Consider the following 57,671-nt stretch of genomic DNA (forward strand, 5'->3'; position numbering starts at 1 on the left):
TGCCTTTATCTGACTGAAGTACGAACGGAGCCTGGAGCTCCAAGCTGTTCGACTCCAAAATTCGATACTTTTCCCACTTCATACCTAAGAAGAAAGATGTCGCTATCATCGAAACGAGGGCTATGAGGGAAAAAATTAATTTCATACTGGTTTACACATAACATTTATATAGTAATCATTCTGATCACTACTATCCTGATTACTATCTTGGAATCAATCTAGCGAAAAAATACACAAAATCCAAGGAGAATCAGCAAGTTATCCAACTTTCAGAACCGCTGTACCAAATGTAAAAACGATCACTTTGCCTACTATCCCCATTTTATACGATCTCTCTAACCTATTGTAATACATCAGGTTTTCAATCATTTTTACCTCTAGCCAAAAATAACAGTCAAACTGATCGAAAATCCTGATGATTCCCAGTCAAATGTTCATTAAACTGTTAATCCATACAGTATCCGGACTGTAAAAATGGACGACATCCCTATTCCGCTTCCCAAGCGGCCATCCCGCTTTATGGACCGATTTAGGACGTTTATTCGGTCTCGATATTTGGCATACAAAACAGAGAAGACATACTGTTTCTGGGTGAAAGACTTTATACGCTTTCATGGGATGCAACATCCGCAGGACCTTGGAAAGTCTGAAATAGATCAGTGGTTAAGTCACCTTGCCGCTAATCGCAATGTATCAGCAAACACTCAGAGAACGGCTTTGAATGCGGTTGTCTTTCTCTATAAGCAGTTTCTGGATATTGAGTTAGGGCAACTACAGTTCGAACAAAGCCATCGGCCTAAGCGGTTGCCTGTTACCTTTAGCCATGAAGAGGCAACTTCAGTATTAGAGTACCTTAGTGGCCCATATAAGCTTGCCGCTTCATTAATGTATGGCTCAGGCCTTAGAGTTATGGAAGCTGTGCGGCTCAGGGTGCAGGACATTGATTTTAGTGATCAATGCTTGATAGTACGGGAATCCAAGGGGGAGAAGTGGCGAAGAACACTGCTGCCTCGGTCTCTGATTAAGCCCCTCAAGGTGCAGATTGCACATGCGCTCTCTCTACATCAGCAGGATTTGGCAGAAGGCTATGGGTATGTCTATTTACCTTTCGCACTGTCAAAAAAGTACCCACACGCGGCTACAAGTGCCGCTTGGCAATATGTGTTCCCTGCTCGATTTCGATCGCAAGACCCTCGCAGCGATATGATGCGACGGCACCATATTGGTGAGCAACAAGTAAGACGGGCGGTTTCCAAGGCCGTTTCAGCCCTCAATATCCGTAAGAAGGCGAGTTGCCACACATTTCGCCACTCTTTTGCTACCAACCTCTTACGTGCTGGTACTGATATACGCAATATTCAGGAGCTGCTTGGCCACAGCAATATCAGTACAACCATGATTTACACCCATGTTATAGGCGTACATGAGCGCGGTGTTACCAGCCCTCTTGACTGATTTCAGTCCCTGGCAGCTATGCCTTTGGGTGGTAGCTGGCTTTGGGCCAAGCCTTGTTGATTTCATCTGCCTGAAGCTCTGCATTAAAGTGTTCCCAGGTAATGCCATTAATGTCAGTTTCTGCGGTAAATGTATCGGCACCATCTGATTCCCATCCTAGATGCCTAAGCGTTCCGCTTTCACAATTTGGATCATGGCGAATCGATAAGTTAACAACGGCAGTTCGCCATAAAGCATATTCATTGGGGACATGCACGCAGGGAGCAGTATTTAACCTTTTACTGTAATCGGCAACTGACTCTTCTATCTGATTAGTCGACAGTGCGATATGAATTTTATCCATGGGCCCTACCTTTATTGATACTTGTGTTGGTATCTACATTTTTAGTTACTACCACTCGCTCCAGCTTCCAGCTGCTCCTGTACCTTATCCAAATTAAAAGATCCGGGTACCTGGCTGGGTGGATATTCTTTCATAGTTTGCAAAAATTTTGATGCGAGTTGCTGCATGGGAACCAGGACAAAAGCCCTGTCTATAAACCAGTCGTTATAGGTATTCGAGTTGTGTTGGGCTTTTTCGAAAGGATCTTGCCTCAAATTGAACAATAGTGGCACTCGTAATTCAGTAAAGGGCTCTCGCCAGACTTCAAAACCCCGCCCGCGATTTTCCAGGAAAATAGCTTTCCAGGGTTCGTAGCGCATAGCTACAATTTGGCCGTCATCATTTACGTAGATAAATTCTTTTCTTGGTGAAAGTTTTGCTTTGCCGGTGAAGTAATCCATCATGTTGTAGCCATCAACATAATTTCTGTACTCGCGCCCATTGAGCTCGACCCCGTCCTTGAGCTGTTCCTTGATATTCGGATTCCCCCCGGCCGCAGCGAGGGTCGGCAGCCAGTCCTCATGGGAGACAATACCTGTCAGCGTAGTACCCGCTGGAAATTTGCCCGGCCAGCGTACAAAGGCTGGCACCCTATAAGCTCCTTCCCAATTGGAGTTTTTCTCACTACGAAATGGCGTAGTTGCAGCATCAGGCCAGGTGTTGAAGTGGGGGCCATTGTCTGTGGAATAAAACACGATGGTATTGTCGGTGATATCCAGGCGGTCAAGCACACTTAGCAGCTTTCCTACCAGGATGTCATGCTCAACCATGCCATCCATATACTCATTGCTGTTGGGGCCCGCAAGGTTTGTGTGCTCCTCTCTGACATGAGTGCGAAAGTGCATCCGGGTTGCGTTCCACCAGACAAAGAATGGGGTCTTAGCCGCGTGTGCGCGTTCGATAAAGTCGATAGCTGCCGCTAGGGTTTCATCATCGATCGTTTCCATCCGTTTCTTGGTAAGGGGGCCGGTATCTTCGATTGGTCCGCCGGCCTTGGCTTTAATCACTCCTCTGGGGCCAAACTTCTTACGGAATTCAGGGTCTTTGGGATAGTCCCTGTTCTCAGGCTCTTCCTCCGCATTCAGGTGATAGAGGTTGCCAAAGAATTCGTCAAAGCCATGGTTGATGGGCAGGTGTTCGTCCCTATCCCCTTGGTGGTTTTTACCAAACTGGCCGGTGGCATAATCCAGGCTTTTCATTACTGTGGCGATAGTGGCATCACTCTTCTGCCAACCCTCTTTGGCACCAGGAAGCCCCACTTTAGTCATGCCGGTGCGCACTGGAACATTACCCGCTAAAAACGCTGCGCGGCCTGCTGTGCACGATTGCTGGCCGTAGTAGTCGGTAAAAGAAAGGCCTTCTACCGCCAGCCGATCAATATTGGGCGTGGTATAGCCCATCATGCCGCGACTGTTGAAGCTGATATTCCAGATGCCAATATCATCTCCCCAGATCACCAAAATATTGGGTTTGGTCTGCGCGAAGAGGCTACCAGGGGAAAGGAATACAGCAGCCAGTACAACCAAAAGGAACTGTCGGAGACGGGATTGGAGGATCAGGAGCATTACACACCTCAATATTGGCAGGATCAATACACCGCTTTAAGACTAGTCCTGGTAGGCGGGAACTTGAGGAATCACCGGCCCCTGGCTTGATTGATCCTGCGCTTCTGGCGGAAACACCGTCCGCCAGTCCTTCGCCATATCTACCACCAACCAGCCATTTGCCTTAGCGGCTTGTAGCGCTTTGTCCAGGCGCCCCACTGAGGAGTTCTTATCGTATGCCCATTCTCTTTTGGCATCGGTATGGTGAATCAGCATGGCAAAACGCAGCCCCTTGGCGGCGGTGGTCCATTCCAGCATTTGTAAGTCACCATCGGAGTTGCCTGCGGCAAATACCGGCCGCCGGCCAATCACATCATTGATTGCGATAGGCTTTCCCTGTCTATCGGTGAGGAAGGCCAGTTCATCTAATTTCACGATATAGGGGTGACCACCCCCATTTTCATAGCGGGACTTTAGGCGACTGCCGATAACCTGCTCTGGGGGGATTCCATATAACTCCTGGGAAAACACTCGGATAAAATCTGTGCCGCCCCCCGACACAATGTAGGTTTTAAAACCATTTGCTCTTAAGTATTCCAGCAACTCCAGCATGGGCTGGAACACCATCGCACTGTAGTGCTTGCCAGTTTCCGGGTTCTTAGCGCTCCTGAGCCATTGGGCAACAGAGCGCTGGAAGGCATCCGTACTCAATCCCGCATGAGTCGTAGTAAGCATTACTTCCAAACCTTCCCTGCCTTGCCCCAGCAGGTTTGATAAATCGCCCTTTAGGATCGAAGCGAAGGGCTCTTGGGTTTTCCACTCTGGGTGTTGGGGCGCTAGCCTTTTAACTTCATCGGCGGCATAGAGCAGCTGGAAATACACGGGCTTCTCGGACCAGAGGGTGCCATCATTATCAAATACCGCGATACGTTCACCGACAGGTATAAAGTCGGCGCTGTCCTTTCGGGTAACCTTGTCAACAAAGTCCACAATTTGGGCTTTAACGCCATCTTGCCAGGATGGCAAGGGAGAACTGAGTGCCGGTAAGCTGATTGCCAAAACCAGCAATAGACACCCTCGGCTCAGGGCAACCCTAAATTTCCAATCCAGCATTCTGGCCCTCTCACAAAATGACATTTACGGCACATGAACTAATCTTTTGGCCTAGGGGGCCTCTGAATAACTCCCTAAGATAAGATCTCATCACAATAAAAAAACCGTGATAAATATAGCTGGCACTAGCCTCCTCCAAATCAGCCTTATCTGTCTCGTTCTGGTGGCTTGTGGTAACGAAGAGCCGGTTGATACCCAACCTCTCAAGCGCCAGGACGAAGCAGTTAGCTCAGAAGCCACTTTCGTGGGCTCCGCGCAATGCGCCCTATGCCACAAAGATGAGGCCAGTGCCTGGCAAGGTTCCCACCACCAGCTGGCAATGCAGGCCGCCAATAGCAACAGCGTTCTCGGTGATTTCTCCGGGGTGGCATTTGAATATCAGGGGCAGAAATCTCACTTCTATCAAAAGGAAGGGCGCTATTACGTACGCACTGATGGGCCCAGTGGAGACCTCCAGGACTATCCCCTTGCCTATACATTTGGTGTCCACCCTTTACAGCAATACTTGATTTATTTGGGAGGCGGACGTCTTCAGGCACTGAGTATCGCTTGGGATAGCCGGGACAAATCTGTCGGTGGCCAGCGCTGGTTCCATCTCTATCCCGATCAAGCGATAGACCATCAACATCCCCTGCACTGGACCGGCATAAACCAGAATTGGAACTCTATGTGTTCCGACTGCCATTCCACCAATCTGCAAAAGGCCTATAACCTACAAACCGATAGCTACCAGACATCCTGGTCAGAGATCAGTGTCGGTTGCGAATCCTGTCATGGCCCGGGATCGAGACACCTTCAGTGGACAAAAACACAGAATGAGACATTGCAGAATAAAGGGCTTGCCCCCCATCTTATTGACCCAACCCAACAGCTCCGGGAAATGGATCTGCAAACGGGGATTGCCAAGCTTGCGCCATCGGCAGCCATCCAGCGTGAAATAACAACTTGCGCCCAGTGCCATTCTCGGCGGAGTACCCATTTACCGGGGGCGCAGGCTAACAGCGAATTACTGGATCATTTCAACCTCACACTTCTGCAAGAGCCTCTTTACCATGCGGATGGCCAGGCCGATGGTGAGGTATTCGTGTACGGATCTTTTCTGCAAAGCAAAATGTACGCAGCAGGTGTTACCTGTAGCCACTGTCACAACCCTCACAGTCTACAACTGCGAACAGCCGGTGATGCAGTTTGTGCCCAGTGCCATATGCCGGAGCGATTCGCCCGTACTGACCACCATCTGCACCCCACTCAAAGCTCCGGTGCCCGCTGCACAAACTGCCATATGCCAAAGAAAAATTTTATGCAGGTGGATGGGCGCCGGGATCACAGTTTCCGTATTCCCCGACCTGACCTTTCCGAAGCGCTGGGCACCCCCAATACCTGCAACAGCTGCCATCAAGATAAATCGAGCCAGTGGGCGGCGAAGATATTGGAAGACAAATACGGCTCACCTCCCCCTCACTACGGGCAGACATTGCACGCAGCTATGCGCGGGGATAGCGAGGCCGATAAGATGTTAATGGACCTTATTCAGGACAGCAGTCAACCGGAGATTGTCCGGGCCAGCGCAATCCGTTTGTTACCGCGCTACCTGACGATGAATTCCGCTCAGTTACTCCAACAAATTGCCCAGGGCGAAGAACCCTTATTAAACCTGGCCCTTGCGCAGTCTCTGGATGAACTACCGGAGCAATTGCGACTGATGATCGGTATACCGCTGCTTTTCAGTAAAATGGCCGTGACTAGGTCGCTGGCGGCCAATGGCGTTACCGATGCTCAGATCGGGACCATGCCCGCGCAAGTACAGCAACAATACTCCAAGGCCCTTAAAATCTATACCACCTCAGAGTTATTCAACAACGACCGACCGGAATCCCTGGTAAACCTGGGCAACCTCCATTTCCAGAGAGGAAATACGCAACAAGCGGAAGCCTTCTATCGCCGGGCAATAACCAAGGCCTCCTACTACACACCCGCCTATATCAACTTGGCCGACCTTTACCGGGCAAATGGACGTGAAACCGACGCGGAATTATTACTCAGAGGAGCACTATCGAAGAGTGAGGATATCGCCGTAATCCAACACGCCTTAGGCCTTTCCCTGGTTCGTCAGAACCGCCACCAGGAGGCAATGGGTTTTCTAAAGGCCGCGGCTGAGCATGAGCAAACCCAGAGTCGCTACCTCTACGTATATGCCATAGCCGTTCACTCGGAAGGCAACAGCGAACTCGCCCTGGATATTCTAGAAGACGGCTATCACCAGTTTCCGCAGGACCTAGATATTTTGCGGGCATTAATTTCTATTAGCAGGGAATCCGGCAAGCGGGAAATCGCACAAAAATATGAAGCACTTTTAGCCAGCAAACGCTAAAAATCATAATAGAGACTTAACCTAAGAAGCCTTTCAGTAGGCAGCAGACCAAATTCACAGGACTCACAGCCCCTGAAAAACTGGGCTTGCAGTCGAGTACTAAAATGCTCAGTCCAGTTCTGAATCAATTCCAGGTTGTGGTACTGGCTCTTGTCATCCAGGTTATATTGCACACTCTGACGATATTGAAACTTCTTATCCAGCCGGGTGTTACCCCACATCAAAAACAAATACTCCTGCCGTAGTTGTCCGGTAGATAAAAGGTGAAAACTATCGGACAGAAAAGCAATCGCCTCATAAACCCGCGCGCTGTTCAATCCGTTCTTTGCACTATCTACCTGCGTTTGAACCAAACCCCACTCGTCATCATCGAATCCATGCTGGTTATACAGATACTCCGCAGTAACATCCCATCCCTGGTTGAAGCTGAGCTGAGTACCAAGTACCAGCTTCAAATAACCATCGTCCTCTGCTGGAAAATAGGAGAGTTCACCCGGCTGCGGTAACTCCCGCTGATGTTCCCAAGCCCCCTCCAACCTGAGTGTGGCACTTTCTCCAGCCAAAGTACTCAACCCGAGAGCGATATTGGTTGCCTCCCCCTCTATCTGATGTAATACCAAGCGGGTATCCAAGTCACCTTCACGATTCACCACGAGTGCGTACTGAAACTCATGGTCATTTACGCTAGTGTCAAAGTGACCATCCAGATCGTCCTCAACCTGAGCCATATAAATGCCGGTGTTCCAGCGACCATAGCGGAAATCGAGATGGGCCATATCCCAGCCCAGTTGCTGGGTAAGTTCATCGGCATCCAGATTGGGGCGGTCAAAAGTGGCTTTTAATAGATTTGCTGGAGACCAGTTGTAACCGTTGCTCCACTGAGGTTTTATCCGACCGACGTTAATACCAAACCTTCGGTTGTCAGTGTAAGAAGAGAAATACCCCTCTAGCAGATGGGATTCTGTCTCTTTTTCAGATGTTCCAGCCTCATTAGACCGATAGTGCTCTATCGCCGCAAACCGCGAGTAAACTGAGAAGTGTGCTCCCAGGGAAAACTGGCCACTGAGATCCAGAGCAAGTAAAGACTCTTGTTCATCAAAGACAAACAGACCCGGATCGAAATAGGGATCATCCCTAACTTCATTCTGCTGGTGATACCCCAGTAGCGAAGCATCAATATCCCAAACAACTCGAGAAACCCCTTCCTCAGTGCTCACTTCATCAAAAAGTTCCGAGTTGGTCTCGAAAGGGTCCTGATAGTCTTCGGCACTGGCAACTTTTTCAGCAAAAGCGAGAGGAAGGAATATAAATGGGAGAATTGTCCTGATTCTGATAACCATTACCGACTCACCTCAATTCAGCCTGCCAAGGGAGCCTTTTTGGAAAATTGCCGGGTCCAGGCTCTCAAGACGATAGTCATCGAACTTCATCCAGGTATAACTCTCGTCAATGAGTGCATCCACCAAGAGTAATTTATGAAGTTTCAGCTCGCCTTCAAACTGCTTGAACTCTTTATAGTGCGCTGTTTTAAGGAGACGCCCGGAGCGGGTATAAAATTCCCCCTTTAAAGGCAGGTTTCCCTCACCCTGTGCCATCCAAACTTTTACTTTGTCATAGGCAACGCCAGAGGATTTTGCCGATAAATACAGCACCCAGTAATCTTCCCCATCAACAGTTTCCTGCCCTTGCAGCTCTGCCGTGTAATCCCGGGAGAAATTTGCCCCCACTACATCACCGTTACTGGTCTCGCCTATTAATCGCTGTGAGGGCGCAATCCGGATAACCCTGCGCGTACCGGGAATATAGAGCCACATATTGGCGCTCTCTTTTAGCATTGCCCTGCCCTTTTCCCGGGCGGGCGCCAAAAATTGGATCAGTGATTGCTCATTAAATACTTTGACACTGAGCTTATTGGTGCGGGGCTCCTTGTCCTTTTTATAGCTGATATTGGTGATATCAAAGCTAAAGCCCTGATCCCTGAACCCGCGAAAGTCATCCAGCTTATTAACCAGTGACTCAGCCGAAACCGATGCATAACTTGAGTAGCTAAACAACAAGCAGGCTATCGCCAACACCCACCCATAAAAAGAATTCAACTTATACATAGAAGACCCAAATCAAGTAAACCTAAGTGCTTTTACTACCGGCAGCCGGGATGCTTTTATCGCTGGATAAAGGCTGGAAACAAGTGAAATACAAAAACCCAACAGGAATGTTTTCAATAAGATATCCGGCACGACAAACACACGGATAGGATAATCCTGGGTACTGCCCGGTGGCCGGGGCATCATCCATTCTGCATAGGTAATGCCCTTGGCTGCCAGTGCACCAATCAGTAACCCTAGCAAACTTCCGATCAAACCGAGAAATACCGACTCCAGTAAGATCAGGTTTACAACCTGCCGGGGAGTACCGCCCATGGCTCGGATAGTACCCAGCTCGCGGGTGCGCTCCATGACTGCCATCAACATGGTATTGGAAATACTCAGCGCAACGATTACCAACACAATGACGGTAATAAAACCAAAAACCCCGTTAAACAGGCCAACAACCTGATGATAGTAACCCGCCAGTTCTTCCCAGCTTTTTATTTCTAGGTTCAAATTGTTCTGCTCAAAGACACTGGTCAGAGTCGCAATTGAGGGAGATGTAAGTTCGGTCTCCTCCAATAAAACCACTAGCCGTGTAATATCTGACGTATAGAGTAATTCCTGGGCCAGAGGCAAATTCACCCTGAGCAAGCGATCATCCAGTTCCTTAACACCGGTTGTGATTACCCCCATCACCTGTACATCGACAGCATTGATTGCCCCATCCTGGGTGCTTGCCAACAGGGTCAAGTAGTCCCCAATCTGAACATCCAGAGCATTGAACAATCCTTCTCCAAGGTGAGCAGCAGAAATATCCTCAGGAAATAGATCGTCCCCTTGAATAATCTGAATTGCAGAGGAAAGCATCACTTCTTTCTCCGCATCAATACCAATTCCAGTGATGGCTATCGATTGCTTGCCATCACTAAGCAGGCCATTGAAATTAAGGCGAGGCGCTACCACCAACGTATCGGTTTCATTTTCTACCAGCTCGGAAATCTTTTGAAGGTCCCCATCAGCAATCAGGTATTTTTCGGGTTCCGCTTTGCCAAACTGGTTGTAGCCTTTGGCATAGATTTGTATATGACCAAGCTGCGAGCGGATCATACTCTCCCGCATCCCCTCATACATCGACTGTACAAAACCGCCAAAAATAATCAGGCTGGTACAACCGAAAACGATCGCAGCCAAGGTAATCAGGCTGCGGCGCCCGTTACGCATAATATTCAGCAGTGCAACTTTCCAACCCAAGCCCATGACTAAATACTCCGAAGCGCCAGCTTGGCTTTAGCGGACCAGTCGGTATCCGACTCGGCCACTTTTCCCCAAAGAACCCGGGCATCATCGGGCTGTTTGTTGCGCTCGTAAGCCTGGGCAAGGTAGAACTCTACAAAGCCGAGAAATTCTTTACCGAACCGATTGCCCACCTGTTCCCTAACCAGCTCCAGGTCTTCAACAGCGTAGCGCGCTCTTTTTAGAAAGGCCGGCATATTGGCACAGCTGATTCCCCGCTGAAGGCGGGCGCCCAGATTGAATGGAGATTGTTTAACAGCCCGGTCCATCATGCGATTGCCTCGTCTGGAGAACAGCGATAGTTTTGCCAATCGATCAAGGTAGAAGCTGGATTTAAAGGAAGTTGTCGATCCCAATGCAGCATTGAGTTCGGGGTCATCCGGGAGACTCTCCACCAGTGACTGCATCAAAGCCTCTAACTCCTCAACATCCTGCAACTCTGCATCTTCCATCGACGTAAGGCGCGCAAGCTGAGCCAAGTAGGCCTGCTTTCTCTGCTCACTGGTCGTTTCGCCATTAACAGCAGCAAACAGCGCTCCCCTTTCACTATTGGTGAATGGAATCGGAGTTGGATAGACGAAATCTTCAGCCAAAGCCGGTGCAGAAATTAAGAATGCAACTGAAATAGCCAAAGCCGCTCTAGTTAGCGGGTCCCTAGCCAGCAACATTTTTATGATTGCTGTCATGCAAAAGCCTCCTGAACAATACCTTGAGGCGAAGCTGTATCCTCTACCAAATGACCATCTCGTACCGTGATAACACGAGATGCCAAGCTGGTTACATAATCATCATGGGTGGCTACGATAAAAGTGACACCCTGCTCCTGGTTGAGCTGCTTCACAAGGCTCATAATGCTCTCCGACGTGCGCGAATCCAGATTGGCTGTAGGTTCGTCCGCAAGCACCAGATCCGGCTTACTGACAATTGCCCTGGCAATCGCCACTCGCTGCATCTGCCCCCCCGAAAGCTGGGTAGGACGCTGATTAACCAACTTGGCAAGCCCTACTGCTTCCAGAGCGTCTAACGCTAGTTGCCTGGCATTGTTAGCCCCCCGCAGTGTCAGCGGGTACATCACATTCTCAAGTGCTGTAAGCACGGGAATCAGGTTAAAAGACTGGAAAACAATCCCAATATGACGACCTCGAAACAGGGAGCGCTGATGCTCTCCCAAACTCCCAAGATTAACGCCATCAATATGAACTGATCCGGAATCACACTGATCCAATGCGGATAGAAGGTTCAATAATGTGCTCTTACCACTACCGCTGGGCCCTTTCACAGCCAGAAACTCACCCCGATCGATAGCAAGATCTATATCCCGCAAGGCATCGACCCAGAGATCACCCAATCGATAGCGCTTTGAAACACGCTTAAGCTCAACCAACATTAACTTTTACCCAGGGTGACTGCCATTTGCCCCAGTTGCTCACAAGAGGTTTGCATCGTTGCAGGACAAGGAGCCATTGCTATTGCTTTTTGGTAGTAATCCATGGCCACTGCCAAATCTTCAGTGCCCTCTCCAGCTTTCACCCAGTAGGCATTAGCCAAAGACAAATACACCACCTGCTGCATAGCAGTCGGCAATAGATCGGGATCTGAATCCATCAGATTCTTAAACCAGGCTTCATCTTCGAACACCCGCTCAAAGTGGCCGCTTACTTCTCCTACATAAGAAAAAGTAATCAGCCGTATCAGGCGTACATTAAAATCTGAATCGGCACTGAGACCTGCCTGATCCACCTCGTCCATCGCATGCCGCAGACGGTAAAGCTTGTAAAGCCCCATCGCAGGGTCAAACATCGCACCTGCGCGCTTGCCCTCATTGGAGTAATACGCTGCACGTATCAGCATGTCGTCTGGACGCTGTTGATACGCGGCTTCCAGCAAGTGTGCAGCCTTTTCAAGCTCGTTATGATGACTAAATAACTGCCCAAGCTCCAACATCAAGTCGGGGTCTGTACTATTTTCACCAATCTCCTGCTGGAGAAACTCCACCTGCTCCATCTCGCCTTCTGAATAGGCAATCTTGCCAAACTCGATGGGAGCAGCACCTGAAAACCAGGCAACAACATTTCCAATAAAAAAACTACTGATAAGAATGGTAAGTACTTTTTTAAACATTGACTGCTCCCGAAGTACGCTAGACTTCTTCCGAGTTTTCAAGTAGTTGACCATCCATTTCCCTTAGGGTGGTATGTTCGTCGAAAACAAGATTTTCAGGGCTCATCACCCCCGGGTACAACTGCTCGCAAATTAGAATCACCTCGACAATATTCAGGGAATCTACCCCGAGTTCTGCAATGGGTGTATCTGCATCGACAGCATCAACATTCAGCATAAGAGCTATTTGCTCACATAGCTCTTGTACATTGCTTTCTACAACTGCTGTAGACATATTTACTCTCCGGTAACATTTCCTATTTTTAAGTTATTAAATCGCAGCAAGTAGTCCAACGTTAAAGTAAAAACACAAACATGCTGCTCTCGTTCTGAGTATTTTTGCTGCAGTTTTATGGCAGCAGAACTGATCATGGGCGGTATATAGAACCAGACTTTTGCAAGCCAATGGTGTCCATAAAAAAACACCCGCTGAAAAGATTCGTAAACATTACAGATAGGTTTATCACTTATTGAAAGTGCCGGGGGTATTACACCCTCATCTCCCGAACCACCAACAATCTCCACCATCTTGCTGGTATTCATTGCCAGTATATTGAGTAAAAACTGGGCAAAAGGCAGATAGAATGTCTGGAAGATATAATGTTCCCTATCGATACTTGATTCTGAGTCCTGCCAGGCTCGATCCAACTCTTCCTGTACCATATCGGTGTAACTTTGTAGATCGATCCCTTCTACGACTCTATTTTTATGAGCCGTATTAAAGATCTTTGCCCGCTTCTCCTGATAGCCAACCGTTAAAGGCAGGCTATGTCTACCCACTTTTAATTTGGTGCCGCTTGACTCCGCCAAACGATTGGCAATATGAGCATAAAAAGTGGTATCAACAGGCGAGAAAAGCTTAGAGGTTACCTCAGGTAAACTGTTGAAGAGTTTATCGGTAGCTTCTTTAGGAGTTACCAGAGCGGCATCAAATGACCCAGATTGATGATGTTCAGCTGAGAGCCAAATAAGCTCTCTAGCTGATATAACAACATCATCCTCTGGAAAGAGCATTTTAACATTCTGTAAAAGGCTCTTTCTTTCTATGGAGAAACCAAAATACTCTATTTCAATTAAGTAGTGGCAATCTACCGTATCGGCACCAACAGCAGGAAATAGTGATAAATCCTGACCAACAAATAGACGATCGTCCTTCAGGTAATAATAAAGGGGAAATCGAAACGCCTTGCCAACTTGCAAGTGAAAAGTGTTTTTATCACTTCTCTTTATAGTTCCTAAAGATGTCCAATCTTCGCCATGCCCTGCTCCCCAATCGGCATCACTTAAAAATGAACTCAGTGAAACCTCTCCACCGACGGGCAACATTTTTTCTCTCATCAGGGGAGTTTTGCCTTTGCTAGGTCTCATGCAACAGCCTCCTCAGGTTGCCGCATCAAAGTTGTCAACCAGTTGGAAATAGGTTTTGCCGAAGCAGAAATAGCTGACATATGAGTAGCTCTGGGCAACTCAGTGAGTCCAGCCTTAATACTGGGCGAGAGATACCAGCTCAATACAGTGTGGAGCACATGGGTATCAAGTACTTCGTCCTTCTCACCGACAAAAAAGTGGCAGGGTACATTTAAACTCGCAAAGAGATCCGCGTATCTCTTTACGTTATAGGCACTGAGTAAGTTAAACGTGCAGTCCAGAACTCGCCCTTGATTTCCCGCTGCTGATCCCACCGGGGGAAAGCTCAGCACTGATAACTTCCTCAATGGGGGGAACAAAAGTGCCAGCCAATATTTCAGCATTTTTATTTTTGGCAGATTCTGATCACCAGCCGATGCCCTAGGCCGCGTATAGTGACGTTTCCTTCCGTAACGAATGTAATACTCAAAGCCAGATGCGGGAATATCGTACTTTCTTGTTTCCTCTGACTGAGTCAGAGGCGGTGCTATCGCAAAAAAACCTGCAATATCTTTACTGCCATATAGGTGCAGATATTTAAGTGCAACCAATGATCCCGCGCTGTGCCCTCCAAGAACAAAGGCCTTAGCCCCTCTTTTTTTGAGGTGTTTTAATAGATCGGCAAGATCGTCTTGCAGTTGATCGGAATAATCGAGATCCCCCGGAACACCTTCACTCTTACCATGGCCTCGCCAGTCTGGCAGACACACACTAATACCGTTTCGGTGTACCATCCGTCCAAACATTAAATACCACTGGCTACTGAACGTGCTCCCGTGCATGCAGACAAGCACCAAGTCAGATTCATCGCACGGCAACCAGCGAAAGGAGAGTTTTTTTCCATCCCGCGCCTGAAAGAACTCTTGAATCACACAACCTCCGAATCCGCATGAGCAGAGTCTAATTCAGCTGTGCGCATAGCTTCACGCTGGTCAATAACCGAATCCATTATGCTATCCGGCTGACTGCGTGCAAAAGCAAGAAATACAGGAACCATACTAGGGATCGCAATATACTCCTGAGTCTGCACCCAGATAGATTTTGCTTTCTTGTTAACCTCAGCAAGTTCTTTATTGGAGTAGCTACCCGCAAGATCCATAACTTCAATCGTATCTGTGTGGAAGGACTCTTCCGATACAATAACGCTCACTGGATCTGCCATATCCTCATTGACTAGATCTGTAAGCTTGATAGATAACTTCTCAAGCAGCCAATTGAGGTCAGCCCCATTCATATTTGGCTTTTGTAAAAGATCAGGCAGGGTAATAGCCTGCTGAACAACCATCCGGTTTGCCAGTTTAGGGAGGTCGAGTCGCGCCTGGACAACACTCAGGAAAACTTCAACCCAAAGTTTGACCCGCAGATCGATTCGCCAACCATCCCGGCCTTGGGTTCCCATTAAATATACAAAGTACTTATAGTGATCGGCACCGGACTCAAAGAAACCTTCACTATTTCTGCGAAAATATCGATTCTGAGCTTTAAGCTCTTTTGCCGTTTCAACTAAAAGGCGTTGCAGGATTAACTCAAGGGCCATATATCCACGGCGCAGGTAACTTTTGCGTAGCCAGTACTCCTGATCCAGATAATTACCTGACATATAATCCCAGGCACTCTCCAGGAAATAAGCAGCGGTATTGTAGGCAAGCAAAGGAGAACACAGTTCAGCAGAGTCAATAACCGGGTATACATTTGCTACATGAGCATAGAGGCCCTGGTAAAATTCTGTGACCACTTGATTCGCGATCGGCAGTTCTTTTGCAAGCCGCTGCTGAGCTTCATAACGATTACTATCTGAGATATCGGCAACAATGTACTTACAAATATGGTCATTAAACAGGGCTATCATGTCGCCCCCACCACTAAACAGAGGATCAAGGAACATCGAGGAAAATCCGGAGGTAGCCCAGCGGTCCTCAAAGATAAACTCATCCGCTCTATAGGCAAGCTGCCCCCAAGCCTCGAAATCAATAAGCTCGGCGCCTTCCAGAAGCTCCGAAATAGCTCTATAAGCCAACAGAAAATCTAGGAAATCTTGCTTCTTTGTGGGCGGCTTGTCGAATTTACTATTCTCGCCAACGATACCTACACTGGTATAGCCACCACTTAAGGGTATAAACCAAACCCAGTAACCATCTCCAGAAAAATGATTCGTTGAAAGAAAGCGTCCAAAGGCCTTCTTCCTCCAATTCATATCTCCCATGGAGTCGATATCCTGTATATTCTTAAACCTACCCCAGGCAGAGAAGTGTTTAGGGACATTCTCAACTCGGGTAAGCTTCTTATGCTTCTTAGCAACCCGATTTCGACCACTGCAATCTACTAACCAGCGGGCGTTAACCACTCCGCTAGCGCCATCTTCCATAAGCTCTATAGAATGGAGTTCATCACCTGGCTGTATGTTAAGATTTTTTGCTTTTACGCCCTGAATAACCTCTATGCCATTCGTCCTATTCATATCGACAAGATCGGATTCCAATCTGGCCCGGTCAATTTGAAAAGCTGGATGAGGCGGAATACTGGTGGTTCCGTGCTCACTCATCTCTGTTAATGACAGTGTATGCTCAGGGTTATCGTAGAAAAAACGCAGACCATTTTTAGGCAAGTGATTCCTATAGAGATAATTCACCAAGCCCAACTGCTTCATAAAGTAGTGGCCGGTCATCTCCACTGTCGCTTCACCAACTTTGGCCTTAAACTCAGTATTTGCCTCAACAACCAATATGGTTAAAGCATCATTATTGAGTTTAAGCTGACGGGCCAGGGTTAAGCCAGCCCATCCACCACCGATAATCACTACATCGTAATTGGATTCCAGCTGATCAAGCTTGTTCATGAGACAGCCTCCACATTTGACAATAATGAATTCCAGGAGGAAGCGTCCATTTCACAAAAAGAATCCTGATCCTGAAGGATATCCAGCACCAGCTTGGTGCGGGGTAACTCATTGCGAATAAAGAATTTAGCACTGACTATTTTCGAGCTATAGAACTCCTCATCAGTATCGTTCAGGTCCTGACTCAACTTATCTGATGACGCGCATGCAGCCTCCAATAAAAGCCAAGCCAAGGTTATATCACCAAGCATATGTAGAATACGTGTGCTATAGGCAGGGATTTTGAACATTTCTTTTGTCTTCACCCATACCTGCACAGCTTTCAGTGCTGCCTCGAAATGTCCAAACGAGGTCTTTAAGCGCTCAAATTCAATCTCAAACTGAGGGTAGTCCGTGGCCCGATCGAGGAAATTATCAATTTCTGCCTGATAGAATTGGAATAGCTTACTGGAATTACCCAATCCTAACTTATCCCGGATCAAGTCCTGGCTCTGGATATAATTCGTTCCCTCCCAGATTGCCAACACTTTAATATCCCGGGCATATTGCTCTATACCCAGATCCTTGAGATACCCCTGACCACCACAGGTTTGAATCGCCAATTCACAGATACGCCAAGCCTGGTCACTGATATAGGCTTTAACAACTGGAGTTAGCAGGTTCATTAAACCTTGGTAGTGAGCAATGCGATCCTTTTTGTCTTCCTGCCCCTGGTAGATTTTGACTAAGCTCTCTGACAATGTCAGCTTAGCAATCAGTGCTCTACAGCCCTCTACCTTGGATTTCATTTCCAGCAACATACGCTGGACATCGGTATGCTCAACGATATTGACCCGACTTGCGGTAGAGCTAAAGCTCTCGTGAAATCTCTTGCCCTGTAAGCGCTTTGTCGAATAGGAAAGTGCATTGTAGTAGGCTGAGGAAGCCATACCCAAGGCGTAAACACCTGTGCTGATTCGTGCCTGATTCATCAAGGTAAGAAACTGCAACAAGCCTACATTCTCACGATTCCCCAGCAGGTAAGCTCTACAGGGGCCATTGTCACCAAACCGAAGGTGAGTGTTTGCACACCCTTTAAAGCCCATTTTCTCAGCTAGAGAAATGCATTCGATATTATTAAACTCGCCGAGACTCCCATTCTCTTCAACCCAGTACTTAGGCACAATAAAGCAGGACAAACCGTAGGTGCCCGAGCCGCTTTTTTCGCCACGACCCATAACGAAATAAATGGTGTTTTCTGTCAGGTCGTGCATACCGGCACTTATCAGGTATTTTTCGCCCGTTAACAAATAAGTGCCGTCTTCCTGTTTCGCAGCGCGAGTCTCTACAAGGGATACATCACTTCCCGCCTGGGGTTCAGTGAGGCAGAGACAAGATGTCCACTCTGAGGTGGCTAATTTGTCCCTAAACAGGTCTTTTTGCAGATCAGTTCCATATTTTTCCACCAAGGTGGAGGACGGCAGGCAAAAACCACCATAAGTCATAAAACTTGGATTTGCCCCCATAAACATTTCCAGGAGCATTTGCATTACAAAGGGCGGAATAGTTGTATTTTGTTCGCCCTCAAATGAGGAGATATTCCCCCAGTCATCCTTAAACCTCTGCCACATCTCAGAGAATGCACTCGGGAGCTTCACTTTCCCATTCTCTAACTGGCATCCCTCTCGATCTGAATCCTGATATCCCGGCCCGAGAACCTCATAAGAGAATTTTTTAGCCCGAACTAAAATTTCATGGAGAATCTCTGGTGAGCACCCTTTAAACATCTGGTCGTTGAACAGCGTTTTGGCTTCATGGAACTGTTCTTCAATAAGGAATTGAAATTCTCTTATATCAGTTTTATAAATATTATTATCCATGTCTTGCTCCTTGATATTCCAACAGCGTACGCCAACTACCTGCACCTAATACCCAGTCAAATATCTGGTTGTGTCTTCCACGGTAAATCCTCTTGGGATACCTTAATGCCTCACGAATATGCGAAAGGTAATCCTGGCCTAGAGTGTCACCCAGATGCTGGGCGGAACTAAAATCTATATAGGCGTCTTCCAACACCAATTTCTCAACATTTACCAGTCTTGAAAGAAATCCCTGAAAATTGGGCGAAGGAATGTCTATTTTCAGGCAACCTACCCTGCCGCCCCCCCCTAGAGTTAACAGCCATAGATCAGTCACCGTTTCCTCAATGTAATAACTGATCAGTTCAGACAGAGGTTTAATACTCAAATAGTGCCAGCCGTCCTCTTCGATACTGGGTAACCATGAGGCCTTATCGCTGTGCGAAAACCCTTTCAGGAGCCCCTTGGCCCATTTCGAGCGGATATCAAAGGAAACTACTCGAGTATCATCACTAGAGCTGGTTGAGATTACCTGCTTAATACTCTTTACTAAATCTGGTGCGCCAGATAAAGATGGCGCTTGAGAGAGAATATCGCAGCTGGATATTTGACAGAGATGTGTTTCACAATACTCTCGACAGATCCAGGTAGCCGCCACACCTACAAGAACATCTAAGCCATCTTGATCAGGTCCAACTCCAATTCCCAATGAATCCAGGCACTCTTGTTGCCGCTCTTTGCCCAGTTCGAGATTTAAGATCAAAGCTTCGGCTTCACTACACTTTGAAAAACTCAATACTGCAGCATGGAAGCTGGTGCAGGCGCTACCCACAAATCGAATATTATGCCCACCATCTTCAAGGTCTGCTATAAACTCTACAATCCGACTATCCTGTAGAACATTAGCCTCTCCCGCAGAAACCACATAGATAAGTTCTGGTAACAAATCATATTGATCCAGGTGTCCTCTCAAGACATCAAGTAATCGATCAACCTGCCCGCCACTGTCTACCCATAGGTTTTTAATAAACATCTTTATGCTGTCCCGTCCATGGTGTTTATTGTTATATCACCGAAACCGCACTCGATAAGTAATTTAGAAAGCCCCTCAATTAAGAGATCATGGCGATCAACATCCACTGCCAACCTGATTTTCAGCTGGTTTGTTCCCGCTTCAAATGGGTGGCGAACCAAGCTATCTTCAATAGCTATATATCGTTTTCCTTCTCTAACCAATATTGCTTCTTCACCAGCCAGATCATGAAGCATTAAAACGGTGTCTTGTAATAGAGCACTTGGCATACGCCCACCAGCGGGCATCTGCATTTTTATCAAGATTAAGTCTATATCCAGTTCAGAACCTTCAAAGTATCGCAGAATATCCAGCAGTAATTGATAGTGCTCCGAATGATTCAGTAGCACCGGGCTGGAATTAACTGGTAGACTGGATAATGCAAGATAGTCCTGCTCAGTACTCAACGGCAGCATTTGTGCTAAGCAGGATTTCAATGTGTCCGGATAGGGGTTACGTTCGAGACACGTTGATAGCTCAACAGTCTTCATCACGCGGCCTCCATTAGATAGAAGTGACTTTGTTCATCAACGGTAACTTCTACAGTGCAGTAATAACCATTCAATGCAATCGAACAGGCCAGAAAATTTTCATGCTTGTCAAAGCCTTTTTCAGCACCTTGGCAAATAATATTCAGCCAGGGATCACTACCAAAACAATGCCCCCATCGATCATGCAAGTCTGGTAACTTTTGATTGGCCGACAACAATTTGGAGAAAATCTGGCGAATATTCTCTGGAAAGAATGGCAAAGATAAAGTCAGGTCATCTCGTCCAACAGCCATTTTTCGGATGACAGTGGCAAATTCCGGAGTTGTATTATAAGTAATCGTGCAGGATGCATTAAGGTTTACACTGTCAAGATCCCGCACTTCAAACAACAGTGTACAGAGACCAAAACCACTATCGCCCCAATTTTCATTTTTTCGCCAAAACGTTAGATCTAAAACATTGGCGTCAAGAATACTAGCCAGTAAGTAGCGCGATTCCGGATTTTGTGTCAGGTAATGCCGAAGGCTATAACCCCAAGATGCACATTCATAGGTATTAACAAAACTGGTAACTGGCGCTCTTGCATTATCACCGTAATTGAAGTCCTGCTCACTAATCGCCGATGAACTCAAAGGAAGTTCAATCATGGTAGAGCATAAAAAATGGCGATCTATTTGCGAATCTTTTATCTCTGGAGCAGCATCTAATACACTATCTGTCTGTCTTCGGATAATCCTGGCAATATCACCAAAGGCAGTTGATACATCACTACTGGATGAGACAGTGATACCTTCTATAGGGATAAAAGCTGCAGATCGTAAATACAGGCTCATACCCGCAGCCCCTTAAATTTGCTATATATCTCAAAGAAGCACCGATATGAACTGCCTTCCATTTTTGTGAAAGCCAACAGATCGCGCTGTCGATTCACGGATTTGATCTTTCCTGACAAGACCAGGTTCAGCAAAAGCTCATTGCTGGTAAATTTCGTTGCCAGAACACGGTTTACGCTGTGCATAGAGAAAGTGGTTGCAGCTATCTGCTCATTACACAAATAAATTAGATACTCTATATGAGCCTGATCTTCGCTGGTTAAATGAGCTTCTTTACAGTCATGTAGCCAAAGCACAAAGTGCATTAGTGATTTGACAAAGCGCGGGCGAACCAGTGTTAAAAATCGATTGACGCTACCCAACCCACCTTTGCTCAATAACATATCTTTGGTAATTGATACTTTACCCTTGCAATTTCCCAGCTGTAAGGTGCCATTTAAAAACGGCTCTCCTACAGTACTCTGCCGTAGTTGGTTACAGAGTTCTGGCGGCAACATCACTGTCAGGGGAAAAGGCCTTCCCGGTTGCTTGGTAACTACCATGGCAAAGCCAAGCTTATGTGCTTCAATGCCGTGGACCTTGTCGACATTCAGCAGCATGTCGCTATCAGCTTCAACCAGCTCTGTCTTCCAACCCATAAGGCTCGGGCCGCCGGGATCTGTCATAAGGAAGTGGCCGAAAATCCCCTGCTCCACCCATTTATTGACCTGGGCAAGCTGATCATCTGTAGCAGTCAGGCTCAACATAATCGAGCCAAATAGCCCGATCATATTGTGAAAGTGATTATCCAGTCCTTCATCCCGGACAGTGTCAATAATTTGATCAATAACAAAGGTCTGCTCAAACTGCTCTAATGGCTGCTGAACCGAAGCGTCCCTAAGTGGTGCAAGCTCTGTCAAAGGATCTTCGATAATCATTGATGCATCGAATAGCCGAGCACAAGAATTTTCTAACAGCGATTTCAATGTGCTGGGCACTGGTGAAATACTGGATAATTGATTGAGAACAAAACCACCTACAACCGATTGCATTTCCATGATCTACTCCACCAGATAAGAATTCGGAGCCGGCAACTTAAGGAAAGGTGCTACGGTATAACTTGCGTTATAGGCACCACATCCTTCAAATATGACTAAGTCCCCTTCTCGAAGGTCAATATTGTTGACTTCCCCAATCACATCTTCCTTATTACAAGATGTGCCCACTAAAAGGACTTTCTGCCCCTCATCATTCCCTTTTAGAGGAGTCCCATTACGCAAAACATGAGGTTGCTGGAATCGTTTAAAGGTACTTTCCGTTTTCGCCAACAGAAAATTTTGGGCCATTCCCCCATCACATACGGCGTACTTGTCACCGTTAATGGACTTTTTATAGCGAACTTCCGTGACGAAATAACCGGCTGAGCCCATAATTGCTCGACCACTCTCGTGAACTACCTTGATATGATCTGGAAATTCAGCAATCAAATTTCTATATTGCTCAAAATCAAACTCCTGCTCTCGCCAATTGGGGTCAAACCCACCACCTAGATTGGCTAATGACAGAGGGTATCCCAGTATTTCCTCAAACTCATAAACAACTTGTAAAGCCACTTTGGCAGTGTCGAAAGCACCTTTATTAAAGGAGTATGAGCCCCTAAACAAATGAAAACCTAAAACTGGAATCCCATGTTTCTTACAAAAATCCAAAGCCTCAAGACAGCCATTCCAGTCGAAACCAAAATGATCTTTTCTTAGGCCCTTTTGATTTCTATCAAAGTGGCTCAAGATTGAGGGATTAAGCCTTAAAACGACAGGGTTTACTGGCCGCCTTGCCTTCAACTCCTCAACCAAAGCTAATTGATTCAGGTTGTCGATAATTAAATGGCACTTACTCGCAATGGCAGCGCGTATAAAGGCCTTATCTGCCGATGGGTTATTGACAAATCGGGGACTATTCCCTTTGGGAAGTAGATTTAGTTCGCCTATAGATGCAATCTCAATACCGTCTTCAAAGATGTGCCCACAACGAAGTATTAAATCAAGGCAACTATTGGCTTTCAGAGAGTATATCAATCCCGTGCCCAGCGCTTCCTTCAGCTGCTTGTAGTTATCGTGAGCAGTTTTAACGGAATAAATATAACAAGGTGTAGATAGCTGTTTCTTATTTTGGCCCAACTGTTGAACCAGCGCATCTGACAGTGCACCCATAACTCCCCCAAGGGTTAAACGTATCGTTTATATTTTTATTAAGTTAGCGTTTTATGTTTTAGGCGGGATCCCGCCTAAATATACTCAGATCATTAGGCATGGACTTGTAAATCCTGTTCTAAGCACTTCCTATCGACCTTGCTATTAGCGGTTAATTGAATTCCATCAACAAACCTGATATCTCTCGGCATGTAGTCAGTATCTATGTTCGCTTTCAGCCAAGTGCGAAACTGCTTCTGATTGTCAGCGGTATTCTCATGAAGCTCCACAACACAAGTAGCCACTTCATTCTCGAGCTTATCTTTAGTGCCGATGACTGCATTGATATGCACCAATGGGCACATATCAATATGATTTTCCAAGTCTTTTGGAAACAGACAAAATCCACCTTGTTTTATTAAGTCTTTTGAACGCCCTTTAAAATAGAAAAAGCCATCCTGATCACGGGTAAAAAGGTCTCCCGTCGCCAACCAATTGTCGTCCCTATATCTGCCCGAAAAGATTTCTGCACCACCTTGAGCGGCCGGGTTATAGTAGCCTTGCATCACTGCCGTCCCACGAACATAAAGCTCACCTATCTCATCAGCTTTTGCTTCTCTAAATTTACTGACCTCTGAGTGAGGTATAAATACACGTGCATCCAGGCCAGGGATCGGCTTGCCAACTGAACCCATCTTTTCTTCCCAAAACTCCGGCTCCAAGTACAAGGCTCGCTTGCACTCAGTCAAACCATACATAGAGAAAACATTTAGACTTGGGCAGTACTCTTTCCAGGCGCGAATCATGTACTCAGATAAATGGCCCCCAGTATTGGTGATACTGCGCAGGTTGCTGAGGTCAGGTTTAACCAAACCCACCAGTTTCACCAGGGCAGCCCCCATTGCTGGCACGATCGGAAGAACAGATATATCCCGCTCTGAAATCGTTTTAAGGGCTTGTATGGGGTTAAATGGTTTGTCGTAGAGGATGGTTGTACAGTTGCTATATAGCGCAAATAGTACCTGATAAAGACCGTAGTCAAATGATAAAGGGGATAAGCACAAAATTCTGTCCTGTGCTGTCAGGCCCAAATATTGGGATATTGAGGCCAAGGAGGTCAGAATATTTTGATGGGTAAGCATAATGCCTTTTGGCTTACCAGTACTTCCTGAGGTATAGATCACCAGAGCCAGATCTACGCCTGTGACCACTGGAATAGAAGACACTTCAAACTCTGAGCATTCCTGCTGATAATCGGGCAAGGCCTCAATTTTTCCAGCACGCCATATCGCCTTGGCATTACAGTCTGAAGCGATCATTTTAATTGAAGAGTGGCTCAGATCCCCCTTTGCAGGTACAACCACCAACCCCATCTTCCACGCCGCCAACATAATGGCGACCGCCTCTATTTCAGACTGAGTACACACTAAAATGCGGTCGCCAGCACTGAAACAAACTTCTTCATTTGTAAGTGAGAGCCACGCATTCTCACAGTGAGCCGCGGTCAAAACCTCGCCATCCAGATTTTCCAGACGACCTTGCCAACATTTTTCCACAACTTTCTCGAACAGGCTGGCAAGAGAAAACATTTTTAGTCCATTTATTATTCTAAGATTTTTGATCTAGCCCGAATAAGCCTAAAAAAAACTATTCAAACCGGCTACATGGGACGATCATTTTATAAATCGGATGACCCAATAATGACAAGCATTTTCTGTAAAGCTTATGACAACCTCTTTATCAATCCATGAAAAGTTTCATCCTGTTAGAAATTATTCGATCTGACTAAACATTACAAACATTCCAAAAGACAAATAAATCAAGAAGTTAATAAACCCATTTTCTGATCTCGAACCACTACCAAGTAAAAAAATTGGCAATGAAAAACCAATTTATTCAGGATTTAATTCCATCAAATGACCAAAAAAAAGAAAATAATTTTTTTGGTAGTGAAACCCTATAAAGCCCAAAAAATTTGAACCGAATGGTCACAAAATAGGATGGGCAAATATTAAAAATCACTCAAACTTATTTCTGAAGGTGGTTTTTGAGAACCATGAAACCTTGAGAGATTTCTTTTACAAGTGATCGGCTACCTGCACTGAAAGCCAGATAAATATTTGAATGCAAGTTAATGCAATAATTTCGGTTACAGGAGAGTCAGATCAGTAGCGGCGTGAAATTACTGGCTTCAAGTAAACCTTTAAATCCAGGTCTGCCAGACAAAACACGGGCGCCAGCCTAACTGTGATAGACCAATAATTACAATAAAGTTGACCTTTTAAATCACCGGCCTCATCAGATCAAAATTAAGCCAAACTTATCGCTATAGATCCCAAGTTAAGCCTGGGGATAGCCATCTTTATAATCCGGCAGTTAACACAAAAAATTGGCACGAAATAACCCCAATAGAGGAAGCAATACCACACACTTACGTATCACGCACGCCTTGCATATAGAGGTAGCTATTTTGATTCGATTACTTCAGTACGGATTTGGGTCTGTCGGAATTTTTCTTCTGTTAACCAGCCCTCTGCCGCTTTGCGCCGATTTACATCCAGAGACTCTGAAATCAATCAGTACTCCAGATAAGGTGGACAGTAGTATTGGCACCCTCGAATTCCGCGATGGCGCTCCCTACCCCCAGACCGCAGAAAAGCTCTACGACTATTTGGATCATATGCGTGCGGTGGATAGTTTCCTCAAAGGAATTCAGGGAGCATCGGTACATGCTCTGATGAAAGGGGGAAGAGAGCTTGGCGCCAAGTCTGCCAATGAAGTCTTAATTTTCGATCGATTAATGAACTCTGAGTCTCTTTTTCTCACAGGCAATACTTCGACTATCTATACGCTGGCTTTTTTAGATCTAAAACGAGACGGACCAACTGTGTTTCACTCGCCGCCCGACGTTATGGGCGCGTTTAATGATGCCTGGTTCCGCTTTGTTGAAGATATCGGCTCCTCTGGCCCGGATAAGGGGCGCGGGGGAAAGTTTCTATTACTGCCACCAGACTATAAAGGCAATATTCCCTTCGGCTACATTCCCATCTACCCTCGCTCCTTCCGACTGTGGGTGTTTATGCGCTCGCCAAGTAACCAGCCTTTGCCGGAGGCCGTGCAAAACATCAAAGACAACTTGAGAATCTACCCCCTGGCTCAAAAAGGTAACCCGCCAAGGATGGTCTTTATCAGTGCGTCTGGAAAGGCCTTCAACACCATCCACCCTAATGACTATCAATTCTATAAGCACCTTAATGAAGTCGTTCAATACGAGTGGGTTGGGATGCTTAACCCAGAAACTCGCGGCCTCTTTGCCTCAATAGGCATTGAAAAAGGGAAAGCCTTCAGTCCAGATAAAAGAATGACCAAAATTCTTACGGACGCAGTTGCAATTGGTAATGGTATAGCCCGCTCAATTGTTTGGTATCCACGGACAGACAAATCCCTCTCCGATATCAAAATCTACCCAGGCACAGATAGCGCTTGGGTAATGGCGTTTCCCGGCAAGAACATCTTCTTCAATGGCCCCGATGGCAAAACCATTAATAGTGACGCTCGAGTCAGCTACTTCTACCCCTATACCGGTGTCAGCCCAGCAATGACTGCTATTGAACCTGGCAAAGGTTCTGATTACGCCATTGCCTTTGTCGATGAAAATAAAGAACCCTTTGACGGCTCTAGAAAATACAAATTGCACCTGCCCCCCGATGTACCGGTCAATGCCTTTTGGGCAGTGAATATCTACGACAGCCAAACGCGCTCAATGTTAAAAACCAGCCAGCCCTTTCCCGCAGTAAGCAGCCAGTCGAAAGGGATAAGACAAAACTCCGATGGTTCTTATGACGTTTATTTTGGACCCAAGGCGCCAAAAGGGTTTGAGAAAAACTGGCTGGAGACCCTACCCAACAAAGGTTTCTTCGTAATCCTGAGACTGTATGGACCCTTGGGGCCATGGCTGGAGAAAACCTGGCGCCCTGGAGAGGTGGAGCCTACTGAATATTAAAAGAACCGCCCCCTACAGGCTATTACGGAGATTCCGGCCGCCCCACAATTGCGCTGCCTGCAAGGCGCAAGCGATGATTCCGGGGAGTCTCCGCAAACCAACGTCGACAAGCTCGCTGAAATGTACTCTGCTCGGAGTACCCCAACAAACCCGTGATCTGCCCCAAGGCCAGATTCGGATCGGATAAGTATCGAGTCGCCAGATCCCGCCGCACGTTATCCAATAGCTCTTCGAACCTAAGCCCTTCCGCAGCCAGGCGGCGCTGTAAAGTTCTGGGGTGGAGCTTCAGCTCCCCTGCCACAGTGCCGAGCTGAGATCTGCCGCTGGGCAATATTTCACTGAGTAATTGTCGAATTTCTACAGTTAGAGGAACGGGCAGCGTCGCACTCTGCTGCTCCAAATGGTGAATGGCCAATCGCTCAACCACTGGATCGGCAGACTTCAGTGGTGTATCCAGAAATGCAGCTGGGAAATCCATCGCACAATAGCCCGAGCTAAACAGAACCTCACACCCAAAGTAATTGCAGTAGTCACCCTCTACCATTTGAGGACCATGAGGCAGCAGTACGTTTTGCGGGCAACACTCAGTCTCTACCAACATCCGTATCATCGTCAGCGTATTTCCCAGCACCTGCTCCCGGATCTGGCAATAGCTACTGAGAGCTGGGTCCTGCCAATCAAAAACAATTCGTAGTACATCTCCCTCACTTAATGGCTCCAGTTGCATACTGAGGGATGAACTATGAAGAGAAAGAAAGCGCCTAACGGATAGCAAGGCTTGCCGTGGAGTGGCCGCATTGCATGCAACTACACCTATCCCACCTAAGCGGTCCACCCCTTGTCGCGATGCGAGGCACAGCCCCAAATCGGGGCGATCTAACCGGCGTGCTGCAGTTTCCAGCAGGCGCGCGACCTCAACAAATGATACCAAGCGGGAATCCGCCGGGCTGATATCACACGGCATACCGAACTCGGCCAAGAAGGCTTCCCCCCCGCACCCAAGCTGCTCCACGAATTCACTGAAACCGGAAAGAATACTGACTCGTACAAGGCTACCCATAACTTGCTCCCCATCTTTGTGGCGCGGAAAGACAATTATTTGTCGCAATCTAACAATAAATCATGGGCACATCTACCCAGTCTATAAGGCATAGAAATTTGCAGGGATAGGGATTGTGAAATCGACTCATTTCGATGTATTAATTATCGGCGCGGGACTCTCAGGGGTAGGAATGGCTTGTCATTTGAGTCGCGAATGCCCCAGGCGCAGCTTCGCCATTATCGAGCGTCGGGCACAAGTCGGCGGCACCTGGGACCTCTTTAAATACCCGGGCATTCGATCTGATTCCGATATGTACAGCTTCGGCTATGACTTCCAACCCTGGTCCGGCGAGAAAATACTCGCGGATGGCCCATCTATCAAAAAATATATTGAAACCACCGCAGAGCAATATGACGTTAAAAAGAGAATTCACTTTGGAATAAATTTAACTACGGCAAACTGGTCCAGTACAGACCGAGCTTGGACTCTGGAAGGTCACAACACCGAATCTGGCAGCCCAGTGAGATATATCTGTAGTTTTCTGATTGCCTGTACTGGGTATTACGACCATAAAGAGGGCTACTTGCCGCAATATCCAGGTATAGAAAACTATCAAGGAAAACTGATTCATCCCCAACAGTGGCCAGAAAATCTGGACTACCGCAGCAAGCGTATTATCGTGATCGGCAGCGGTGCTACCGCTGTTACCCTGGTCCCTTCGCTCGCAACCACCGCCCAACATGTCACCATGTTGCAACGCTCCCCAAGCTATATCATTTCAGTTCCATCTATCGATAAAATCTCTCGTGTACTATCAAAATTTCTGCCAGCACCCTGGGTCCACAAGCTAGGACGCTGGCGCAATATCAAATTGCAGCGCTGGATTTTTAAAGCTGCTAAGCGCTGGCCTAACTTTATTAGAAAGTTACTATTAAAAGATGTAAGAAAAAGCCTTCCAGCTAATTACGATCTCAGTCACTTCGACCCCAGTTACAACCCCTGGGATCAACGTCTCTGCGTTGTACCCGATGGAGATCTGTTCTCCTCAATCTGCTCAGGAAAAGCTTCTGTTGCCACCGGTGAAATAGAAACCTTCTCAGATAAAGGTATCCTACTTAAATCAGGGCAACAATTAGACGCAGACATTATTATCAGTGCGACCGGATTAAAGTTACAAGTTCTAGGAGGTATCAAGCTCTGTATTGATGGTGCACCGGTAGCAGTCAATCAAAAGCTGACTTACAAAGCAGTGCTAATGGAGGGGGTTCCTAACATCTCATGGGTATTCGGCTATACCAACGCCCCCTGGACTCTTAAAGCCGACATTACTGCTCGCTATATTTGCCGCCTGTTAAAATACATGGACGCACATAACTTTCAGGTGTGTACAGCGATAGATAGCGAAGGCAGTGCTGAGCAAGGTTCGGTGATGAGCAGCCTAGATTCTGGCTATGTAAAACGGGCAAATGGAGAACTTCCCAGACAAGGTAAGCGCTATCCATGGCGCTTGTTAAATAACTATGAGGAGGACTGTAAGATACTCCTTGATTCAGCGATTGAGGATGAATTTTTAACTTTTGTGCCGCACCAATCTGACACCCAGAAAATTCTAAAGGCAAAAGATAAAAACAACACATCCTCTATCGAAGTAAGCAGTATTTAAATTTCAGGTAGCATTAAGAATGCGAGCCTCGGCTCGCATCTATTTTACTTTTCATCAGGTAGACGGATATAGAGGCCGCACAAAATGCCTAACTCCAAGCCCAGACTAAAACCCCATAGTGAACAACCGCTATCAACATAATTTGACCTAACAGTCGCACCTCACAAAAAAGTAACAAACACTTCTAATTAATCCGCCACCGATGACTTCTCAAAATTCGTTACGGGCTTCACGTAACCATATAATCTTGGGGTAGCAAATCCGAATATTAGGTCACCAAACGGGATGGCTTACTGTGAGAGCTGTGATTATTTTTTTAATTTTGTCCTCGCTATCAATAGCTTCAATGGCGTCTTCGGTAAGTATACAACTAGAAAACTGGGACAGAATTTGTCAAATTCAAGTTACCGGCGGAAAAAACCCGTCGTTCACAAATTTCCAAACTTTTAATAACATAAAAAGAGGCTGGTCAATTTCCAAACCCTATCAAATATGCTATCGCCGGAATGAAGAACCTTCCCAATGTAATTCAAAAATGACGATGTGGCGGTGCAAACGGTATGTTCAATCTGAAGACCAGAAAGCAAATACTTTTCCTATATTCTAGGTTTTATCGTCTCCACCTTTACCTTTAAAGGTTTCGCCTAGCACACGACAACCAGGTATCACCCGCGCTACAACTGCACAAAACAAACCTTAAAGTGGGAATTGGGTAAAAAACCCGCACACCTTTAATGAAAGCTACCAAATTATGACGCTTGATCTAATATGCTGAACTTAAGCACCCAAGGATTGATATCAGAGGGAGCAACAAAGTCAACTTGCAATACAGTACGATCATCAGAAAACTGATACACCCATTTATTGTCAATAAACTTACCCTGCCTCTTCCTCCACTCGGGATTTTCTTTCATTTGCTCACTAAACCAGGCTTTTACAGTTTCCACATCACCGGAAAGCTGAAACGCGGTGTACCATTCTTCCAGGCTACCATAGCTATACTCCTTAGAAACAAACTGAATCGATTCAGGCAAGTCACCAAGGTTTGGCATGATTTTATCCGCCATCATCCCCCGGATATAGCCCCCCTCTGGCACCCACAGGTACTCAATCTTCGCTGCGACACTTTTGGCTTTTTCAATCGTATCAACCTTACTTACCAGATATAAAGCGCCGTCTATACCAGATGAAAGGCCAGCTGTAGTAATAAACTTGCCGTTATCAACAAACTTTTTATTTTTTACCAATTCAACATCTGAGAAGTTCTTCTCGAAAGAATCAAATGCTCCGCGAATGGTGGTTGCTTTCTTACCATCCAGGAGTCCAGTACTCGCCAAAATAAAGGCACCGTTACATACCGATAGAACGTACTGAGCCTGTTTGGACTGCTCTTTAACCCACTGTAATATTTCCGGGCTCTGCACTGCTTCATTAATACTGCCCCCCGGGATAATTACTGCATCAAATTGATTATCCTGATCAAAGCTGGTATCTGGAGCCACTTTAAGCCCCATGACTGAAGTAATGGTTCCACCGTCTTCCGAAACCGTTGTTAAACGATAATTGGCTTGCCCAAAAACTTCATAGGGCCCGGCGTAATCAATGGTTTGTGCACCATCGTACAATAATATTCCAATATGAAAGGCATCTTTAGATGTGGAGTGGGCCCATACCATATTGCTTAAAAGTAGCGAGCATAGGGTAGCCCAGATTAAAGGTCGCATGGCTATTTCCTTTTTTATTTTGGTGAGTACAGAAACATGTATAAGCGTTTATCGGACATCTCACGCAAAGCTCAAGCGTATAGACAAGGTATCTTTTGTAGATATAGCTAGAAGTGTAAATTGGTGGGCTTGATCACAAATGACATAAAGTCGACGAATTCTGACATCGATAATTCGATATAAATAATAACTTTAGCGATGACACTTGGGATAAATATGGGCAAAATCTATGTGCTTTTGACTTCTTTATATCTTTCAACAACAAAGCGTATAACTTGAATAAATCTAAAGACCACCCATAGCAAAATGACTAACCTAACTTCCTTTTGGAAGACCACCTAAAGCTCCTGACTCAAGCCTACGAAATTATATCGATCCTATTGCTTCCCCTGAGAGGAGAAAGCACAACAGCCAAGTCACACCTCCAACCCTAAAAATATTTAAATACAAATTTAGACTACTGACTTAAAGAGCTGTCTTTTGGGAAATTCAGCTCTTGGAATTGACAGATCGAGCCGGCTAACATCTAACCTAAAAATCTCGAGGTTATATTTCCGAGCAAGTCCCTCTATCTTTCAAGTAGCCGAGTATCTCACCAGACAACATGTCCTATTTCGATTTTGAAACAATCGACAAGTAGAATAACATCCATTGCAACTTGTATCTAAGTATCCATAAATATAGCACACCTATTCACGACAGAACTGACCAATTAGAGACCACCTCATCCGTACTTCTCTTCATGGATATAGTATTGTTCCGGCATAATATCACTAGGCAACTGAGAGTCTGGCTCCAAAAAGCCTTCCCAACCCGATTTCATTAAAAAAAGTAATAGCTCTACATACTGCTGCTCTAGTTCCTCTTTACACTCGTAATCCGATGCACTGCTCCTCCAGTGATAAGCTAGCATTGATAAAGCACTTTCCAATCTGTCTGCAACATCCTCAGGGATCATATATTTATTCCTCAACCTTAACGGCACCTTTTTTAATCATTGCAGGTATAAACTCCCTTACTTGTCCAGTCTCCTCAGGCAGAGGCACATCACAAGAGCCAAAATAAGTCGCACAATTAAATCGATTTGGAACACCCTCTTTCGGGAATCCATATATCTGCTCTGGAGTTCCATCAAGACCCGCTTTAATTGCTTTAGAAACTTTATCTTTTACACAACCTTCAACCAAAACATCTAACCGATATACATCAATATTTCGTGTACAAAGTTGATCGTAATCACCTCTAGCAGCCTCACGAAATAAAAGAGTATCCTCGTGAATTATCCCAGGATATAGATCTCCATTTAATAAACTATTTATTGCTTCTTGTTTGGTCATGCCGCTTGGTACATTAGGCCCAAACCCATAAATTGTCTTTCCGCCATCTATGGAAATACCTACATGACCAGTATACACCTCTGGCCTTCTTTGTGGGTCCGGGTTTTCTACAAAATTTTTCTTAGCAAGTGGACCTCCGCCCCTAAAAGCATAAATTTGGATGTATGCTTTCGTGCTCCGGGTAGGACTTTCCTTCTCTGAAGTAAGCCCATGGGGGTCAATCCAACCTACTGGATTAGGCACATACTGATAATTATTCACTCCCCCTAGCAGTCCAATTGGATCCTGCTGGGTAAACTCCCCAACCCCCGGATCATAATACCTAAATCGATTGTAATGCAGCCCAGTTTCTTCATCAAAGTACTGCCCCTGGAAACGGATCGGCTGCTCTACCTGATTTTCATGGGCTAAGGCGATACTGCCATAGCTCTTGTAGGCAACACTCCATACCACTTCACCTGCCTGGTTGGTAAGGGTATCTGGGGTGCCAAGGTGGTCCAGGTGATAGTAGTAGACCTCTTCTTTATCTAGCTTACTTTCTTTTAAAGCAACCGGTTTAAAGGTGCCCGGTTCGAAGTAGTAGGTACGGGCACTGAGGTCCTGTTTGGTTTGATTATCGGTATTAGCTTCCTTTAGAAGGGTGTCGCCATCCCAAAGGAAATCACTTTTCTCTTTGTTTACAGCCTTACTAATACGGCGACCCAGCGGGTCATATTGATAGTGAATATCTTGTTGAAGGTGCTCTACACCCTCTTCCACCTTTAGCTTCTCTACATACACCAACTGTTGACGACTGTTGTAGTGATAGCGCGTCTGCAGTTTTTGTCCTTTACCACGCAGCTCCGCAATCCGATTACCATGAATATCGTAGCGATAGTGAGTATCACCGCGAAAAGCGAGACGATTGCCTTTTACCTGGGTAGCGCTGGCTTGCTGTTTGGCTTCGTCTTTTGAGTTGGCAGCGGCAAGGATATTGTGCGCAGGGTCGTGTACAAAATATTCTGGGTTGAGGCCGTCTACCTGGGTAAGGCGGTCCAGGGCATCGTAGTGGTAGCTGCGATTACCGCGCAGGCTGTCTTCAATTTTGGCTATCTGCCCGGCTTTATTGTACTGGTAGCTACGCTCAAGAACTGGGTTTGTGCCTGAAGCGGGATCGGACACTGGTTTGTGATTTACATTACTTGTTTTGCCCAGTCTGAGTTTTTGCAAGCGGCCTTGTGGATCGTAGTCTCTCTGGCTTTCCAGCCCATTGCCGTGTTGACGCAGGCTTTCTCTACCCTGCCCATCATGGCTAACACGGGTGATTAACTCATCAGTATCACTGCCTAAAGGGCGACGGTGCAGGCTTTGGAATTGTCCGGCAGGGTTAAAAGTAAACTTAAGTTCTTCTCCATCGGGCAAGGTCGTGGCAATACGATTACCTGCTGCATCGTATCGGTGGCTAAGCTTTTCTTTGCCCTGCCAGTCGCCGGTAACTCGGCCATTGGCATCGTATTCCCAACGCAATTTGCGGTGGGCATTTTCCGCCTCTATCAATTGCCCACTGCGGTTGTAGCGGAAATTGGTATTACCGTCCGGGGTGACCTCTTCCAACAAGCGGCCAAAGGGATCGCGCTCGAAGATGGTATCGATACCTTTACCGCTGTCCGTATCGGTCACGGCTCTGGAGCTTACCAAATGGCCGGCACGGTTGTAGGCATAGCGGGTAACGCGGCCGTCGAAGCCTACTTCTTCAATCAGGCGTTCGTTGAAGTCGTATTTAAGCTGGTAGCGCTTGCCGTTTTCATTGGTTAGCCCGATTAGGTTGCGCTCGCCGTCATAGTGATATTCCAGGCGGCTACCATCCGGGTTGGTGCGGGTCTTTACCTGACTGAGGCCATCGTAGGCATAGCAAGTGCTGCGGCCTTCAGAGTCAATAACTTCAGTAAGTAATCCATGGGGGTTGTAGCTGTACTGAGTGCGAGCACCGTCTGGAGTGGTCACCGCATGGATACGATCCTGAACGTCGTATTCATAGCGGGTCAGCTGGCCGGGGGCGTGTTGCACTTCCTCCAGTCGGCGAGCACTGTCGTATCGGTAGTGCTGTGCGCGGCCCATAGGGTCTTTTACCGCTGCGAGCTTGCCTTCAGGGTTCCACAGATAGCGAGTGGTATTGCCGAGAGGATCGGTAACACTGCCTATCAAACCAACAGGGTTATAGCCGTATTGGGTCTTGTTACCGAGGGGATCTTTGCTGGCTACAATCTGGCCATTTTCGTTGTAGTCCCTTTGCCAGTTATTACCAGCAGGGTCAGTAACTTTTGCGGGCAGGCCTTCACCGTTGTATTCGATACGGTGGTTATTCCCCGCGGCATCAGTCTTTTGTATCAGGCGGCCCTGGTCATCGTACTGGTAAATTTCTTCGCGCAGGCTGCCATCGTCGCTGGGCAGTTGTACCCGAGTAACCTGCCCCAGGTTGTTGTAGCTGTAGAGAGTCTCTGCACCTTCGGGATCGCGGTGATAGATCGGCAGGGCCCGGTCGTTAAAGCGGTAGCGCTCTTTGCCGCCACGGGTATCAGTAACAGTAACGCCCTTACCATCATCGTCCCAGTCAAACTGGTAATTGTAAGTCGCCTGACCATCGATTGGGTCACCCCACTGTCTCACACAACGGGCGGAGGGGCCTTCGGCATCCCACTCAAAATGGAAACGGTAGCCAGTTTTTAGGGTGCGCTGCTTAATTACATGGTGATGGTATTGGTACTGCTCACTGTAACCATCGGCGTCGGTGGCTTTAATCAGGTCGCCAACATCGCTGTACTCATAGCTTGCGAGTACTTTAATATGGCCATCGCGAGTTTCCTTCTTAAGCTCACCGATACGCAGGCTGTTCGGCTGCCCTTGCGGAGGGCTGATATGCAGGGCTTCACCGAGGCTGCTCTCAATGCATATTAAACGCTCATCGATATAGTGAAACAGGTAGAAATTGCCATAGCCATCACGTATTTCCGCAAGCTTAAGTCCTCCTGTTACACCGGTTGCCTTAAAGTGTTTTTGCACGCCATTGGGGGCCCCGTAAGGGGTAATAATCCAATGATCGTCGTCGACACGAGTAAGTGTTAATTGCTCAACAACATTGTGGCTGCGATCGCTATCCCCCGGAAAGGGAAAATTAATTACCCGACCCTCTGCGTCCATAAACTGAACACTTTTATCAGGTGCCGATATTAGCCTCTCTCCCAGGGTGTGAGTCCAACCATGACCCAAACCGAAATCTCTGGGATTACTACTGCGATAAGTACGCTCAAAAACAAGGGGGAGCGGTCCGTCTAATAGCGCATCGACTAAGGTCAAACGCTCTTCCCCGGTTTTTAAATTAATGGGATCACCACCTTCAATAGCACAACTATTATTAGGAACTTTCTTCCCAGTGTGGGTTGTGCCGGTTATGGTCCCAGCTTTATCGGGCTGGTCAGAGATTGTATTCTGAGAGCTCTGCGAACCCTGGCTGCTGTCAGAACCCGCTTCAGAATTATCATTGGCGGTTCCTTTACCGCTTTGCGACGCTCCTGCATTTGATGGTTGCCCACCGGAGGAAGGTGGTACTGTAACTTCAGAAGAACTCAGATCAGAGAAGCTCGCCTTATTACCCTCAGTACTTCCTGCGCGTTTATGGAAAAATACATTGCGACGCTTTTTGATTTTGGCAAATTCCAGCATTAGGTTACTAACGCCCTGAAGAGACCTCAGTAAGCCCGCATTATCTTTGGAAATCTCGACAGCGTTGGAATCGCTCATGGATGCTACCATGGCGAATGTTAAGATAATCTCAAAAAGGCCATTTTCTGGTAGGGCAACCTCCGATGGGTATAGAGCTTTTAAGTAATCGCGGAAGAAACGTAAACTTGTTTCACGTATTCTCGCATCCTGGTATAAAGTTTCAGCTACTTCAAAGGCTAACTCTAAGTGCTGCTGGGTAACTTTATTGGCATCGAAACCAAGCGCATCTACTAGGGATCTGCTAGAAGTCGGTATAGATTTTTCATCTTGCTTTTCAATGCTCTTTTCATACAGTAGATAGTTCCTAGCGGTGCACCCCTGCGCCATCAAAGGGCGAATAGAACTCACCAAAGTCTCTACTTCAGATAAATCTTTACGCCATATTGCTAGCCCTCCGGCAAAGTCACTCTGATCAGTAGATTCATTGTTCGATAACCTTGAATTAACTCGCCCTAGGTCAACAATATACTGAAGGCCTGTATCGATTTTAGGAATCAATTGGGACTGCTTGTCGGCTAGCACCGCATCAGCAAATGGAGCCTCTTCGATTACCAAGCGGTTTTGAACTAACTCCTTATAAATAGCTCTCTCAACCCAGGAGTAGCTTGAAGGAGCATCTAAATGGAATGAGGCTGATAAATCGCCCCATCTATCAGGCTGCTTTCCTGGTTGAAGAGGATCTGAACAACTCCCTCCCATACCCAGGAAGTAATCGTAAATTTCTTGAAGAGATGAAACACTGAACATTTCCAGGGTTTGCTCAGCACTAGTTGGCAGTGAAGATCCGGAGCTAAAACCGCTCCCTCTTCGAGCCAGGTAAACAATTCCATATGTATTCTCAACAAATAGCTGCATAGCTCACTCTTTATTGATTACGAACCAGCCATGCAACATTCCTTCGCTGCCAGCTCAAAGCAAAATAAAGTCCACTAAAAGTACTCTGCCCTTTCCAACTTCAGTCTTCGCAACTCAGGGAGTCGGAACGTCTGTCACCACTGTTAACGAAAAGTGGTTTTCGGAACAGGAAAGCCGCGCGATTATACTGAGGGGAAATTGGGAAATGGATTACACAGGAGCACAATAAAAAATAATGCACCCAAATGTAATGGCACGTATATCTGAGTTACGAAAACAACTTAAAGAGAGGGAGATAAATTACTACAGATGCACAGGTATAATTTAATTTGGGGCAAGCTTAAGCTCACCCCAAATCAGCGCAATTAATTTACGCTGTCAGAATGATAAACTATTGCCTGCCAAACATTTTGTTGGCCACCTATATAATTATCCAGGGTAGGATTCTTAATATAGCTCCAGGCAACTTTACCATTACCCAAGTACATAGGCTCATCCAAACCACCCCAACCGTAGTCAGTCAGTTTTACTGGCCCCTCAAGTACATTTAAGTCAGCATCAATCTCCATTACATAGTAGGCTTTTGGTACCAGCATACGCATGGCATCACCACTCTTATTGTAACTGCGATTGTACGGGAGGTTATCGGAGATACACTGGAACTGCGCGTAACCAAATAAGTAACGGCCATTTTTCAGATCAACCAACTGAGGATCACTAATTTGACAATCAGAATCCGTTGCCAGCCATTCAATGCCATTACCTTCAATACTGCCTTCCCCATCAACTTTTGCAATACCTACACGTGTCAGAGAAGTAGTATCCAAGGCATCTCCAGAGTAGAGGCCCTGCCTGGAAATTACAGGATATTCACCACTGTCGATATATGAGAAGAAGCAATTGCGAATGCCGTTATCAGCACATTCCTCATCTAAGGGGCCATCACCACTTGTATCAATGCCCAGCTCATCCTGTAAGAACATATCCATGTTCGAATCTTCAATGTACTTTGGAGAGACAATAACTGAGAGATTTGTATCGGCATCAACCGGGACAACCGTATGGCCACCACCGTTGGATATCATTGCACTTGTCGAGGGCACTAAATGATTATAGGTGCCTTCATAAACAGAGGATCCACTGTCCTCCATTTTAATGGCGATCGCATTCAGGCCCGGTGACGGATAATATTTATTTCCATCACTGGTACACAGAGCACCGTACATCTCATTCCCCGGATTATAAAAGGCTCGAATATTCAGAACGTGGCCATGGCCACACGCCCAGTACCAACCCCGGTGATCATCTCCAGAGAAGGACATTGACCAGTCATCCCGATTGATTACCGTCAGCCCTGCCGAATAATGCGAACCGCTAACAAGAACACGAGCAGTCACGGAAAATGCATAACTTGTGCGCCCTTGGCTATCATCCTCTACGTACAATAGCTCCTGAGTCCCCAAATGAGTGCCACCATGCATTTTATTGACAACATAGGCATCTGGAGTTTCTGTTATAGGCTTGTTATCCCACTCCATTAGCCAGATCTGGTCATTATACTTCTCCTCATTATCGGTACCTGCAACACTGTCAAGATTATCTTCAATCTTCATCCAGGTTGTACCGTACTCTTCTACCAGATCTTTCTCGATATCATATCGCTCACTGGCCTTATATTCGGTATTGCATAAAACAGCTACCCTGGAGCAATCCGAACTGGCCGTAATACCATGTGACTCATAACATTGATTCAGAATGGTGGCGTTACCCGTCTGCTCGAAGCTCATGCTATCAGGGTTATATTGAAGCTCGTAAACGGACCCATAGGTTGTATCAGAGGCACTATTCCCCTCTGACAAAGTTGTGGATACATACATTTTTGGCTGGTCAGTATCCGTAGCACAGGAGGCCGTATAGCTACGGATAGGAATATCAATATTTTCCTCATCCTGCTCACTGTCCGTACGGCCAATATAGTGGGCCAGCTGGTAAACTTCCTGAGCATTTACCATTGCGTTAGGCAAAGTGATATCTGTAGCGGTAATTGTTGCAAACCCGAGTTCAGCTGTTGACACATCTCCAACAGTTACAGTCGATGGGTCATTATCAGGCAATGAGGAGTCATCCCCACTTCCACCTGAACCACTTCCTCCACCTTGATTACCCCCGCCACTATCGTCCCCACCGTCGCTCACAGGTGGTGAATCGGTGTCAGAATCTGACGAACCTCCCCCTCCACCACAAGCTGCAAGTGCCGCAGTTAGTGCAAGTACCAATAATTTCTGCCCGAATAACTTTTCCATAATCGCCTTAAGTGCCGTGTTTTTTATTTTGGTGTTAGGTACTGTCCAAAATATAAGTTCCAGACAGTCATGAAATGCAAAAGTGGGCGGAATTTTAGCGGAAACGAAATTTAATTCTGTGCGTAACTTAAAAAAATATGAACACAATAAGGAAGCTTAAAAATGAGAAAAGCAGCACTGTAAATTTTTACTATTAGATATAAACGGACTTAGAAATCAATAACTAAAAAACATCAAGTTTCATTGGTAACTACTTATTTAGCGCTCACTCTCAGAGCTATAAATCAAAGAAGTTGAAATATGCACTAGAAGCAACTAACCAGACATAAAAATACAGTTAAAAATACCACCTATACAGGAGGCCACTTTACCTTTGCATTTAAGCTAAATAGCCCTGAGGCCAAAGTCTAGAAGTCTGATGTCGACATCTTGTCCATCGGTTCAGGCGTAACCAGATTCCACCAGAAATCAAACCGGTCCATTAAAGAAAGTAATGTCTTCAACTCTCCCGCATCGCCCTCAATTTTGATTTTCCCATCCTCCATCTTCTCCTGGATAGATGCACTCCCCAAGATGATGTCATTGAGGTCTGAGCGGTTTATCTGCACGCTACTGCCGGGATTCTTAACAGGAGGACCGTAGTTCAGTACCGCATTCTCAAGCACAAGCGCATACCTTTCGTTTACGTCCGGCATGGTGATATTGATGGAGAGATTCTTGCCAGTTGCCTTTGGGCCGTTGAGTCGAATTCCCAGATAATCAAAAATCAAACCAGCCGGCATGCTGCGAATAGTGTCCGGGCTCGCAGTCAGAGGAACCGGGTATCGCTGGATGCCATCCCGCAATTCCCTGGCACCGCTTAAAAAAAAGTTGCGCCAGGTACCATTTTCCTGCTGATAGCCCAATTGCTCTAATGCATCTGCCAATAGGTCTCTTGCTGCACGATTATTAGGCTCTGCGGAAACCAATCTATCTAACACCTCCGCAACCCAGCGGTACTCTCCAGCCTCATAGTCTTTCTTTGCTTGCTTGATAATATTGGCGGCCCCGCCCATATACTCGACGTACTTTATTCCCGCGGCCGTCGGTGGCATTGGATACAGGCGAGCGGGATTGCCATCAAAAAACCCTAAATAATAATTCCATACCGCACGGGTATCGTGATTTACACTGCCGTAATAGCCGCGATTGGCCCAATATTGTGAGAGCTCTGGAGGCAACTCCATCAGCTCAGCCGTTTGAACCATGTTGTACCCGTGATTGGCTAATCGTAGGGTTTGATCGTTGAGGTACTTGTATAGGTCTCGCTGCTTTTTCAGATGATTCACCACATTCTCAGGTCCCCAGGTTGGCCAGTGATGGGGTGCAAACAGGACTTCGGCTTTTCCGCCCCAGCGCTGCACGGTTTCATTGAGGTAGCGAGACCAGTCACGAGCATTTCGGACCTTTGCTCCCCGCAAGGTGTAGAGGTTGTGCAAAGTGTGGGTTGCGTTCTCAGCAGCGGTTACGGCTTTGAGTTGAGGAATATAGAAGTGCATTTCTGCCGGCGCTTCAGAGCCCGGCGCCAAGAGAAATTCAAAGATAAGTCCATCCAGTTCCAAAGTTTGCCCGGTCTCAACAATGGAGTCTGTCGGTTCTATCAGTGTGATGGTGCCAGTGGAGGTTTCAAGACCGAGGCCAGCCCCTAAGGTACCTTTGGGATCTTTAGGGATCAGGTTCCCATACATAAAACTGGCACGACGCGCCATATGATTTCCTGCAAAGACATTTTCACTAACAGCTTCAATCAGAAAATCTTGCGGGGCTATTACCTTAACCTTGCCTGATTTTACATCTTCTTCATCGATAACACCGCGAACACCCCCATAGTGGTCAACGTGACTGTGGGTGTAGATCACAGCAACGACTGGCTTGTTTCCGCGATGCTGCCGATAGAGGTTTAACGCTGCTTCAGCCGTCTCGGCAGAAATCAGCGGGTCCATAACAATGACCCCGGTATCGCCCTCAATAAAAGTTATATTGGAGAGGTCCGCACTGCGAACCTGGTAGATTCGCGGTATCACCTCATAGAGACCGCCCTCCGAAATTAATTGCAGTTGCCGCCACAGACTGGGGTTGGCACTGTCAGGAGCCTCTTTATCGCGAGCAAATTGAAATTGCTCCAAGTTCCATACCGTATCGCCTTTGCTGTTTTTAATAACACCATTATTTGGTAAAGGAGCAATAAACCCCCGCTTTACATCCTCAAAGTCCTTCCGATTTGCAAAGGGGAGCTCTTTCAGTACAGCCTGGTTTGATTTCATTGTGACGACACTGGCGGGATTGGGTTCTTGCGCCATGACACTTACGATCGTTAGCGAACAGGCAAGGAATACTAGTAACAGCGAAAACAGCGGCAGCTTGTTAACGTTCATCAGTTGTTTCCTTTCCATGATTCGCAAAGTGATGCGGCAGAGTCCCTTGTAGAGGATAGGTAGGAAACTATTAAGCGGACGGGTATTTATGTCGGCATCAGAAGAATAACTGACAAATTTAGGGGGAAAGAAACAAAAAAGCCGGCGAAGAGCGCCGGCTTATGTGTCATTAAATATTATCTGACATCCAGTAAATGCCTTGCAATAATCAGGCGCTGGATCTCACTGGTACCTTCATAGATTGTAGTGATTCTCACATCCCGACTCATACGTTCGAGTGGATATTCACGGGTATAGCCCACACCACCGTGCATTTGCAGAGCTAGATAACATGCCTCGTTAGCCTTCTCACTAGCGAACAGTTTGCCCATTGAAGCGGCAGGGCCAAACGGCATTCCGGCATCTTTCTGCCAAGCGGCTTGCAGCAATAGGAGTCGCGCACCTTCCATCTCAGTATATTTATCGGCGAGCTGCCATTGCAGCCCTTGGAACTCCGCCAGTTTTTTACCAAACTGCTCCCGCTCATGCAGATAGGCCCGGGCACAATCCAAAGCTTCAAAGCCGATGCCCAGCGCCAGGGAGCCAATACCGATTCGGCCTCCAGCGAGTTCACCTGCAGCAATGCGAAAGCCGCGATTTTCTTCACCTAAAAGATGGGAGGCAGGAATACGGCAATTGTCGAAAGAAACCTCATTGGTAACAGAGGCTTTCTGTCCCATTTTTTCTTCGGCCTTGCCAATCACCAGGCCAGGTGTGCCAGCTTCAACCAGGAAGCAGGAAATACCTTTGCCTTTAGGCGCGGAAGAATCTGTCACCGCCCAAACAACAAAAATACCAGCAAACTCGGCACTACTGATAAACAGCTTGCTGCCGTTAAGAACGTACTCATCACCCTGCTTCTCTGCACGGGTGCGCATAGAGGCCGCATCCGAACCGGAACCGGGCTCGGTGAGACAGAAAGAACCCGCAGGGTATTCTCCACTACAGATTTTGGGGAGGTATTTTTGGCGCTGCTCTTCCGAACCTACCGCCTGAATAACCTCTGCCACCATGTTGGTTACGGAGGTGGTCGTTGCAACAGAGGCACAGCCCCGCGCCAGCTCGGCGATCGCCAGGGAGAATGCGACAGTACCAGCACCAGTACCGCCGTAATTGGGATCAATATTGATTCCCATAAAGCCCAGCTCTGCCAATTGCTTGAGCTTTTCCAACAAGAGCTCTCGATTACCGGTCTTGTCGAGTTCGGCAGCAATGGGTTTCAGTTCACTGTCAGCAAATTGCTTTGCCGCATCCTGAATCATCTGCTGTTCTTCGCTCAGTGAAAAATCCATACAGTACCTACTTATAGTTATTACGGACAAATCACACGGCACCCACCTTGGTACCGCATCGCTATGCCGAGCATAATAAAAACCGCGCCGACAATGGTTGCCAATTCCATCTGTTCATCCATGAAATCAGCAATCAATCCCTATGATTGAGGCCTGAGGAGAGAATTCAGATTCCTACCCAGGTTCATAAAAAAGCCAACCAGCAAAATCGCTACAGTTCTCTCACTCCGCACAGGATATTTGACTGCGCTCAATTAGCGCCGCGAACCTTTCACACTGGGTTCTGGGTCCGGTACCGCTACAGCGGTATCAGTCTTCACTTCCTCCATCACCACATAGGTGTGGGTTTCCCGTACTCCCGGTACGGATGCCAGCTTTTCACCGAGGAAGCGGCGATAACCCAGCATATCCTTAATACGAATTTTCACCAGGTAGTCAAAACCACCGGCAACCATATGGCACTCCTGGACCTCCTCCAGTCCAGCCACATGCTCATTAAAGGCTTCCAATGCCTCAGTCGCTGTATTGTTCAGGGTCACCTGGATATAGACCACCAAGCCCGCATGAACTTTGAGCGGGTCGAGTAGCGCTACATAGTCGCGAATAAATCCTTCCCTTTCGAGCCGCTTGACTCGCTCCAGGCATGGGGTGGGACTAAGGTTAACCCGGCGCGCCAATTCCACGTTCGGCAAGCGGCCGTGACGTTGCAGAATTCGCAGTATTTGGCGATCAATACGATCAAGATCTTCCAACTGTCGAGACATTACAAAATACCCTACTGGTAATCACGCAATTAGGCGTGATATTTAACCACAACTCGCAACATTATGGCGATTAATTCTAACGATTTTCGCACATAATCCGGTTTTTTATTCTGACCCTAGATATAGAGCTTGGGAGACGATATGTCGACAAACTTCGCCGGAGACCTCCAGAATGCCCGAGACCGGGCACGCGAGTATTTGCACGCCGACGAAAACCTCTGCGTGAGCGAGCTGCTGGCTGCGCCACGCCCCAGCGACGAGATGCGCAAGAAAATTCTGAACACCTCGCGCGCACTGGTTCATCATTCGCGACAGCAGCGCAGCAAGCGCGGAACGCTGGACGCTTTCCTTCAGCAATTCGGCCTTTCCAATAAGGAAGGGGTTGCATTGATGTGTCTGGCAGAGTCCCTGCTCCGGGTACCAGACGCCGATACTGCCGACAAACTAATCGCCGAGAAAGTGCATTCCGGCAACTGGTCCAGCCATCGTGGCCAGTCCGACTCCCTGTTTGTGAACGCCTCAACCTGGGGCCTGATGCTCACCGGTAGCGTGGTGGAGCTGGACCCAGATATCACCGAGCGTCCCTCCCACTGGATGAAACGCCTGGTGAGCCGTATCGGCGAACCCATGGTGCGCACCTCCATGATGCAGGCCATGAAAATTATGGGTGGCCAGTACGTGCTCGGCCGCACCATCAAGGAAGCTTTGAAGCGCGGCCCCAAAGAAAACCTCCCGGGCACCCGCTTTTCCTTCGACATGCTGGGCGAAGGCGCCCGCACCATGGCCGACGCCCACCGCTACTTCGATGCCTATATGATGGCTATCGAAGAGATCGGCAAAGACAACACCCAGCGGGATGTGGTTGAGGCCAACGGTATTTCCATCAAGCTTTCCGCCCTGCACCCCCGCTACAGTGTGCTGCAGCGGGATCGCGTAATGGACGAATTGCTGCCCCAGGTGAAGCGTCTTTGTGTCGCCGCAGCCCAATACGATATGGGCCTGAATATCGATGCAGAAGAGGCAGACCGCCTGGATATCTCTCTGGATATCTTCGAGGCGCTCGCCCGCGACCCCGAAATTAAAGACTGGCAAGGATTGGGCTTTGTACTCCAGGCCTACCAAAAGCGCGCCCCCCATGTCGCCGACTGGCTGATTGCCCTGGGCCGCGATACCGGCCGCAAACTGATGGTGCGCCTGGTTAAAGGCGCTTACTGGGATAGTGAAATCAAACACTCCCAGCAGATGGGCCTGCCGGACTACCCGGTGTACACGCGCAAATGCCACACCGACCTGTCATATCAGGTCTGTGCGAAAAAACTGTTGGAAGCTGGCGATGCAATCTATCCGCAATTTGCCACCCATAACGCCTACACCGTCGGGCTGATTCTTGAGTTAGCCAATGGCCGCACCGACTTTGAATTCCAGCGCCTGCACGGCATGGGCCACTTGCTGTACGCACAAATTGAAGCGGTACACGGCAAGCGTGTGCCCGTGCGCGTCTACGCACCCGTGGGGGCACATCGTGACTTACTGCCCTACCTGGTTCGTCGCCTGCTGGAAAACGGAGCTAATAGCTCCTTTGTTAACCGCTTTATGGACGAGGCAACGCCGGTTGAAGCCCTGGTCCAGGATACCCTGGAACAAAGCGAAGCCTGCAACCCCTACCGTCACCCGCAAATTCCTGTTCCGGAGAATATTTATATGGGCGCAGAAGCCCTGCCACGGAAAAACTCACACGGCATCGAACTGACTGATCCACTCTCCGTTGATCCCCTGCTGAAAGAGCTTGAACAGCAACGCGAAAAGCACTTCCTCGGTGGCCCTATCGTCAACGGCACCATGGGCGAAGCGGAAGAACCGGTTTACAACCCGGCAACCGGCGAAAAAATTGGACACACCGCAAATACTGATAAGCACCTTATTGAGCAGGCCTATGCCTCCGCCACTGAGGCGCAGATCGACTGGGATCGCCAGGGCGGAAAACACCGCGCGGATATTCTCGACAGAATTGCTGATATCTACGAAGATAAAGCCAATGAACTGGCTGCAATTATTTGCATTGAAGCGGGCCGCACCCTAAATGATGGCATTAGTGAAGTGCGCGAAGCTATCGACTTCTGCCGCTACTACGCCAACGGCGCACGCCAGCATTTCAGTGAGCCCACCGAACTACCAGGCCCTACCGGTGAACAAAATCAGCTGTATTTGAGTGGCCGTGGCACCTTCGTGTGCATCAGCCCTTGGAACTTCCCCCTGGCAATCTTTACTGGTCAGGTAGTTGCTGCACTCGCCGCCGGTAATGCCGTACTGGCCAAGCCCGCAGAGCAAACCCCCATCATCGCTGCACACGCCGTGCGCTTGATGCTCGATGCGGGCGTGCCGCCAAAAGTACTGCACTTGATCACAGGTACCGGTGCCGCAGTGGGCAAACTGCTGATCGAAGATCCCCGCCTGGGCGGTGTAGCCTTCACCGGCTCCACCGAAACCGCACGCCTGATCAACCAGCAGCTGGCAGCGAAAGAAGGCCCGATTGTACCGCTGATCGCCGAAACCGGCGGCCAGAATGTTATGGTCGTAGACTCCACTGCCCTGCCCGAACAGGTAGTAGACGATGTAATTCAATCTGCCTTCCTCAGTGCCGGTCAGCGCTGTTCCGCTCTGCGTATCCTATGTGTACAGGATGTCATCGCTGATAACCTGCTGAATATGCTGAAAGGCGCATGTGAAGAACTGACCCTCGGCGATCCCGGTAAACTGGATACCGATATCGGTCCGGTTATCGACGAAAAAGCCCTCGGCATGCTGGAATCCCACCGCGAGCGCATGGCGAAAGAAGCCAAGCCGCTATTTGCCTTTGAGGAAGCGAAGAAGCCCAGCAAAGGCACCTTCTTCGGCCCGCAGGTAGTAGAGATTGAAGATTTCTCCGTGCTCAAGCGCGAGACTTTCGGACCTTTCCTACATGTAGTTCGCTTCAAGGCAGACGAGCTGGAAGACGTAATCCGCCGCATTAATGCCACCGGCTACGGCCTTACCTTCGGACTGCACTCCCGCATCGAAGGCCGTGCCCACGCGGTATTTAAGCGTATCAACGTCGGCAACTGCTATGTAAACCGCGATATGGTTGGTGCAGTAGTAGGAGTTAACCCCTTCGGCGGCCACGGCCTATCCGGCACCGGCCCCAAAGCCGGTGGCCCGCACTACCTATTCCGTTTCGCCAGCGAAAAAACCAAAACTATTAACACTGTTGCCACTGGCGGTAACACTGCACTGTTTACATTGGGGCAATAAGCTTCGATAAAACAATGAGAGAGCGGGCTTTTAGCCCGCTTTTTTGTGGAGAATCATTTCGCTAACCACCCACAAAGTACCAACTCCAAACTTCCCTTTCCCGTAAATTTTTCAGCCCCTGTAAATTAATCGGATGAATCATGGCAATTAGTTCAATTTCAAGCGCAGTCTTTTGCGGCAACAACCAAGTATTTTCTTTTACAGTTCCACATAAGGTATAGTTGGTCAACCCTAAAAAATGGAATGGATTCAATGAAAAACATAATAGCTGGAATAACAATAGGCTTAGTCGCCGGATACTTAGGCCCATTAATTACAGGATATTCTGCAGCCATCGCTATACCCGAAGCTTTCAGAGCACTCCTTTCAGATGGAGGAGCTGTCCTTTGGGAAATTTTTGTTGTCCATTTAATAGGATATGGACTAATTGTTTTCACACTCATTTTCTTAGCATCTAGGCTGATAAAACTGCATCCATGGGCAACTGCAGCAATTGCCATTATCGCCTGCGAAGCCACTCTGTATTTTTTCCACGCCAGCGAATACACACTTTACGTACCTCATATCCTAGCTCTGGCATTTTGTGCATTCTTAAGCGCAACGCTTTCCAGAAAGAGCACAAATATATCACCTGCCATTTAATTATCTCTCGAGTTAAGATTAATAGAAGATAAAGAACCCTTAATCCATAATCTGTTCAAACTCGAGCAACAGGGTATCTTATTTCTAAAATGAAATTTGATAAATAAGATACCCTACTCTAAATGGCCGCGCCGGTACTAGCGCAAACAGATAAAATCTAAAAATAAATTTAAATTTACGACCATATACCACCATATAAAATTTTCTAACCTGTTAAATTCAAAGTCCCTAAGAACATATAAAAAAGATCAGACTAAACCATAAGCTGCAACAATCCAGCCTCTTCGATTCAGGAACCACAAGCTCTTCACACATTACACAATGCCAGCAATCGTGACTGTATTGGTAGAAAATACAAAGCCCAATGACAAAACTGGTTAACCCGTAGATTACATGAAACTGTTTCCCACGTAGAAAGACTTTTACGCCGCCAAAGGGATAGCTCTTGTCTTGACGCGCCACCGCAGGTGGGAGAAGCTAAGGCCACTCTGGGCAATAAAAACCCTGTCCCAGTATAAAAATGAAGTTTCATGTACACCGATTTTGGGGAGTCTCAATGCGCTCGCTGATACTGATGTGGTTGCTGTCCTTCTTTTTGATTGCCTGTGGTAGTGAACCGAAAACTCACACAGAAAATTTAAATACCGAGATCAAACCCGCCTCCAAGGCAACTATTTCCCACAATAGATCCCTGGCAAAACAACTCCCCTTCGGTGATGAAACTGATTTTTTACTGGCTAAACGAGGCTTTATTGAATCTATTCCCGGCGCCCAAGTGAAAAATACCGAAGGTCGGGAAGTCTATGGGCTATCCCAGATGCAATTTTTACAAGGTACCCCTCCTGATACCGTCAACCCCAGCCTTTGGCGTCAGGCCCAGCTCAACGTCCTGAATAACGGCCTGTTCAAAGTGGTAGATGGTATCTATCAGGTGCGCTCGCTGGATCTGGCCAATATGACTCTGGTGCAAGGAGAAAGCGGCTGGATTGTTATCGACCCTCTCACTTCCGCAGAGACTGCAGCTGCAGCTCTTGCGCTGGCCAACAAGGCACTTGTAGAGCAACCGGTAAGTGCTGTTATTTTTACCCATAGCCACGCAGACCATTTCGCCGGTATAACTGGAGTTCTGACTAAAGAACAGCTCGCGAGCGGTTCTATCGACATTATTGCTCCAGAGGGTTTTGCTGAGGAGGCGATTAGCGAGAATGTGCGCACCGGAAACGTGATGCAACGTCGTGCGTTATACCAATTTGGAAATTTGCTGCCCTCCAGCCCGGAGGGTTTTGTCTCTTCCGGCTTAGGCAACCGGGTATCAGATGGTGAGCACGGAATAGCTACACCAACAATAGAGATTACTGAAACCGGTGCAGAGATGACAGTTGATGGAGTGGACATCGTCTTCATTAACACGCCCGGGGCCGAAGCACCCGCAGAGATTGTGTTTTTCTTCCCTCAATTTAACGCACTCTGCATGAGTGAGATCGCCAACCATACACTGCATAATATTTACACTCTGCGTGGTGCGAAAACCCGCGATGCCAAGGCCTGGAGTCGCTATATTGAATACGCCATGGAGAAATTTGGCGATAAGACCGAGGTGGTTTTCAGCAGCCACCACTGGCCCACCTGGGGCAAAGATGAAGCAATGGATTACCTGGCTAAGCAGAGGGATCTTTATAAGTACATCCACGACCAAACATTGCGTCTAGCTAACCACGGTTACGATATGGTCGAAGTCGCAGAGCGCCTTGAGCTGCCCGAGAACCTCTCTCAGGCTTGGGCCAATCGAGGGTACTACGGCACTGTCAATGTTGGAGCCAAGGCAGTTTACAATCGCTATTTGGGTTATTTCGATGGCAACCCAGCAAACCTCCACCCTATTCCTCAGGAAGAAGCTGCAGAGCACTACATCGACTACATGGGGGGGGGAGAAGCCATTATGGCTCGGGCCCGACAGGATTTTGCCCAGGGCAATTATCGCTGGGTAGCCATGGTGCTAAAGCACTTGGTTTTCGCTGAACCTGAGAACGAGCAAGCCCGTTACCTATTGGCTGACAGCCTAGAGCAACTCGGCTATCAGTCAGAATCTGGTATCTGGCGCAACTTTTATCTCTCCGGAGCCAAGGAATTGCGTCATGGTATCGAATACCGTGAAGAAATACTGCCCGATGAAGAAATAGTAGCGCGAGTCCCTCTCCAGCTGCTTTTCGACGCGATGGCGGTGCGCCTTAACGGTGAGAAAGCGGCAGATGCAGATATCCGCTTAAATATCGATATGACTGACACTGGAGAAAAGTACTTAGTCGTAGTGCAAAATGGGGTACTGCACGGCTACCCCGGCCGACACAGTAGCGAGCCCTCTGCCAGCCTCGCTCTGAACAGTACCGACTTACGTATGATGTTTAGCGGGTTAGTAGGCGCCCCTACTCTAATCAAAGATGGTCGACTCAAGGTAAGCGGAAATCCTTTGGCCCTAATAAAATTCGGGCGGTTATTTGATAAATTTGATCGTAATTTTAGCCTTGTAACGCCTTAAAAATTGAAACGATCAGCCCGTAAAGTTCTAACGAATGACAACTATTAATACGTCTCTTAACTACAGGTATCTGTTTTGCTTGATCAAACTCAAAAAAATACAAGCGATCCATGGAAAATTCTTGGTGGATAAATAATAATCCAGGAACTCAAGCAATCTGACTCATACTAGCCGAAACAATACAGGGCCCTTTGGGCTCTGTGTTTTTATAAAACAGAATACTTCCCACCCCAGAAAGCTATACCACCGATTGATCAAATACCCCCCCCCAAAAAGCATGTAAACTTATCCACCAAACTAACCACAGACTCGCCGACTTCTAAGTTCCACCAGGATTCAACAACTACTCAACTAAGCTACTCCAGTGAAGTCCCCATAAAAATCATAACACGCTGGATATAAAGGCTTACAAAAGCACAATTAAAACACAGCACCAAAAGATTACAGGAGAATTCTTAGCCGGATAAATTTACAAAAGTTATTAAAAACAGCCTCTAAAGCGATTAAGGCAAGCTTGAGACAATAAGGTTACCTTCTGCAGCACCTTACTCAGACCTCAAAGGTAAACCCACCTTAAACAATTAACAAAATCTACAACTGCAGAATCACTACTTAAGCTAACAATATATCAAATTCAACTTAAGAGCTCTCAATTTACTCACAACAGAAATAAACAATACTTATAATTTAAACCCTTCACTGTTTATTGTCACAAAAGACCAAATGACAAACACATAATAGTTACTCTATCCGCCAATGACGGAAATTACAAAACCTTACAACAGCTTGATTGGCCCACATAAAATAATTACTGTCCCCACCGCATTATTAAATCATATTGGACAATGGAAATGGACAATGGAAGACATAATGGAACTTACGGCAGCAACAACGATTGCTGCAACAGATACGACAGCCAGGGACTTTAAGTCTTATCGATCATTTCGCGCTAAAATCCTTGCAGCAACACGGATTGAAGATAGTCTCGCGGTAGATTCAAAATACTACGATGAGTTACTAACTTCCTCCGGGACATTAGACGTCTGGTCGTTGTATATGCTTCAATCACTTGAGTGCATGATTGAAGCGTCTCAGACTGCACTTGAATCTCTTGATCAACTCAAGGAGAGTCTTTCAGAAATTCTAAGGCTTGATGCGGATTCTCTTTTGATAAAGATACGCGCCAATACAGAGGTCGATGAAACATTGGCGACAGCTCTTAAAGAGGGATTAAATAAGTATGGCACTACGGAGAAATGGCTCTTAACTCTTCGACAAGCACTTGTAAGCAGAATAGAAATTAGTGAAGAAGGAAAGCGCCTAGTTGAGGCTATTCAGGAAGGTCGACCACCGGAAAGACCACAGCTGTTTCCCGTCTTAACCTACCTTCACGACGACTCTCTTGCTTTAATTTTTTGTTTGCTTGGCGGCCTCACAATGAAGGCAATCTGCGTTGTTACTCTACTAATTGCCCTCGCACCGCACAGCCCTAGCGAACCACCGCCACCCCCTGAGGACTAGCATAATTAACAATTCTAATAATACATCGAGTTCATTGTGGTATGCAGTTAAGAATTAGAGTACAACTTAATTGCATGAGTTATCGCTAGTGGCAAGGGCGGCAGAGATAAAGCACTGAGCGCCCTTGCTAGTTTCCATCTATATATCTATGCTTCTATTTATGAGATCAGCAATAGATAAATCCACCGAAATACACTGAGGGTTTTGTTAGGATTATTAACCAATATTCAGATAGGTCTTCTGATTGATTTTTGCCAATAGAGAAAAATGTCCTTTAACCTATCCACACCTAGAATATGACTAGCATTTATTACTCTACTTATTTGCCGCCCTATGGACGCATTACAAAATTAAACACTAACCCTACACAGAGTATTCTTTGGCTATCTTTAATTTTCACCCAGCTTAAACCTCAAAGAGTATTAAAAGGAGCTTCAGGAAGAGTTAAATTAGAGTTCGTTTGTGCCGCAAACTAAACTGGATACCTATAATTATACCGGCCACATTACATTATCCAAACTTAAAGCCAATATATAAACGATTGGTCAACACTAGTAACCCTAAAAAGATTACTCCTATCTTTTGAATGAGAAAGCAACTTCCCATCCTAAACTCTATAAAAACCTCTGCCGGGATAACAATATAACTTAAAGTCCTGATAACTAAGCGTTATTTCCTTTTGATCTACAACCTTACAGGCAGAATATTTCGACGCAATGTTCTGAAGGCTTCCAAGTCAAATCTATCCTCATTTCTTAAGGTCATGGATGAAAATTAGTGCAGCCGACCGCTAATGCGCTGACCGTTCAGAATGTGTGGCCCTGAAGACTTATGTACACCAAAACAATTAACATGCAATAATCATATGGGAGTAATAAGACTTACTTACCCCTCGCCCCCAACCTAATAAGAAAATCTACTTATAAAACACCGGTAAGGCAGCACTCAACCATCCCAAGCTTTTTATTTAATTCCCCTTCATTTTCAAACAACCCACTAACAGTAGGGAGGCGCTCAAATCAGAGTTGCATGTCGCCTCCCGACCAAAGGCTTAAGACTCTATACCTGGAGCCTCTTTCGGAATTATAGGATAGGTGAGATTGCCCTCGCTTTAGATCAAGCCCACTTGATCTAAAGCGACCCGAATCCATATAGAAGTTTCGCAGTTCACTTAAAATAGGCTGTTACAACCGATTACAAATTAGATATTTGACAACATCCAAGGGGAATTAGAGTCAGCCCAAATAGGTTGCTCAGCACAAGTGCCACCTTCGTTATACTGTATTCTAATAGCAGACTGCTGCGCAATTGAAGCCAAAACTAATGAATACCAACCCTTACAAGTTTCAGGGGTTACAATATTCCATGAACTGGACATATTACAAATACGCCGCCCCTCAGATGACCCATATAATTCGTTAGAAATAAGCTCAACATAACCGCCACGCGTCAATTGCACTCTATCAACTTCCCCTTCACATATAGAGCTTGCACTGGCATTAACTGCGGTCATTAAAAGTGAAATCCAAAGTATATTTTTCATTCCAACCCTTAAAATTTATTAATTGGATGATGTTATTTATAGATAAAAATATCGGCTCAGGATGCCTGAACAACCAAATTTTAATCTTAGATATTTATCTAGCATGGCATTATAAAATGTCTAACCGACTGAAACAAGAAAAAGCTAATAAGGAAGAATAAAACAACAAAATAGAAACACCTCTAGACCAATAAGAAGACACAAAAATAATCGAGCCCTCCCCTAATACCTGCCTAACCTCGACTAAAAAACAGGGAATACTAATCATTAGCGATTTGGCGCACCCAATAGACATCAACTGAGCTAAATATAAACCGAACTTCAACTCATTACGCCAAGGCCAAATCAACTCCATTGTTGAAAGCACGCTTCGACTAGTACAATGCTATCCCAGATCTCGACTTGCTGTAGCCTGCCTATCTATAGATGAGTATAAATTTCCACGACGAAACTAATCACCTCTACTCGAAGTGTGCCAGTACTTCGCAGCACTCGAGTGTGGCTCTATCCCGCAAAACTTCTCCGGTGTGGATACTATGGATACCTAAGGTCTGATCGACTTTGTCAGCGGTGAGTGTAGCTTTAGCTGACCGTTTTTCAACTCCGGGCTTTCTAGTTAACCTACAGGATCATACTGTAAGTAATTGTGTGTCGACCCCAGTCTAAAAAACCACACATTAATAACAATCACATTAGCCGGCTTTTTACCTTAACGAACACCCTCTTCAGTCTCGTAAGTGATAAAGGTCTCAGCGATACTTCCCCAAAGCGAGCTCGGCAACTTCGGCCACCTGAGCGGATTTCATACTCCTCGCACGATGTGTGGAAGCTCTAATTTTAGCGCGAGGACTTTTTCGATTAAATTAACGGATAAAGAATACTCACAGGATTTGATATCATAATCCCAAGATTAGCCAATACCTCAAAAAAAATGCCACTTCGCATTTGAGCTAAACATAATCAGCAACCGACAAGAATAAAGCTAATACCGAAGTTTACCTGTGAAAAACTGGAAACTTTGATTCAACAGGCTAACCATTATCACACTATCAAGCGAGTCAATAAAACGAATAATCTACCCATACGCAAATACAATAACGTGAACCTAGCCGACTTTGGTAAGCACCTTACACGATTACGCAAGACTGTCGACTATATCCGGAATGAACTCGAGTAAGAGGTTGGCAAGATTGGCCTTTACTCTTACAAGAATGAGGACGAACACCCACCAGTCAATCTTATGGTATATCGCCTCATCAGGCTTTGTTAAATCATTTGCAACTAACTTAAGAGCACCAATGAATACCTCTCAGTATTCATTACTGGAGAGATCACCAGCCTTTTCACTCAACTGTTACCATATCTTTGACCGTCAATATAACGCTAACTAGGACAAATGACCCGAATATAAAAACTATACTTAACGCTACAATACTTGATACTTTCGCCCCTTTCATCTCAATGATGCCATCAGACCGATAGTCAACCACTATAAATAAAAAAGGCAAGTCCACAATAATAGAGAAAGCAATCTGCGGTAGATCAAAAAACCACCAGTTTCTACTGTAGGTTGAACATTAAGACCTGCGACACCGCCTTTGCAACCTATAAGACTCACTTATTTTTAAATCTCGCCCCCAAACACCTCTTATAAGAACTCTTCCTAGATTCAGAAAATGAACCCAACTGTTTATCTACGATACAGTTCAAGTATTTATTTAAAACAACGTTAGGATCAAATTCAATTGATCCAGAAGAGTACAATGGCTTAACAGAGCTCAAACATAATAATTTATACTCTTCCGACTCAGAACCGCACTCGATATCCTCGTCGCTAAAGCATAAAGTAAACAGCTCAGAAACACAAAAATACTCTCCAGAAGCCACTAAATATTCAGAAAAAACTTCTTCAAACTCATCATGCTGGCTCTCAGCATAAGAATTTCCAATTAAAGGGTATATTATAATTAACAAAAAAAACAAAGCCCTTTGGCTAAATAAATGTCGAACCGTTTGGACAATTTTTAACATTTAAAATCCCAACTTAAGAAGCCAATCAATCCCGACCAGAACTCTCAAACTTTTCAACTGCTGGGTACAAAACTATATTTATAAACCCATCCAATCTCGCAGTACTCCCACGAATCGGCACTGCTTTTAATATTTCTTGGTAAAGAGGTGTCATCTGTGCCAGCTCAGGATCTAGATTTGAAACACCCTCAACAGATACCTCCAGAGTTCCATGGTACCTTCTAAAGCGTGCCTGTTCAGCTTTTATTTTCCACTCCCTGACCTTTGTTTTAGTCTCAAGCATTGAAATCTCTTGCCTTAGGTGACGTATCCGCTCTGCGTTAGAAAGAGAGATAAACTCTTGTTTCGAAAGTCCAAATAAGCTCTCAAACTTCATTTGAGCGCTATTTGCATCTTTTTCTCCAACCACAACCACTTCGCCGTCATTATAAGTCTCCCCGGTCACAGTTCTGCAGATATTGCTTGAATCACACTGATCTCCATCTTGCTCTTCCTCTTCCCCCTCCCCTGAGCTATCGGATGAGCTCGAGCCACCACCAGATACGCCTGGTGGAGAACTTACGGGATCCAAAACCCCATCATCGATACCAGGGAGATAAGTAGTTGTGGGCTCAAGCGGAGTCCCCCACACGATTACTTCACCATCATCTTTAGGTCCATCGTCTCCACCACCCTCAGCTTCATAACCACTGGGATCGGTAAAACTCAAAGGGCTATTAAAAACATAGCTATAGCGGTTCCAGCTCTGGCTATAGGTTGGCTGCTGCACAATCGGATCGGGACTTAAGAAACGGCCCAATGTGGGATCGTAGATACGGCCATTCATATGGATTAGGCCGGTCCGATCCAGATGCTCATGGCCGGTGTAGCCCCGTTTACTGGTGATATGTTGCACTGTGACCAATGTTTCCAAAACCTGCTGTATATCCAGGTCAGCGCTCCAATCTTCAGTGCGTCGACTTCCATCCGGATTAAAGGCCATACCCAGAATTTCTACACCACTACTGTCCGTAATCTTCTCGATTGAACCCAGGTGATCACGATGCAGGTACTGATACTCAGCTGTAGAAGTAGAAATTGATGCAGGATCTGTAATAGCAAGATGCTGGACAGAACCGCTTAGAGTGGTTTTCTGCACTCTCCAGATAGATGGATCGTGTTCAGGCCAGATTACCTCGAAGTCACCAATGATATACGCCTTCTCAGTTTTAAGTTGGCCATCCTCCATCCAGCTACTTTCACGGTAATATCGTTGGCCATCCGGGCCGTATTTAAAGCGGTCTCTGGCAGTTGGAGTGCTATCACTCTGGCTAGTACCCAGCACAATTTCCGTAGGCAGCTGCCGAGCATTCCAGCTGATCCACTTATCATCACCCGTTGCGGCATCGTAGCGCTCTATCGCACCATTTTCGTCATAGTACAAATTATGGGCGACATTATTAATGCTGACACCACTAACTGCATTGGGGCCGGCATTACCGAACTCACCATACTGGTAACCCGTCACCTGCGTATCTAGATCAACACTGGATGTTTTAGAAAGGATATTACCCAGTTTGTCATATTGGGTACTGAGGACCCGATCTCCACCAACGACAATAGAGGCATCGCGCAGACGGTTCAGGCCATCATAACTGAAATCCTCTTGCTGCCGTAATACATTACCGGCGCTATAGGTCAACCGGCTTTCCAAAGTGCCATTTGAGCGCCAATGATATTCATTATTTTGCAGCAACCCACTGCCGGTATTAATCGTCTCCAATCGCCCGGTATTTGGATTATAGGTACGATTGGTTACCACACCATTGCCGTAAGTTTCCTGCTCTATCTGGCCCCACGCATTAATGCTATCGAAAGTTTGT

General features: G+C 46.6%; 39 protein-coding genes (1 of these 39 running past the window's edge). 8 read left to right on the forward strand and 31 right to left on the reverse strand.

From position 1 onward, the window contains the following. Positions 1 to 519: 519 nt before the first annotated feature. Positions 520 to 1,455, forward strand: a complete 936-nt coding sequence (locus tag ACJJI3_RS07275) for an integron integrase (RefSeq protein ID WP_444942549.1) — start codon at positions 520 to 522, stop codon at positions 1,453 to 1,455. Between the two features lie 16 nt (positions 1,456 to 1,471). Here ACJJI3_RS07275 and ACJJI3_RS07280 read toward each other — a convergent pair whose 3' ends face one another. From ACJJI3_RS07280 to ACJJI3_RS07290, 3 genes are read right to left on the reverse strand one after another with little or no spacing between them, the layout of a single operon-like run. Beyond that, positions 1,472 to 1,798 (reverse strand): VOC family protein, encoded by a 327-nt coding sequence (locus ACJJI3_RS07280; protein ID WP_444941996.1) that lies wholly within the window; start codon positions 1,796 to 1,798, stop codon positions 1,472 to 1,474. Between the two features lie 41 nt (positions 1,799 to 1,839). Next, positions 1,840 to 3,402 (reverse strand): arylsulfatase, encoded by a 1,563-nt coding sequence (locus tag ACJJI3_RS07285; protein WP_444941997.1) that lies wholly within the window; start codon positions 3,400 to 3,402, stop codon positions 1,840 to 1,842. Positions 3,403 to 3,444: 42 nt separating this feature from the next. Next, complete coding sequence (locus ACJJI3_RS07290; RefSeq protein WP_444941998.1) at positions 3,445 to 4,494, reverse strand: HAD family hydrolase; 1,050 nt, start codon at positions 4,492 to 4,494, stop codon at positions 3,445 to 3,447. Positions 4,495 to 4,600: 106 nt separating this feature from the next. On the opposite strand from ACJJI3_RS07290, the gene ACJJI3_RS07295 reads away from it, so the two are divergent. Further along, positions 4,601 to 6,865: a tetratricopeptide repeat protein gene (locus ACJJI3_RS07295; protein WP_444941999.1), complete on the forward strand. Its 2,265-nt coding sequence runs from the start codon at positions 4,601 to 4,603 to the stop codon at positions 6,863 to 6,865. Here ACJJI3_RS07295 and ACJJI3_RS07300 read toward each other — a convergent pair. The 17 genes from ACJJI3_RS07300 to ACJJI3_RS07380 form a co-directional block, all read right to left on the reverse strand. Beyond that, complete coding sequence (locus tag ACJJI3_RS07300; protein WP_444942000.1) at positions 6,862 to 8,205, reverse strand: hypothetical protein; 1,344 nt, start codon at positions 8,203 to 8,205, stop codon at positions 6,862 to 6,864. The two genes, ACJJI3_RS07295 and ACJJI3_RS07300, sit on opposite strands and share 4 nt — an antisense overlap. Positions 8,206 to 8,217: 12 nt before the next feature. Continuing rightward, positions 8,218 to 8,970 carry an outer membrane lipoprotein-sorting protein gene (locus tag ACJJI3_RS07305; protein WP_444916839.1) on the reverse strand — a complete coding sequence of 251 codons (753 nt, stop codon included), beginning with the start codon at positions 8,968 to 8,970 and terminating at the stop codon, positions 8,218 to 8,220. Between the two features lie 12 nt (positions 8,971 to 8,982). Then, on the reverse strand, positions 8,983 to 10,212 hold the full coding sequence (locus ACJJI3_RS07310; RefSeq protein WP_444916838.1) for an ABC transporter permease: 1,230 nt from the start codon (positions 10,210 to 10,212) through the stop codon (positions 8,983 to 8,985). Between the two features lie 2 nt (positions 10,213 to 10,214). Then, entirely contained in the window at positions 10,215 to 10,934 is a 720-nt protein-coding gene (locus tag ACJJI3_RS07315; RefSeq protein ID WP_444916837.1) for a hypothetical protein, read from the reverse strand. Then, positions 10,931 to 11,635 carry an ABC transporter ATP-binding protein gene (locus tag ACJJI3_RS07320; RefSeq protein ID WP_413665418.1) on the reverse strand — a complete coding sequence of 235 codons (705 nt, stop codon included), beginning with the start codon at positions 11,633 to 11,635 and terminating at the stop codon, positions 10,931 to 10,933. Before ACJJI3_RS07320 ends, ACJJI3_RS07315 begins: the two co-directional genes overlap by 4 nt. Beyond that, positions 11,635 to 12,369 (reverse strand): tetratricopeptide repeat protein, encoded by a 735-nt coding sequence (locus ACJJI3_RS07325; protein WP_413665417.1) that lies wholly within the window; start codon positions 12,367 to 12,369, stop codon positions 11,635 to 11,637. The genes ACJJI3_RS07320 and ACJJI3_RS07325 overlap by 1 nt, the downstream gene beginning before the upstream one ends. A gap of 19 nt (positions 12,370 to 12,388) precedes the next feature. Then, complete coding sequence (locus ACJJI3_RS07330) at positions 12,389 to 12,643, reverse strand: acyl carrier protein (RefSeq protein WP_413665416.1); 255 nt, start codon at positions 12,641 to 12,643, stop codon at positions 12,389 to 12,391. 2 nt (positions 12,644 to 12,645) lie between these two features. Beyond that, positions 12,646 to 13,776: a hypothetical protein gene (locus ACJJI3_RS07335; RefSeq protein WP_444916836.1), complete on the reverse strand. Its 1,131-nt coding sequence runs from the start codon at positions 13,774 to 13,776 to the stop codon at positions 12,646 to 12,648. Continuing rightward, on the reverse strand, positions 13,773 to 14,687 hold the full coding sequence (locus tag ACJJI3_RS07340) for an alpha/beta fold hydrolase (protein ID WP_444916835.1): 915 nt from the start codon (positions 14,685 to 14,687) through the stop codon (positions 13,773 to 13,775). The genes ACJJI3_RS07335 and ACJJI3_RS07340 overlap by 4 nt, the downstream gene beginning before the upstream one ends. Further along, the gene (locus ACJJI3_RS07345) at positions 14,684 to 16,651 is read right to left on the reverse strand and encodes an NAD(P)/FAD-dependent oxidoreductase (protein WP_444916834.1); all 1,968 of its coding nucleotides are present in this window, start codon (positions 16,649 to 16,651) and stop codon (positions 14,684 to 14,686) included. The genes ACJJI3_RS07340 and ACJJI3_RS07345 overlap by 4 nt, the downstream gene beginning before the upstream one ends. After that, positions 16,648 to 18,510, reverse strand: coding sequence for an acyl-CoA dehydrogenase family protein (locus ACJJI3_RS07350; RefSeq protein ID WP_444916833.1), 1,863 nt, complete (start codon positions 18,508 to 18,510; stop codon positions 16,648 to 16,650). The genes ACJJI3_RS07345 and ACJJI3_RS07350 overlap by 4 nt, the downstream gene beginning before the upstream one ends. Beyond that, positions 18,503 to 19,522, reverse strand: coding sequence for a hypothetical protein (locus ACJJI3_RS07355; protein ID WP_444942001.1), 1,020 nt, complete (start codon positions 19,520 to 19,522; stop codon positions 18,503 to 18,505). The genes ACJJI3_RS07350 and ACJJI3_RS07355 overlap by 8 nt, the downstream gene beginning before the upstream one ends. A gap of 2 nt (positions 19,523 to 19,524) precedes the next feature. After that, positions 19,525 to 20,052: a hypothetical protein gene (locus ACJJI3_RS07360; RefSeq protein ID WP_444916831.1), complete on the reverse strand. Its 528-nt coding sequence runs from the start codon at positions 20,050 to 20,052 to the stop codon at positions 19,525 to 19,527. Continuing rightward, positions 20,052 to 20,885 (reverse strand): hypothetical protein, encoded by an 834-nt coding sequence (locus ACJJI3_RS07365; protein WP_444942002.1) that lies wholly within the window; start codon positions 20,883 to 20,885, stop codon positions 20,052 to 20,054. The genes ACJJI3_RS07360 and ACJJI3_RS07365 overlap by 1 nt, the downstream gene beginning before the upstream one ends. Further along, positions 20,882 to 21,922: a hypothetical protein gene (locus ACJJI3_RS07370; protein WP_444916829.1), complete on the reverse strand. Its 1,041-nt coding sequence runs from the start codon at positions 21,920 to 21,922 to the stop codon at positions 20,882 to 20,884. Before ACJJI3_RS07370 ends, ACJJI3_RS07365 begins: the two co-directional genes overlap by 4 nt. A 3-nt stretch (positions 21,923 to 21,925) precedes the next feature. Continuing rightward, positions 21,926 to 23,074: a type III PLP-dependent enzyme domain-containing protein gene (locus ACJJI3_RS07375; RefSeq protein ID WP_444916828.1), complete on the reverse strand. Its 1,149-nt coding sequence runs from the start codon at positions 23,072 to 23,074 to the stop codon at positions 21,926 to 21,928. Between the two features lie 92 nt (positions 23,075 to 23,166). Beyond that, positions 23,167 to 24,642 (reverse strand): class I adenylate-forming enzyme family protein, encoded by a 1,476-nt coding sequence (locus ACJJI3_RS07380; RefSeq protein ID WP_444916827.1) that lies wholly within the window; start codon positions 24,640 to 24,642, stop codon positions 23,167 to 23,169. A gap of 881 nt (positions 24,643 to 25,523) precedes the next feature. Between ACJJI3_RS07380 and ACJJI3_RS07385 the strand changes: the two genes are divergently transcribed. Next, positions 25,524 to 27,056 (forward strand): DUF1254 domain-containing protein, encoded by a 1,533-nt coding sequence (locus tag ACJJI3_RS07385; protein ID WP_444942003.1) that lies wholly within the window; start codon positions 25,524 to 25,526, stop codon positions 27,054 to 27,056. Between the two features lie 22 nt (positions 27,057 to 27,078). Here the strand turns inward: ACJJI3_RS07385 and ACJJI3_RS07390 are convergent, their stop codons facing one another. After that, positions 27,079 to 28,116, reverse strand: coding sequence for an AraC family transcriptional regulator (locus ACJJI3_RS07390; protein ID WP_444942004.1), 1,038 nt, complete (start codon positions 28,114 to 28,116; stop codon positions 27,079 to 27,081). A gap of 115 nt (positions 28,117 to 28,231) precedes the next feature. On the opposite strand from ACJJI3_RS07390, the gene ACJJI3_RS07395 reads away from it, so the two are divergent. Continuing rightward, on the forward strand, positions 28,232 to 29,761 hold the full coding sequence (locus ACJJI3_RS07395) for a flavin-containing monooxygenase (RefSeq protein WP_444942005.1): 1,530 nt from the start codon (positions 28,232 to 28,234) through the stop codon (positions 29,759 to 29,761). Positions 29,762 to 30,510: 749 nt separating this feature from the next. Here the strand turns inward: ACJJI3_RS07395 and ACJJI3_RS07400 are convergent. The 7 genes from ACJJI3_RS07400 to ACJJI3_RS07430 all read right to left on the reverse strand — a co-directional run bounded on the left by ACJJI3_RS07400 (position 30,511) and on the right by ACJJI3_RS07430 (position 44,248). After that, the gene (locus tag ACJJI3_RS07400; protein WP_444942006.1) at positions 30,511 to 31,485 is read right to left on the reverse strand and encodes a DJ-1/PfpI family protein; all 975 of its coding nucleotides are present in this window, start codon (positions 31,483 to 31,485) and stop codon (positions 30,511 to 30,513) included. Positions 31,486 to 32,209: 724 nt separating this feature from the next. Continuing rightward, on the reverse strand, positions 32,210 to 32,443 hold the full coding sequence (locus ACJJI3_RS07405) for a hypothetical protein (protein ID WP_444942007.1): 234 nt from the start codon (positions 32,441 to 32,443) through the stop codon (positions 32,210 to 32,212). 4 nt (positions 32,444 to 32,447) lie between these two features. Then, positions 32,448 to 37,436: an RHS repeat-associated core domain-containing protein gene (locus tag ACJJI3_RS07410; protein WP_444942008.1), complete on the reverse strand. Its 4,989-nt coding sequence runs from the start codon at positions 37,434 to 37,436 to the stop codon at positions 32,448 to 32,450. A 365-nt stretch (positions 37,437 to 37,801) separates the two neighbouring features. Next, the gene (locus ACJJI3_RS07415; protein ID WP_444942009.1) at positions 37,802 to 39,739 is read right to left on the reverse strand and encodes a hypothetical protein; all 1,938 of its coding nucleotides are present in this window, start codon (positions 39,737 to 39,739) and stop codon (positions 37,802 to 37,804) included. Positions 39,740 to 40,146: 407 nt separating this feature from the next. After that, the gene (locus ACJJI3_RS07420; protein ID WP_444942010.1) at positions 40,147 to 42,153 is read right to left on the reverse strand and encodes an alkyl/aryl-sulfatase; all 2,007 of its coding nucleotides are present in this window, start codon (positions 42,151 to 42,153) and stop codon (positions 40,147 to 40,149) included. A gap of 176 nt (positions 42,154 to 42,329) precedes the next feature. Continuing rightward, on the reverse strand, positions 42,330 to 43,484 hold the full coding sequence (locus ACJJI3_RS07425) for an acyl-CoA dehydrogenase family protein (protein WP_413665396.1): 1,155 nt from the start codon (positions 43,482 to 43,484) through the stop codon (positions 42,330 to 42,332). A gap of 254 nt (positions 43,485 to 43,738) precedes the next feature. Continuing rightward, a complete protein-coding gene (locus ACJJI3_RS07430; RefSeq protein ID WP_108732847.1) occupies positions 43,739 to 44,248 on the reverse strand; it encodes an Lrp/AsnC ligand binding domain-containing protein in 510 nt (169 codons plus the stop codon). A gap of 141 nt (positions 44,249 to 44,389) precedes the next feature. Here ACJJI3_RS07430 and putA point away from each other — a divergent pair, with 141 nt between their 5' ends. The 4 genes from putA to ACJJI3_RS07450 all read left to right on the forward strand — a co-directional run bounded on the left by putA (position 44,390) and on the right by ACJJI3_RS07450 (position 52,235). After that, complete coding sequence (gene putA, locus ACJJI3_RS07435) at positions 44,390 to 47,536, forward strand: bifunctional proline dehydrogenase/L-glutamate gamma-semialdehyde dehydrogenase PutA (protein WP_413665395.1); 3,147 nt, start codon at positions 44,390 to 44,392, stop codon at positions 47,534 to 47,536. 252 nt (positions 47,537 to 47,788) lie between these two features. Further along, entirely contained in the window at positions 47,789 to 48,178 is a 390-nt protein-coding gene (locus ACJJI3_RS07440) for a hypothetical protein (protein ID WP_413665394.1), read from the forward strand. Between the two features lie 556 nt (positions 48,179 to 48,734). Further along, positions 48,735 to 50,714, forward strand: a complete 1,980-nt coding sequence (locus ACJJI3_RS07445; RefSeq protein WP_444942011.1) for an alkyl/aryl-sulfatase — start codon at positions 48,735 to 48,737, stop codon at positions 50,712 to 50,714. Positions 50,715 to 51,572: 858 nt separating this feature from the next. Beyond that, the gene (locus ACJJI3_RS07450; RefSeq protein WP_444942012.1) at positions 51,573 to 52,235 is read left to right on the forward strand and encodes a hypothetical protein; all 663 of its coding nucleotides are present in this window, start codon (positions 51,573 to 51,575) and stop codon (positions 52,233 to 52,235) included. A gap of 1,201 nt (positions 52,236 to 53,436) precedes the next feature. On the opposite strand, the gene ACJJI3_RS07455 is transcribed toward ACJJI3_RS07450, so the two are convergent. The 3 genes from ACJJI3_RS07455 to ACJJI3_RS07465 form a co-directional block, all read right to left on the reverse strand. Further along, positions 53,437 to 53,778, reverse strand: coding sequence for a hypothetical protein (locus ACJJI3_RS07455; protein ID WP_444942013.1), 342 nt, complete (start codon positions 53,776 to 53,778; stop codon positions 53,437 to 53,439). A gap of 1,614 nt (positions 53,779 to 55,392) precedes the next feature. Further along, a complete protein-coding gene (locus ACJJI3_RS07460) occupies positions 55,393 to 55,809 on the reverse strand; it encodes a hypothetical protein (RefSeq protein ID WP_444942014.1) in 417 nt (138 codons plus the stop codon). Between the two features lie 25 nt (positions 55,810 to 55,834). After that, positions 55,835 to 57,671: the final stretch of an RHS repeat-associated core domain-containing protein gene (locus tag ACJJI3_RS07465; RefSeq protein WP_444942015.1), read on the reverse strand. It continues 4,409 nt past the right edge of the window; the window shows 1,837 of its 6,246 coding nt (coding positions 4,410-6,246); the start codon falls outside the window, past its right edge — the gene reads right to left on this strand; its stop codon occupies positions 55,835 to 55,837.

It is taken from the genome of Microbulbifer maximicatervae (SeqCode), assembly GCF_052466985.1.

What these genes read in the sequence shown, in the direction of transcription:
- ACJJI3_RS07275 (WP_444942549.1), top strand. Translation starts at nt 520, where the DNA reads ATGGACCGATTTAGGACGTTTATTCGGTCTCGATATTTGGCATACAAA.
- ACJJI3_RS07280 (WP_444941996.1), bottom strand. Translation starts at nt 1,798, where the DNA reads ATGGATAAAATTCATATCGCACTGTCGACTAATCAGATAGAAGAGTCA.
- ACJJI3_RS07285 (WP_444941997.1), bottom strand. Translation starts at nt 3,402, where the DNA reads ATGCTCCTGATCCTCCAATCCCGTCTCCGACAGTTCCTTTTGGTTGTA.
- ACJJI3_RS07290 (WP_444941998.1), bottom strand. Translation starts at nt 4,494, where the DNA reads ATGCTGGATTGGAAATTTAGGGTTGCCCTGAGCCGAGGGTGTCTATTG.
- ACJJI3_RS07300 (WP_444942000.1), bottom strand. Translation starts at nt 8,205, where the DNA reads ATGGTTATCAGAATCAGGACAATTCTCCCATTTATATTCCTTCCTCTC.
- ACJJI3_RS07305 (WP_444916839.1), bottom strand. Translation starts at nt 8,970, where the DNA reads ATGTATAAGTTGAATTCTTTTTATGGGTGGGTGTTGGCGATAGCCTGC.
- ACJJI3_RS07310 (WP_444916838.1), bottom strand. Translation starts at nt 10,212, where the DNA reads ATGGGCTTGGGTTGGAAAGTTGCACTGCTGAATATTATGCGTAACGGG.
- ACJJI3_RS07315 (WP_444916837.1), bottom strand. Translation starts at nt 10,934, where the DNA reads ATGACAGCAATCATAAAAATGTTGCTGGCTAGGGACCCGCTAACTAGA.
- ACJJI3_RS07320 (WP_413665418.1), bottom strand. Translation starts at nt 11,635, where the DNA reads ATGTTGGTTGAGCTTAAGCGTGTTTCAAAGCGCTATCGATTGGGTGAT.
- ACJJI3_RS07325 (WP_413665417.1), bottom strand. Translation starts at nt 12,369, where the DNA reads ATGTTTAAAAAAGTACTTACCATTCTTATCAGTAGTTTTTTTATTGGA.
- ACJJI3_RS07330 (WP_413665416.1), bottom strand. Translation starts at nt 12,643, where the DNA reads ATGTCTACAGCAGTTGTAGAAAGCAATGTACAAGAGCTATGTGAGCAA.
- ACJJI3_RS07335 (WP_444916836.1), bottom strand. Translation starts at nt 13,776, where the DNA reads ATGAGACCTAGCAAAGGCAAAACTCCCCTGATGAGAGAAAAAATGTTG.
- ACJJI3_RS07345 (WP_444916834.1), bottom strand. Translation starts at nt 16,651, where the DNA reads ATGAACAAGCTTGATCAGCTGGAATCCAATTACGATGTAGTGATTATC.
- ACJJI3_RS07350 (WP_444916833.1), bottom strand. Translation starts at nt 18,510, where the DNA reads ATGGATAATAATATTTATAAAACTGATATAAGAGAATTTCAATTCCTT.
- ACJJI3_RS07355 (WP_444942001.1), bottom strand. Translation starts at nt 19,522, where the DNA reads ATGTTTATTAAAAACCTATGGGTAGACAGTGGCGGGCAGGTTGATCGA.
- ACJJI3_RS07360 (WP_444916831.1), bottom strand. Translation starts at nt 20,052, where the DNA reads ATGAAGACTGTTGAGCTATCAACGTGTCTCGAACGTAACCCCTATCCG.
- ACJJI3_RS07365 (WP_444942002.1), bottom strand. Translation starts at nt 20,885, where the DNA reads ATGAGCCTGTATTTACGATCTGCAGCTTTTATCCCTATAGAAGGTATC.
- ACJJI3_RS07370 (WP_444916829.1), bottom strand. Translation starts at nt 21,922, where the DNA reads ATGGAAATGCAATCGGTTGTAGGTGGTTTTGTTCTCAATCAATTATCC.
- ACJJI3_RS07375 (WP_444916828.1), bottom strand. Translation starts at nt 23,074, where the DNA reads ATGGGTGCACTGTCAGATGCGCTGGTTCAACAGTTGGGCCAAAATAAG.
- ACJJI3_RS07380 (WP_444916827.1), bottom strand. Translation starts at nt 24,642, where the DNA reads ATGTTTTCTCTTGCCAGCCTGTTCGAGAAAGTTGTGGAAAAATGTTGG.
- ACJJI3_RS07390 (WP_444942004.1), bottom strand. Translation starts at nt 28,116, where the DNA reads ATGGGTAGCCTTGTACGAGTCAGTATTCTTTCCGGTTTCAGTGAATTC.
- ACJJI3_RS07400 (WP_444942006.1), bottom strand. Translation starts at nt 31,485, where the DNA reads ATGCGACCTTTAATCTGGGCTACCCTATGCTCGCTACTTTTAAGCAAT.
- ACJJI3_RS07405 (WP_444942007.1), bottom strand. Translation starts at nt 32,443, where the DNA reads ATGATCCCTGAGGATGTTGCAGACAGATTGGAAAGTGCTTTATCAATG.
- ACJJI3_RS07410 (WP_444942008.1), bottom strand. Translation starts at nt 37,436, where the DNA reads ATGCAGCTATTTGTTGAGAATACATATGGAATTGTTTACCTGGCTCGA.
- ACJJI3_RS07415 (WP_444942009.1), bottom strand. Translation starts at nt 39,739, where the DNA reads ATGGAAAAGTTATTCGGGCAGAAATTATTGGTACTTGCACTAACTGCG.
- ACJJI3_RS07420 (WP_444942010.1), bottom strand. Translation starts at nt 42,153, where the DNA reads ATGAACGTTAACAAGCTGCCGCTGTTTTCGCTGTTACTAGTATTCCTT.
- ACJJI3_RS07425 (WP_413665396.1), bottom strand. Translation starts at nt 43,484, where the DNA reads ATGGATTTTTCACTGAGCGAAGAACAGCAGATGATTCAGGATGCGGCA.
- ACJJI3_RS07430 (WP_108732847.1), bottom strand. Translation starts at nt 44,248, where the DNA reads ATGTCTCGACAGTTGGAAGATCTTGATCGTATTGATCGCCAAATACTG.
- putA (WP_413665395.1), top strand. Translation starts at nt 44,390, where the DNA reads ATGTCGACAAACTTCGCCGGAGACCTCCAGAATGCCCGAGACCGGGCA.
- ACJJI3_RS07440 (WP_413665394.1), top strand. Translation starts at nt 47,789, where the DNA reads ATGAAAAACATAATAGCTGGAATAACAATAGGCTTAGTCGCCGGATAC.
- ACJJI3_RS07445 (WP_444942011.1), top strand. Translation starts at nt 48,735, where the DNA reads ATGCGCTCGCTGATACTGATGTGGTTGCTGTCCTTCTTTTTGATTGCC.
- ACJJI3_RS07450 (WP_444942012.1), top strand. Translation starts at nt 51,573, where the DNA reads ATGGAAGACATAATGGAACTTACGGCAGCAACAACGATTGCTGCAACA.
- ACJJI3_RS07455 (WP_444942013.1), bottom strand. Translation starts at nt 53,778, where the DNA reads ATGAAAAATATACTTTGGATTTCACTTTTAATGACCGCAGTTAATGCC.
- ACJJI3_RS07460 (WP_444942014.1), bottom strand. Translation starts at nt 55,809, where the DNA reads ATGTTAAAAATTGTCCAAACGGTTCGACATTTATTTAGCCAAAGGGCT.